Origin of the sequence: Vibrio sp. 10N.222.51.C5 (assembly GCF_041474575.1) — a bacterium.
In the GTDB taxonomy this organism is placed as follows: domain Bacteria; phylum Pseudomonadota; class Gammaproteobacteria; order Enterobacterales; family Vibrionaceae; genus Vibrio; species Vibrio crassostreae_C.
In genome coordinates, this window is sequence record NZ_JBFRUJ010000017.1 from 57,672 (window position 1) to 107,846 (window position 50,175).

General features: G+C 44.0%; 41 protein-coding genes and 4 pseudogenes (1 of these 45 cut by a window edge). 24 read left to right on the forward strand and 21 right to left on the reverse strand.

Annotated elements, in window-relative coordinates; genetic code table 11:
* Positions 1–884, forward strand: partial view of a TrkH family potassium uptake protein gene (locus AB4558_RS06540; protein ID WP_017065604.1) — the 3' portion only. The gene continues 484 nt to the left of window position 1, outside the view; only the last 884 of its 1,368 coding nucleotides appear in the window; its start codon lies off the left edge, out of view; it ends in the stop codon at positions 882–884.
* Between the two features lie 98 nt (positions 885–982).
* On the opposite strand, the gene msrB is transcribed toward AB4558_RS06540, so the two are convergent.
* Positions 983–2,125, reverse strand: coding sequence for a peptide-methionine (R)-S-oxide reductase MsrB (msrB, locus tag AB4558_RS06545; RefSeq protein ID WP_017061740.1), 1,143 nt, complete (start codon positions 2,123–2,125; stop codon positions 983–985).
* A 200-nt stretch (positions 2,126–2,325) separates the two neighbouring features.
* Here msrB and AB4558_RS06550 point away from each other — a divergent pair, with 200 nt between their 5' ends.
* Positions 2,326–2,724 carry an OsmC family protein gene (locus tag AB4558_RS06550; RefSeq protein WP_017061739.1) on the forward strand — a complete coding sequence of 133 codons (399 nt, stop codon included), beginning with the start codon at positions 2,326–2,328 and terminating at the stop codon, positions 2,722–2,724.
* A 159-nt stretch (positions 2,725–2,883) separates the two neighbouring features.
* Here AB4558_RS06550 and AB4558_RS06555 read toward each other — a convergent pair whose 3' ends face one another.
* The 4 genes from AB4558_RS06555 to phnW form a co-directional block, all read right to left on the reverse strand.
* Positions 2,884–3,954 carry an OmpA family protein gene (locus AB4558_RS06555; RefSeq protein ID WP_372073579.1) on the reverse strand — a complete coding sequence of 357 codons (1,071 nt, stop codon included), beginning with the start codon at positions 3,952–3,954 and terminating at the stop codon, positions 2,884–2,886.
* Between the two features lie 440 nt (positions 3,955–4,394).
* Positions 4,395–5,213 carry a phosphonoacetaldehyde hydrolase gene (gene phnX, locus AB4558_RS06560; protein WP_136973801.1) on the reverse strand — a complete coding sequence of 273 codons (819 nt, stop codon included), beginning with the start codon at positions 5,211–5,213 and terminating at the stop codon, positions 4,395–4,397.
* A gap of 92 nt (positions 5,214–5,305) precedes the next feature.
* Complete coding sequence (locus AB4558_RS06565) at positions 5,306–6,745, reverse strand: aspartate aminotransferase family protein (RefSeq protein WP_372073581.1); 1,440 nt, start codon at positions 6,743–6,745, stop codon at positions 5,306–5,308.
* Entirely contained in the window at positions 6,745–7,848 is a 1,104-nt protein-coding gene (phnW, locus tag AB4558_RS06570) for a 2-aminoethylphosphonate--pyruvate transaminase (protein ID WP_372073582.1), read from the reverse strand. The genes AB4558_RS06565 and phnW overlap by 1 nt, the downstream gene beginning before the upstream one ends.
* Before the next feature lie 368 nt (positions 7,849–8,216).
* On the opposite strand from phnW, the gene AB4558_RS06575 reads away from it, so the two are divergent.
* From AB4558_RS06575 to AB4558_RS06600, 6 genes are all read left to right on the forward strand, one after another.
* Positions 8,217–9,227: a putative 2-aminoethylphosphonate ABC transporter substrate-binding protein gene (locus tag AB4558_RS06575; protein ID WP_102397933.1), complete on the forward strand. Its 1,011-nt coding sequence runs from the start codon at positions 8,217–8,219 to the stop codon at positions 9,225–9,227.
* 120 nt (positions 9,228–9,347) lie between these two features.
* Positions 9,348–10,769 carry an FAD-dependent oxidoreductase gene (locus AB4558_RS06580; RefSeq protein WP_102393586.1) on the forward strand — a complete coding sequence of 474 codons (1,422 nt, stop codon included), beginning with the start codon at positions 9,348–9,350 and terminating at the stop codon, positions 10,767–10,769.
* A 227-nt stretch (positions 10,770–10,996) separates the two neighbouring features.
* Complete coding sequence (locus AB4558_RS06585; protein WP_017059506.1) at positions 10,997–12,106, forward strand: putative 2-aminoethylphosphonate ABC transporter ATP-binding protein; 1,110 nt, start codon at positions 10,997–10,999, stop codon at positions 12,104–12,106.
* 21 nt (positions 12,107–12,127) lie between these two features.
* The gene (locus AB4558_RS06590; protein WP_372126005.1) at positions 12,128–13,837 is read left to right on the forward strand and encodes a putative 2-aminoethylphosphonate ABC transporter permease subunit; all 1,710 of its coding nucleotides are present in this window, start codon (positions 12,128–12,130) and stop codon (positions 13,835–13,837) included.
* A gap of 67 nt (positions 13,838–13,904) precedes the next feature.
* Positions 13,905–14,609, forward strand: a complete 705-nt coding sequence (gene phnR / locus AB4558_RS06595) for a phosphonate utilization transcriptional regulator PhnR (protein ID WP_029235340.1) — start codon at positions 13,905–13,907, stop codon at positions 14,607–14,609.
* 136 nt (positions 14,610–14,745) lie between these two features.
* Positions 14,746–15,648, forward strand: coding sequence for a multidrug transporter (locus tag AB4558_RS06600; RefSeq protein ID WP_102393583.1), 903 nt, complete (start codon positions 14,746–14,748; stop codon positions 15,646–15,648).
* A gap of 134 nt (positions 15,649–15,782) precedes the next feature.
* Here AB4558_RS06600 and AB4558_RS06605 read toward each other — a convergent pair whose 3' ends face one another.
* The 3 genes from AB4558_RS06605 to AB4558_RS06615 all read right to left on the reverse strand — a co-directional run bounded on the left by AB4558_RS06605 (position 15,783) and on the right by AB4558_RS06615 (position 20,029).
* The gene (locus AB4558_RS06605; RefSeq protein ID WP_102332033.1) at positions 15,783–16,565 is read right to left on the reverse strand and encodes a siderophore-interacting protein; all 783 of its coding nucleotides are present in this window, start codon (positions 16,563–16,565) and stop codon (positions 15,783–15,785) included.
* 199 nt (positions 16,566–16,764) lie between these two features.
* Positions 16,765–18,243: a peptide MFS transporter gene (locus AB4558_RS06610; protein WP_080582209.1), complete on the reverse strand. Its 1,479-nt coding sequence runs from the start codon at positions 18,241–18,243 to the stop codon at positions 16,765–16,767.
* 415 nt (positions 18,244–18,658) lie between these two features.
* Positions 18,659–20,029: an L-serine ammonia-lyase gene (locus AB4558_RS06615; RefSeq protein WP_017068616.1), complete on the reverse strand. Its 1,371-nt coding sequence runs from the start codon at positions 20,027–20,029 to the stop codon at positions 18,659–18,661.
* Between the two features lie 356 nt (positions 20,030–20,385).
* On the opposite strand from AB4558_RS06615, the gene AB4558_RS06620 reads away from it, so the two are divergent.
* A complete protein-coding gene (locus AB4558_RS06620) occupies positions 20,386–21,264 on the forward strand; it encodes a YdcF family protein (RefSeq protein WP_372072587.1) in 879 nt (292 codons plus the stop codon).
* A gap of 129 nt (positions 21,265–21,393) precedes the next feature.
* Here the strand turns inward: AB4558_RS06620 and AB4558_RS06625 are convergent, their stop codons facing one another.
* Positions 21,394–21,654, reverse strand: a complete 261-nt coding sequence (locus AB4558_RS06625) for a DUF333 domain-containing protein (RefSeq protein ID WP_017059521.1) — start codon at positions 21,652–21,654, stop codon at positions 21,394–21,396.
* A gap of 302 nt (positions 21,655–21,956) precedes the next feature.
* On the opposite strand from AB4558_RS06625, the gene AB4558_RS06630 reads away from it, so the two are divergent.
* The 5 genes from AB4558_RS06630 to AB4558_RS06650 all read left to right on the forward strand — a co-directional run bounded on the left by AB4558_RS06630 (position 21,957) and on the right by AB4558_RS06650 (position 27,298).
* Positions 21,957–22,475, forward strand: coding sequence for an NUDIX hydrolase (locus AB4558_RS06630; RefSeq protein WP_017059522.1), 519 nt, complete (start codon positions 21,957–21,959; stop codon positions 22,473–22,475).
* Positions 22,476–22,703: 228 nt separating this feature from the next.
* Positions 22,704–24,467, forward strand: coding sequence for an ABC transporter ATP-binding protein (locus tag AB4558_RS06635; RefSeq protein WP_017070637.1), 1,764 nt, complete (start codon positions 22,704–22,706; stop codon positions 24,465–24,467).
* A complete protein-coding gene (locus AB4558_RS06640) occupies positions 24,461–26,245 on the forward strand; it encodes an ABC transporter ATP-binding protein (protein WP_017064807.1) in 1,785 nt (594 codons plus the stop codon). Before AB4558_RS06635 ends, AB4558_RS06640 begins: the two co-directional genes overlap by 7 nt.
* A gap of 235 nt (positions 26,246–26,480) precedes the next feature.
* A complete protein-coding gene (locus AB4558_RS06645) occupies positions 26,481–26,747 on the forward strand; it encodes a hypothetical protein (protein WP_017067627.1) in 267 nt (88 codons plus the stop codon).
* Positions 26,748–26,863: 116 nt separating this feature from the next.
* Positions 26,864–27,298, forward strand: a complete 435-nt coding sequence (locus tag AB4558_RS06650) for a hypothetical protein (protein ID WP_017064806.1) — start codon at positions 26,864–26,866, stop codon at positions 27,296–27,298.
* A gap of 80 nt (positions 27,299–27,378) precedes the next feature.
* Here AB4558_RS06650 and AB4558_RS06655 read toward each other — a convergent pair whose 3' ends face one another.
* Complete coding sequence (locus tag AB4558_RS06655; RefSeq protein ID WP_372072584.1) at positions 27,379–27,894, reverse strand: cytochrome b; 516 nt, start codon at positions 27,892–27,894, stop codon at positions 27,379–27,381.
* A 276-nt stretch (positions 27,895–28,170) separates the two neighbouring features.
* Here AB4558_RS06655 and AB4558_RS06660 point away from each other — a divergent pair, with 276 nt between their 5' ends.
* Positions 28,171–29,010, forward strand: a complete 840-nt coding sequence (locus AB4558_RS06660) for a tetratricopeptide repeat protein (RefSeq protein WP_017069419.1) — start codon at positions 28,171–28,173, stop codon at positions 29,008–29,010.
* Between the two features lie 161 nt (positions 29,011–29,171).
* The gene (locus AB4558_RS06665) at positions 29,172–30,428 is read left to right on the forward strand and encodes a peptidoglycan DD-metalloendopeptidase family protein (protein WP_017064801.1); all 1,257 of its coding nucleotides are present in this window, start codon (positions 29,172–29,174) and stop codon (positions 30,426–30,428) included.
* A 106-nt stretch (positions 30,429–30,534) separates the two neighbouring features.
* Here the strand turns inward: AB4558_RS06665 and AB4558_RS06670 are convergent, their stop codons facing one another.
* Both AB4558_RS06670 and AB4558_RS06675 read right to left on the reverse strand, forming a co-directional pair.
* The gene (locus AB4558_RS06670) at positions 30,535–30,855 is read right to left on the reverse strand and encodes a heavy metal-binding domain-containing protein (RefSeq protein ID WP_004730185.1); all 321 of its coding nucleotides are present in this window, start codon (positions 30,853–30,855) and stop codon (positions 30,535–30,537) included.
* Positions 30,856–30,891: 36 nt separating this feature from the next.
* Entirely contained in the window at positions 30,892–31,839 is a 948-nt protein-coding gene (locus AB4558_RS06675; protein ID WP_017064800.1) for a LysR substrate-binding domain-containing protein, read from the reverse strand.
* 91 nt (positions 31,840–31,930) lie between these two features.
* Between AB4558_RS06675 and AB4558_RS06680 the strand changes: the two genes are divergently transcribed.
* A complete protein-coding gene (locus tag AB4558_RS06680; RefSeq protein ID WP_372072582.1) occupies positions 31,931–32,950 on the forward strand; it encodes a DMT family transporter in 1,020 nt (339 codons plus the stop codon).
* Positions 32,951–32,992: 42 nt separating this feature from the next.
* Here AB4558_RS06680 and AB4558_RS06685 read toward each other — a convergent pair whose 3' ends face one another.
* On the reverse strand, positions 32,993–36,016 hold the full coding sequence (locus AB4558_RS06685; protein ID WP_372072580.1) for an HD domain-containing phosphohydrolase: 3,024 nt from the start codon (positions 36,014–36,016) through the stop codon (positions 32,993–32,995).
* A 321-nt stretch (positions 36,017–36,337) separates the two neighbouring features.
* Between AB4558_RS06685 and AB4558_RS06690 the strand changes: the two genes are divergently transcribed.
* The 4 genes from AB4558_RS06690 to AB4558_RS06705 all read left to right on the forward strand — a co-directional run bounded on the left by AB4558_RS06690 (position 36,338) and on the right by AB4558_RS06705 (position 39,923).
* A complete protein-coding gene (locus AB4558_RS06690; RefSeq protein WP_372072578.1) occupies positions 36,338–37,084 on the forward strand; it encodes a phosphatase in 747 nt (248 codons plus the stop codon).
* Between the two features lie 144 nt (positions 37,085–37,228).
* Complete coding sequence (locus AB4558_RS06695) at positions 37,229–37,624, forward strand: cytochrome b562 (protein WP_017059534.1); 396 nt, start codon at positions 37,229–37,231, stop codon at positions 37,622–37,624.
* Positions 37,625–37,925: 301 nt separating this feature from the next.
* A complete protein-coding gene (locus tag AB4558_RS06700; RefSeq protein WP_372072577.1) occupies positions 37,926–38,276 on the forward strand; it encodes a hypothetical protein in 351 nt (116 codons plus the stop codon).
* A gap of 111 nt (positions 38,277–38,387) precedes the next feature.
* A complete protein-coding gene (locus tag AB4558_RS06705; protein WP_372072575.1) occupies positions 38,388–39,923 on the forward strand; it encodes a PepSY-associated TM helix domain-containing protein in 1,536 nt (511 codons plus the stop codon).
* A 111-nt stretch (positions 39,924–40,034) separates the two neighbouring features.
* Here AB4558_RS06705 and AB4558_RS06710 read toward each other — a convergent pair whose 3' ends face one another.
* Together AB4558_RS06710 and AB4558_RS06715 are read right to left on the reverse strand one after the other, a co-directional pair.
* On the reverse strand, positions 40,035–40,418 hold the full coding sequence (locus AB4558_RS06710) for a VOC family protein (protein ID WP_102393573.1): 384 nt from the start codon (positions 40,416–40,418) through the stop codon (positions 40,035–40,037).
* Positions 40,418–41,350 (reverse strand): LysR family transcriptional regulator, encoded by a 933-nt coding sequence (locus AB4558_RS06715; protein ID WP_017059538.1) that lies wholly within the window; start codon positions 41,348–41,350, stop codon positions 40,418–40,420. Before AB4558_RS06715 ends, AB4558_RS06710 begins: the two co-directional genes overlap by 1 nt.
* A 455-nt stretch (positions 41,351–41,805) precedes the next feature.
* Here AB4558_RS06715 and AB4558_RS06720 point away from each other — a divergent pair, with 455 nt between their 5' ends.
* Complete coding sequence (locus AB4558_RS06720) at positions 41,806–42,999, forward strand: glycine C-acetyltransferase (protein ID WP_055319414.1); 1,194 nt, start codon at positions 41,806–41,808, stop codon at positions 42,997–42,999.
* Between the two features lie 110 nt (positions 43,000–43,109).
* Complete coding sequence (tdh, locus tag AB4558_RS06725; protein WP_050649238.1) at positions 43,110–44,141, forward strand: L-threonine 3-dehydrogenase; 1,032 nt, start codon at positions 43,110–43,112, stop codon at positions 44,139–44,141.
* 111 nt (positions 44,142–44,252) lie between these two features.
* Here tdh and AB4558_RS06730 read toward each other — a convergent pair.
* Positions 44,253–45,041 (reverse strand): annotated as a pseudogene (locus AB4558_RS06730) (tyrosine-type recombinase/integrase); the annotation flags it as partial.
* A gap of 63 nt (positions 45,042–45,104) precedes the next feature.
* Between AB4558_RS06730 and AB4558_RS06735 the strand changes: the two are divergent.
* Positions 45,105–46,002: pseudogene (locus tag AB4558_RS06735) on the forward strand (IS3 family transposase); the annotation flags it as partial.
* A gap of 136 nt (positions 46,003–46,138) precedes the next feature.
* Here AB4558_RS06735 and AB4558_RS06740 read toward each other — a convergent pair.
* The 5 genes and pseudogenes from AB4558_RS06740 to AB4558_RS06760 all read right to left on the reverse strand — a co-directional run.
* Entirely contained in the window at positions 46,139–46,369 is a 231-nt protein-coding gene (locus AB4558_RS06740; RefSeq protein WP_004735670.1) for a hypothetical protein, read from the reverse strand.
* Positions 46,370–46,735, reverse strand: coding sequence for a type II secretion system pilot lipoprotein GspS-beta (gene gspS2, locus AB4558_RS06745; RefSeq protein ID WP_016788065.1), 366 nt, complete (start codon positions 46,733–46,735; stop codon positions 46,370–46,372).
* Positions 46,692–47,817: pseudogene (locus AB4558_RS06750) on the reverse strand (alanine/ornithine racemase family PLP-dependent enzyme). The gene gspS2 and the pseudogene AB4558_RS06750 overlap by 44 nt, the downstream one beginning before the upstream one ends.
* Positions 47,814–49,016 (reverse strand): DUF1611 domain-containing protein, encoded by a 1,203-nt coding sequence (locus tag AB4558_RS06755; protein WP_372072573.1) that lies wholly within the window; start codon positions 49,014–49,016, stop codon positions 47,814–47,816. Before AB4558_RS06755 ends, AB4558_RS06750 begins: the two are co-directional and overlap by 4 nt.
* A 164-nt stretch (positions 49,017–49,180) precedes the next feature.
* Positions 49,181–49,888: pseudogene (locus AB4558_RS06760) on the reverse strand (IS5 family transposase); the annotation flags it as partial.
* Positions 49,889–50,175 lie beyond the last annotated feature (287 nt).

Genomic DNA, 50,175 nt, shown 5'->3' on the forward strand with positions numbered 1-50,175 from the left:
CTGAGATGGGATGGTCAACGGGCAGTTTTTATGCACTGTTTCATGCGATATCTGCATTCAATAACGCAGGTTTTGCACTGTTTTCAGACAGTATGATGAGTTTTGTTGATGATCCGCTGGTGATCTTCACCTTAGCTGGCTTGTTTATTTTCGGTGGGCTAGGCTTCACAGTCGTCGGCGACCTATCGAGTAACTGGCGTAAAGGTTTTCGACATCTTCATTTACACACCAAGATTATGCTAACCGCCACTCCGACTCTATTGTTGGTAGGTACGGTATTGTTCTGGCTGCTAGAAAGAAATAACTCAGCAACCATGGAAGGGTTATCGACTCAAGGACAGTGGCTAGCCGCATTTTTTCAGTCGGCAAGTGCTCGTACTGCTGGCTTTAATAGTGTGGATTTGTCTCAGTACACACAGCCTGCGTTGCTGGTAATGATTGTACTGATGTTGATTGGTGCAGGTTCTACCTCAACAGGTGGTGGTATTAAGGTTTCGACCTTTGCAGTAGCCTTTGTCGCAACGTGGACCTTCCTCCGTCAGAAAAAGCACGTGGTGATGTTTAAGCGCACTGTGACTTGGCAAGCGGTAACAAAGTCATTGGCCATTATTGTGGTAAGTGGGGCGTTATTAACCACCGCGATGTTTTTGTTAATGCTTACTGAAAAGGCAGCGTTTGATCGAGTCATGTTTGAGGTGATTTCTGCCTTTGCAACGGTTGGTTTAACAGCTGGCTTAACCGCAAACCTGACTGAGCCAGGTAAATACATCATGATTGTGGTTATGGTGATTGGACGTATCGGCCCCCTGACCTTGGCTTATATGCTAGCTCGCCCAGAACCTTCCTTGTTGAAATACCCTGAAGACACGGTGTTAACGGGTTAATTAGGTCCATGGGCTGATAAATAAAGCTCTGTAAATAAAAACAAAGCCAGCGATATGCTGGCTTTGTTGTCATAGGCTGATCGTTAATTGCTGAATGCCTATCCCTCAAACATCTCAACGTATTCCTCATAGCCTTCTTCTGCTAATTTATCCGCAGGGATAAAGCGCATTGCGGCTGAGTTCATGCAGTAACGTAACCCTGTTGGTTTTGGACCATCTTTGAATACATGCCCTAGGTGGGAATCGCCAAACTTACTGCGAACCTCTGTTCTTGGGTAAAGCAGCTTGTAGTCAGTAGTTGTAACGACATAAGCTTCGCTGATTGGTTGGGTGAAGCTCGGCCAACCCGTACCTGATTTGTATTTGTCTTTTGATGAGAACAAAGGCTCACCGGTAACGATATCAACGTAAATACCTTCTTGCTTGTTATCCCAGTATTTGTTGTCAAATGGGCGCTCAGTAGCGTCTTCTTGCGTTACATCGTATTGAAGTGCTGTAAGCTTCGCTTTGATCTCTGCATCAGACGGTTTTACGTATGTTTTAGCATTCGCTGTCGCATTCTTACTGTCGATGATCTGACGTAGTGTTTTAGGGTTGTCCTTTCTATCATCACCGAAGATTTTATCTAAATACTGATCACGACCTGAAGCGTAACGATAGTAGTTATAACGAACCTTACTCTTCTTGTAATAATCTTGGTGGTAATCTTCTGCTGGCCAGAACTTCTCAAATTTTATCAGTTCTGTTTTTAGTGGTGCACCAAAGATATTAGCTTTGTCGATCTCCATCATGAAGTTCTGAGCAACATCTTTTTGTGCTTGGTTATGATAGAAAATAGCCGGTCGATAATGACGGCCTCGGTCTACAAAAGAGCCTTTGTCATCGGTTGGATCGATGTGTCTGAAGAATTGGTCAAGAACCTGTTCATAGCTAACAACATCAGGGTTGTAAGTCACGTTTATCACTTCGATGTGACCCGACTTGCCTGAGGATACTTGTTTGTAGGTTGGGTTTTCTAGTTCACCGCCAGAATACCCAGAGATAACGTCGGTGACGCCTGTCAGCTTTTCTAGGTCGGATTCTGTACACCAAAAACAACCACCAGCCAGTGTCGCGATTTCACTATTACCTGAATTAGCTGTTTTATCCATTGTATTGGCAGTGCCAGTCTGGCTTACAAACAGCGAAATCAGTGGTAGCGCAACCACGAGTGATACCAATATTTTAGATAATTTATTCATAGATACCTCATCTTGACGTTCTTCTCATTCGATTTTGAATGTACGAATAGAGACAGGTTTTAGATGGAAAAAATTGCATCATTCACAAAAAAATATGTCGCCGAGAAAATCTTGCTCATAAATGCCGCCAGTAGTAGGGTGTCAGTATTGATATCCAATAATAGACAGCGATGGCGGTTATCGTACATCTAAGGAACAACATGCAAGCAGAAGTTAAATGGGTCGAAGGCTTTAAATTCCTAGGTCAATCTCAATCTGGCCACTCTGTAGTAATGGATGGCAGTGGTGGTGCAACCGCGCCAAGCCCAATGGAAATGGTCCTTATGGCCGCTGGTGGTTGTAGCTCTGTTGATGTCGTCGATGGTTTGAAATCTGCAGGCCAGAACATCACAGGCTGTAACGCAAAACTTGAAACGACACGTCGTGAAACAGCACCAAAAATCTTTACTGTGATTAACATTCACTTTGAAGTGTCTGGTGACAACCTTGATCCTGAGCAGGTCGCTAAGGTGTGTGCGGATTCATTAGAAAAGTACTGTTCTGTATGTCTAATGTTAGGTGCTGGCGTAGAAATGACTCACAGCTGGGAAATCGTCTAGTCTTCTGATTGTACAGCTTGGCGGTAGGCTAATCTTTACGGCTTACGGCTTACGGCTTACGGCTTATCGCTTACGGTTTTTAGGCATAGCCAGACAAAGAAAAGGGCGGAGCACTTTAAAGTGCTCCGCCCTTATTATTTTAACTAAGGTAGAGTGCTATTATTCAGCAGCTTCTACGATAACTTCTTCAACTTGTACTTCTTCTTGGTATTCGAAACCAGGGATCGTTGCGTCAACACGACGGTTTTGAGCACGACCTTCAGCTGTATCGTTTGATGCAATTGGATTCTCTTCGCCTTCACCTGACGCTGTAATACGGTCTGCTTCAATGCCTTGCTCTTCGATGTATGCGGCTACAGCTGCTGCACGCTTCTTAGAGATCATCATGTTGTATTCAGCTGCGCCTGTTGAGTCTGTGTGACCAACAACATCAACTGATGATTGAGGGTGAGCTTTAAGTACTTCAACTAATGGCATTAATGCAATTTTACCATCTGTAGACAGTTCAGTACTGTTTGTCTCAAACATACCTTGAGAGAAGCTCTCAGTTTGCGCTTTAGTAACAACCACGGTTGTCTTCTCTTCAACAACAACTGCAGGCTCTGTGATTGGCTCAGATGGTGCTTGTGTCACTGCTGCCGCAGAAGCTGCTGCTGCCGCCGCTGATGCAGTTGTGTTACCAGTACCGAAGTTGTAGCTAACACCAACAGACAGTAGGTTTGAGTTTAGGTCTTGAACGTAGTTGTCGTCGAAGTCATCAAAGTATTGGTACTCAACGCGTAGTGCCCAATCAGAAGAAAGTTGCTTCTCTACACCGATACCAGCAGAAAGTACAACGTCATCTTCACCACCGTGCGAGATGTAAGCAGGACCTGCTTTGAAGAATACGTCAAACTCTTGCTGTACTGGAAGGCGGTACATTGGCGTTAGTGAGATTGCGATCAGTGGATCGCTGAACGCAGCGGTTGTGCCGTTCTTTGAAAAGCTTGTCTTGTAATCACCAAGGAAATCAGAGCTTAGCTCAATACCAAACTTGTCATTAAAATTGTAGCCAGAGTAGATGCCAGCACCGATTGCATCATCATCACATTTTTCACCGCTTACGCATGCGCTGTCTAGCCAGCCCACGCCCACTTTAGCACCAACATAAGTTGTAGCAGCGATAGAAGGCGCTGCTGCTAGGCCTGAAGCGGCAACAACAGCACACATGATTTTCGACAGTTTTTTCATAATCTTATCCTTGGATTAACTCTTATTTTTATCTGAACTTACCAGTAAAACGATCACTTATTGGGTTACGACACTGCTTATAATAAGTAAATCAAGGTGTTGGTTCAGGTGAACCTGTTTCTTTCTCAGTACTTATATTGTTAATCTGATTGCGTATTGGAGTCAATGAAATTGTTAAATATTATATATTTAAGATGCCTTTATTGTTGATTTTATCATTTGTTGGAATGTTTATGTTTAAGCTATAGCCTAGCCTAGCCTCGTCTATTTACCAGTGGCGCTACGGGTAATAAGTAAAAAACTTGCGCTTTATCATGCTTATAAAACAAAAATCCCCACCCACCATGTCTAACTCGGTTGAGTACATGATTGGATAGGGATTTGAATTAAAGCTATAGCGGTATTTTCACGTTTTACATCACGTAATAGCTCGACTTTGTTTACGGACGCTCACCCGCCAATAAACGCTTCTCGATATCTGCAATTACGCTAGGTAAGTCTGCAATGGTATCGATCAGGTAATGAGGGTTTGATTTGTTCAGCTTCACGCTTGCTTTTTCACGCGCCGTTGCCAGAGTTGCTTCGTCTGCGTCTAAGTATTCTTGATACGTTAAGCCTGCTTCGTTACCTGATAGAACAAGGCCTACCGTCCACATGCCTGCGTTGTGACCTTCATCAATGCCGGGTGCTGCGTCATCCACTTTCACACACGCTGCAACGCTCGTCACGCCTAGGTCAATGACGTTTTTAAGTGCCATGAATGGAGCTGGGCGACCGCCTTGCGGTAAGTCATCAGTCGCTACTACGTTGTCAGGAAGATAACCATAATCTGCGGCTGCTGGAATCAGTACGTCCATCACTTCTCGTGGGTAACCTGAACAAGAACCAATTTTTACGTTCTTCTCTTTAAGGTTATTTACTACTTCAATCGCGTTTAAAATTGGCGCTGCGTGGTCGGCTACTTTCGCTTTTTGAAGAGGCATGAATGCCGCGTAGATCGCATCAACGTCTTCACTGGTCATCGAACGTCCGAACTGGGCATTCCAACGAGCATCAACAGCAGGGATTCGACCCACCGCTTGGATGTGATCCCATTTACCGATACCCATAGGTTCACGAGCTTCAGCTAAGTCGATGTCAAAGTCGAAACCTTGTTTGAATGCTTCAACGAAGATGCTAGTTGGAGCAAACGACCCAAAATCAACGATAGTGCCGGCCCAGTCAAAGATAACCGCTTGGATAGGTGATGTCGTGTTCATAATAGTGTCCTATTTTTGTGTCACTCCCAGTTCAAAGTTCTGGGAAACAAATGGTTGTTTAAGGTTATTGGTTTAAATGTTGATTTCGAGAATTAAAGGTATTCAAAATCTTTGCAGACTTTGGCTATCGCTTTTTCGAATACAGACAGAGCGACTTGTAGTTCGCTGCGGATGATGATCAATGGTGGGCTCAACTGAATCACATTACCTTGTGACACCTTGAAACTCAGGCCATCGTTTAGACACTGGTAAAGTACTGCTTCTGCTTCATCAAAAGCTCGGGTTTTGGTGATATGATCTGTGACCAATTCCACCCCCCAGAGCAGGCCGATGCCGCGAACGTCACCAATGACTGGGTACTTCTCTTTCATTTGAAGCAGCTGTTCACGCACGAATACGCTGTCCGCTTGTACTTTTTCAAGTAGGTTTTCTTGTTCAATTACTTCCATGGTGGCGAGTGCTGCCGCGCAACCGATTGGGTTTTTTTCGTGGGTGTAGTGACCAAGAGATACTTGCGCTGCCGTGTTGTATTTGTCTTTAGTGATCATGGCTGCGATTGGAACCAAGCCGCCGCCAAAGCCTTTACCGATACATAGAATGTCAGGTTCGATATCAAACGCTTGGTGTGTGAACCATTCACCGCTACGACCCATGCCATTTGGGATGTCGTCGATGATTAACATGACGTTGTGTTTGTCACAGATCTCACGAATGCGCTTCCAATAAGCCTTACTTGGCACTTGAACGTCGGTGTTACGAACCGCTTCTGCAATGAAGGCTCCAATACCGCCTTCTTTTTCAATCACGTACTCTAGGTAATCCGCATAATGCACATCACATGCAGTCTCACTCTCACAGCCTGAGTTTTGCCCGCGAAGCGATAAAGAGTCATTAAGAGGGAAAGCACCACGATAGGAAACCGCTGGTGGAATGCGTTCTACGCCAGCCATTAACGGGCCCATGCCTTCGCGGAAACAAGCTTCACCACCCACTGAAATTGCGTCCAGTGACGCGCCATGGAATGAGTCCCACAGTGAAACGACCTTGAAGTTGTTGGTGACATGTCGAGCCAGTTTGAGTGCCATGCCGATAACCGAAGTACCACCCGGTGCAAACAACACGCGGTTCAACTCACCACCGCAGATCTGTGTCAGCTTTTCAGCGCATTGAACGGCTGTTTCATTGGTAAAGCGACGTGGTGAAAACGGCAATGAAGCCATTTGCTGAGTCACTTTATTGATGATGTGTGGGTGACCATAACCTAGCTGGTGAACATTATTGCCGTGAAAGTCCATGTACTTCTTGCCCGTCGCATCTTGAATGTAGATGCCTTCGGCTGCTTCAAGTGTGTCTAGGCAAGGCGTTGACATGGCTTGATGAAGAAACACGTCAGCATCACGCTTTAACATTACTTGAGTCGCATCATCGTTTAGCGACTCGTTCCATTTCTCACGCGCTGGCGTGGTGTTCACATCGCCTTCGCTTCGAAAGTGTGTCGCCTTTAGAACAGAATCTTGATTGGCCATCGTCATTATTTGATGTCCCAGTACATAGCATTCTTAATTGCGCCAATTAGAGCTTCAATGTCTGACGGATACACTTCACCGATGTTACCGATTCGGAAGCAGTCGGCGTTTGAAACCTTGCCCGAGTAAATCACAAAACCTTGTTCTTTCAAACGGTCATAGAATTCCTTGAATTGGTAATCGCTATGAGTTGGAGAATAGAAAGAGGTGATAATCGGTGAATGAAGATCATCATTAAGCAGTGGCTCAAAGCCAAGAGAGCGCATACCTGCAACCAAGGTAGTTTGGTTGGTTTGGTAGCGATTATGACGAGCTTCGATGCCACCTTCTTGCTCCAATTCAAGTAGAGCTTGGTAGAAAGCTCGCACTGTATGAGTTGGAGAGGTGAAGCGCCATTTACCATGGTTGCTTTCCATGCAGTACCATTGGTCAAACAGGTCAAGGCTTAATGAACGAGCCTGGCCTTTGCATTTTTCCAGTTCCGATTGCTTCGCAATAACAAAGCCGAACCCCGGTACACCTTGAATACACTTGTTTGCTGAGCTGATCATGTAATCGACACCTAAGTCAGCGATATCCATAGGGATGCCACCAAAGCTCGACATTGCATCGAGAATGACGGTTTTGTTGTGCTGTTTTGCCAATTTGGCAATGTCTTCAATTGGATTCAGCATGCCTGTCGTGGTTTCACAATGCACAATCGCAACGTGAGTAATGTCTGAATCCATGGCCAATGCCGTTTCCATTTCGTTCAAGTCAGGCTGTGATGTTTCACCTGGGGAAACGACATGGCATGGAATGTTTAAGTATTCTGCGATTTGAGCAATACGAGCGCCGTACGCACCGTTATCAACAACAAGAAGCTTACCGTTGTTAGAGATAACGCTACCGATTGTTGCTTCTACCGAAGCGGTGCCGCTACCTTGCATTAATACGCTTGTATATCCCGCTTGCTTAGTCGCTAAAGTCACTAGCTTGCTACGAATCACTTCAACAACGTCTTTGTTGTATTCATCATCCCAAGTACACCAATCTTTTAACATCGCTTGGCGAACGGTTTCAGAAGTAGATAAAGGGCCCGGTGTCAGCAGTAAGTATTCGTTTCTCATGTTCAACTCTCGTGATTTTAATTTTGGACTATACCAATATTTAGAGTTACTTTAACAACCAATTTAAACGGTCGTAAATAGCCCAAACATCATTTTAACAAAAGCTTCATATTAAAAATGGTCACTTGTCTTGAGAAAGTTTTCGATCTTTAAATTGCCATTTTTCGTTCATTTAATCGTCACATAAGCCAGTTAGCTTAATAATCGAAATCTGGTACATACCAGTGTGAGGGGGTGTGTGCCAACAACTGGAATGAATTTTTGAATATAGGTGCCTCTCGATAGGGCTTCTAGCTTTAACAACTTTAACTTTGGCAATTTTTAATTTTGGCAACTTCTCACTCTAGAGTTGGGCCTGACTGGAGAAAATGATGAAAAACCGTTTTATGAAAGGATCACTTGCAGCATTAGTCACACTATTAGCTGGTAACGCTTATGCGGCACAGGAAGTGACGGTTTATACCGCTTTTGAAACTGACATCTTAGCGAAGTACAAAAATGCTTTTGAAAGCGAAAACCCAGACATCAACATCAAATGGGTTCGTGATTCAACAGGAATCATGACGGCAAAATTATTGGCCGAGAAAAACAACCCTCGCGCTGAGGTAGTTTGGGGACTTGCTGGTTCTTCAATGGCACTACTTAAAGAAGAAGGCATTCTGAAACCTTATACGCCTCAAGGTGTAGAAGCGTTACGCGCTAGCCTTAACGACCCACAGTCTACTCAAGCTTGGTATGGCAATGACGCATTCTTCAATGCAGTTTGCTTTAACGAAGTAGTGGCTAAGCAATTGAACCTACCGGCACCTAAGTCTTGGGATGACCTAACGAAGCCTATCTATAAAGGCCACATTGCTATGCCAAACCCAGCATCTTCTGGTACGGGCTACATGCAGGTTTCGGCTTGGTTACAAAACATGGGTGAAGACCAAGGTTGGAACTACATGCAGAAGCTAGACCAAAATATTGCTCACTACACGCACTCAGGTTCTAAGCCATGTGTTCAAGCGGGCATGGGTGAAGTCGCTATCGGTATTTCTATGGCGAGCCGTGGCGCTAAGCTGAAAACTCAAGGCGCTCCACTTTCAGTGATTACACCTGAAGGCATCGGCTGGGAATCTGAAGCGGTAGGCCTTGTTAAGCCTTCTGATGCAGCACAACGTGTTATCGATTGGTCTATTTCTAAAGCGGCAAATGAGCTTTACATCGAAATGTACCCAGTTGTTGGTCACCAAGATGTGACAGGCAAAGCAGAGAACTTCCCTAATGTAGAAAAGAACATGGCAAAAATGGACTTCGCTCGCATGGGCAGCGAACGTGCCGACGTTCTTAAAACATGGTCTGACAAGTTTGACGCTAAATCAGAGCCAAAATCTTAATCTGACGACCTAGTCAGTTACTTAACTATTTAGTTCATTAGAAGTTAGAAATCAGTAAAGGAAGGCTTCGGTCTTCCTTTTTTAGTTTTACGCCTTCAGGTTTTAAGTAAGGTACAACAAATGACAAAGCACTACTCATATTGGTTCAAGCAAGCGTTGGAACAAGAGTTCGGCAACATCAATGCGGGGCTAGATTCGGCTAAGCCGCTCCAAAAAGATGTCAACTGTGATATCGCCATTGTTGGCGGTGGCTATACGGGTTTATGGACGGCGATTTTAATCAAACAACAGCAACCCGAAAAGCATGTTGTCGTGATTGAAAAAGGCCTATGTGGTAGCGGTGCTTCTGGTGCGAACGGCGGTTGCATGCTGACGTGGTCAACCAAGTATCCGACGCTGAAAAAGCTCTATGGAAAAGAACAAGCGAAATGGTTGGTTAAGGAATCGGAAAAGGTTATATACGAGATCGAATCCTTCTGTAACGAACACAAGATTGACGCGCATCTATATCGCAGCGGAACTTACTACACGGCGACCAATGAAGCTCAAAAGGGTGGAATGGAGCCTGTTGTTAATGAGCTGGTTAAGCAGGGTATCAATAGCTGGAAGAAGTGCGACAATTCTTTGGCTGATAAAGCGGGATCTGAACACCATATTGAGGGTTACTACTCAGAAGCTGCGGGTAGTGTGCAGCCAGCGTTATTGGCTAGAGGTTTGCGCCGAGTCGCGCTTGAACTGGGTGTCGAAATTCACGAAAACACAGAGATGACATCACTCGACTATGGCTCTCCCGCTCGAATTCAAACCAAAGGCGGGTCAGTATTTGCGGATAAAGTGATTTTGGCACTCAATGCGTGGATGCTCGATCACTTCAAAGAGTTCAAACGCAGCATTGTGGTTGTCTCTTCAGATATGGTGGTGACCAAGCCCATTCCTGAAAAGCTCAAGAAGTTTGGCCCAGAGAAAGGGGCGGCGGTGGTGGATTCGCGTATCTTTGTCCACTACTACCGAGATACCCAGGACGGACGACTCATGTTGGGCAAAGGCGGCAATAAATTCTCGTTTGCCAATCAAGTTGAAAGCATGTTTAACCAAACGACTAACTACCTGCCGATTCTCAATCAATCGTTCCAAAAACTGTTCCCTAAATTGGAACAAAGTGAATTCGATTACAACTGGTCTGGCGGCTCAGATCGTTCGGTTACCGGATTGCCATTTTTCGGTAACCTAAAAGGCCAAAGCAACATCTATTATGGGCTTGGTTATTCAGGCAATGGCGTTGCTCAAGCCCGTATGGGCGGGAAGATTTTGTCAGCAATGGTGCTCGATATCGACAATGCTTGGACACGAAGCGGTTTAACTAAAGGCCCGTTAGGACACTTCCCGCCAGAGCCATTTCGTTGGGTAGGTGCGATGATGGTGCGTGATGCGGTACGAAGAAAAGAGAACGCGGAAGATTCGGGTAACACGCCATTGTGGCTAGATAAACAGTTATCCAAACTCGCAGGTGCGGCGGGCAAAGCCGACAAGGTTGAATCATAGATTAATCTTGCGTTTAAATTAGAAGTTTACATTAAGGCTCTCAGTGATTTATGGGCAAGTCACTGAGGGCTTTCAACGTTGAACGAACTGTTAATGCTGAACAAATAGCAATCCTTAATGCTTATTATATCTGCAATATAACTGTCATTTAGCTACTATAAATTTGTCACTCAACTGCAATATTCTCAGTTTAAATTTGGTATATACCATATAGAGAGTGCTGTAGTATGAGCAACCAAACTTATTTGAATATTGAAAACGTTGTAAAGCAATTTGGCCAATTTACAGCGTTAAAAGACATCTCCCTATCGATAGATAAAGGCGAGTTCGTCTGCTTCCTTGGCCCATCTGGCTGTGGAAAAACCACCTTATTACGTGCGATTGCAGGCCTAGACTTACCAACGTCAGGTTCCATTGAGCAGAACGGTAATGATACGACCTTCTTGCCACCAGAAAAGCGCGACTTTGGCATCGTGTTCCAATCTTACGCTTTGTTTCCAAATCTCACTGTAGAAGAAAACATTGCGATTGGTCTGAAAAACCAAGGCATGTCGACCAAAGAAGCCCTTGAGACGGTTGAGTCTTGGTTAGAGACCATCGGCTTACCAACGTCTGGTCAGAAATACCCAAATCAGCTATCTGGTGGACAACAGCAGCGTGTTGCTCTGGCTCGCGCATTAGCCTTGTCTCCAGGCTTGTTGTTACTCGATGAACCGCTGTCTGCGTTGGATGCGAAGGTAAGAACACATCTGCGTGACGAGATCTGCCAACTGCAACGCAAGTTGGGTATCACCACTATCATGGTGACGCACGACCAAGATGAAGCCTTAACGATGGCAGACCGAATTGTGGTGATGAATCATGGTGTTATCGAGCAGGTCGGTGCTCCTCAAGAGATCTACCAAAAACCTGTCAGTCGTTTTGTGGCTGAGTTTGTTGGTAGCATGAACTTCATTCAAGCTTCTGTTGCGGCTCAAGGCAAGATGCGTATTGCTGAGTCAATGCTGCCGTTACCTGGCTTAGATAATCTCACGCCAAATCTGGGTGATGTTTTTGATATTGCCGTTCGTCCAGAGCAAATCCAGTTTGTTGATCGTTTTAGTGAATCCTTGCCAGTGAGAATCGTATCAAGCGAATTCTTAGGGGCGTTTTATCGTGTTGAGTGTCAATTGCAACATGACTCAACGGCGAAAGAGATCATCGTTGATGTACCCGTCAAAGAGTTCAACCGATTGAAGCTGCGTCGCAGTGATATTCGTTACGTGGCGTTTGATCAAGAAGGCCTTAGAGCTTACTCATCGAAAAGCCTGCAAGTGATGAAAGACGAGGCGGCGTAATCAATCATGGAATCGACTCAAATGATGCAATCTAAGCTGCTAATTCAACGACGAGTACAACCTTTTCTGGCTCGGTTAAGCAAAGACAACGTAATTCTATTTGGGCTGTTGGCCTTTTTGTCTGTGGTCATGACGTTGTTTATCCTGATGCCACTGTGGGCAATGTTGAAAAAGAGTGTTCAGAACGCAGACGGTGAATTTGTAGGTTTACAGAATTTCGCTACGTATTTTGCGTCTCAAAGCCTGTGGCAGTCGGTAGGCAATACCTTCACGCTTGGATTGCTAGTGACCGTAGTCGTGGGTGTCTTGGCGTTTGGTTATGCCTATGCGCTAACTCGTTCATGCATGCCTTTTAAGGGGCTTTTTCAAGTACTGGGTTCTGCGCCTATTCTTGCTCCGTCACTGCTTCCTGCAATCAGTTTGATCTTCTTATTTGGTAACCAAGGTATCGCTAAAGAAGTCTTGGGGGGCAACTCGGTTTATGGTTTGATTGGTATCTCACTGGGCTTGATATTTTGGACGTTTCCACACGCCTTGATGATTCTGACCACCTCATTAAGAACCTCTGACGCTCGCCTTTATGAGGCAGCACGTGCACTCAATACTTCATCGTTAAAAACTTTCTTTATGGTGACGTTACCTGCGGCAAAATACGGCTTGATCAGTACCCTGATCGTTGTGTTTACGCTGGTGGCTTGTGACTTTGGTGTGCCAAAGGTGATAGGTGGTAGCTACAACGTGTTATCGACTGACATCTTTAAGCAGGTGGTTGGTCAACAGAACTTCTCTATGGGTGCAGTAACCAGTATCTTGCTGCTATTACCTGCGTTGCTTGCGTTTACCGTTGACCGCTGGGTTCAAAAGAAACAAAAGAGCTTGTTTGATACTCGTTCTGTCGCGTACCAACCTGAACCTAGTTCACTACGTGATGGCTTATGTTTCCTTTATTGCACCATCATCTCTGCTGCTGTGGTTATTGTGTTGGGCATGGCGATATACGGTTCGATGGTCACCTTCTGGCCTTGGAACAAAGCGCTGACGCTAAACAACTACAACTTCGCAGAAATGAGTACTTATGGTTGGGCGCCATTCTTCAACTCCTTAACGCTTGGTGCTTGGACTGCGGTTATTGGTACTGTTCTGATTTTCTTAGGTGCATACTGCATTGAGAAAGGTCGCGCCTTCGGTCCTGTTCGTCAAGCGATGCAAATGCTCAGCGTTGTTCCGATGGCCGTTCCGGGTATGGTGCTGGGTTTGGGTTATATCTTCTACTTCAATGATTTGAGTAACCCACTTAACTTCTTGTATGGCACGATGGCGTTCTTGGTGATTAATACCGTGGTTCACTACTACACGGTAGGGCACATGACGGCGTTAACGGCATTGAAACAACTGCCTTCCGAAATTGAAGCAACAGCGGCTTCGGTAAACTTACCGCAATACAAGCTGTTCTTTAAGGTGACGTTACCTGTTTGTCTGCCGGCGATTTTAGATATTGCGACATACCTGTTTATTAATGCACTTACCACGACATCTGCGGTAGTATTCTTGTATTCTACCAATACGATTCCAGCGTCAGTATCAGTACTGAATATGGACGATGCAGGTCAAACCGGTGCAGCAGCAGCGATGGCGGTGATGATCATGATATCTGCAGCGAGTGCGAAGTTGATTCATATGCTAATCAACAAGTTATTCGATAAGCGCACCCAAGCTTGGCGTAAACGCTAGCGAACCACTTATATTGCAGTTGGCCAAGGAGTGGCTGACGACAAGAACAAGAATGAAAGGAAATGAAGTGCAGTACGTAAAAATCAAAGATGTCATCGTAGAGCAGATAGAGTCGGGGATGTTAACACCACGACAGAAGCTGCCTGCGGAACGTAAGCTGGCTGAATCGTTTGATACGACTCGAGTTACCTTACGCGAAGCCTTGTCTTCACTTGAAGCGGAAGGGCGCATTTATCGAGAAGACCGACGTGGTTGGTTTATCTCTCCCGAGCCGCTTCGTTACGATCCAACACAAACGCTGAACTTCACCAATATGGCTCTATCGCAGAATCGACAGCCGAAAACTGAGTTGGTGGCGGCGAAAGGAATGTTAGCAACCAAGGAGGCGACTCGGCTTCTTGAGTTACAACCTTTCTCGGACGTTTATCGAGTAGACAGAGTTCGTTATCTTGAAGATAGGCCGGTTGTGTATGTGACCAACTACATTCGACCAGAGTTGTTCCCTAACTTGCTTGATTATGACTTGTCTAAATCGTTGACGGACATCTACCGCGAACACTTTGGTGTGGTGTATCAGAAGATCCGTTACCGAGTGAGCACAACGTCTTTACTTGGCGAGACAGCGCAAGCCCTGCGTGCGACTTCTGGCTCACCTGCAATGGTTGTTGAGCGTGTTAACTACAATCAAAACGGCGATCTGATTGACTGTGATATTGAGTATTGGCGTCATGACGCGATCAGTATTGAGTCAATCGCGCAGCTAGAGCGCTAGTCATACGTTAGAACGTTAGCATATCTGCAATTATGCAGGATTGCCCAATTGAAAAGTTCAAAGGTCTCTTATTCGGAGGCCTTTTTATCACCTGTTGTCAGCCGTTGTGCTAATTCATCTATAATTTAGGAATGAAATGGAATTCTCTGCCATCGTCATCGTGACTATTTCGGCTTTGCTTCACGCGGGTTGGAACGTTCTAGGTAAATCGAATCAAGGATCGGGCTCGTCTTTCTTCTTAGCCTCTGGCTTTGCCGCTGCTGCGATATTGACGCCTTACTTGATCTGGTATGTTCACAGCGTTGGACTGTCAAATATCTTACTTCCATTTTGGCAACTGGTTTTCTTGAGTGGGATCTGTCAAATCATCTATTTGATTGGGTTAGGCGCGGCCTATAAACAAGCTGATATCGGTGTGATTTACCCAATGGCACGGGCACTGCCCGTGTTGATGGTGGGTTTAGGCACGGTGTTGATAGGCTATGAGCTGTCACCTAATCAATGGTTTGGCTTCACCTTGATTACCTTGGGTTGTTTGTTTGTACCACTTAAGAAGTTTTCAGATCTTAGGTTAAAAGCGTATCTCAACCTTGGCGTACTGTGGGCGTTAATCGCGGCCATTGGTACCACGGGCTATTCCATCATTGATAAAGAAGCGCTTCTGTTACTCGATCCTTTGAGCACACCAGTTATAACTAACAAGCACACCGCGATTTTCTACCTAGGCATTCAGTTTTGGGCAATTGTGATTCCGTTGAGTGTTTGGTTATTCGTAACCAACCAAAGAATCGAGTTTACTAATGCTTGGATACTGCGAAAGAAAGCCACGCTTGCAGGCATTATGATGGCTTCGACCTATGGCTTAGTGCTGTTTGCGATGACCATGACTGAAAATGTCAGCTTGGTTGTTGCTCTTAGGCAAGTGAGTATCATTTTCGGCGTAGTGATGGGGATCTACTTTTTAAAGGAAAAGTGGCACGCGACTCGCGGTGTAGGCGTATCTCTAATTATTGCTGGCTTAGTTATCTCATTGACTTAAAAGATCGCCTGAGTGATTGGGGATTTGTGAATAGGTATCTCTATTAAGTTAAATGAAAAAACGCCCTTAGCGAAACAAACTTCGTTAAGGGCGTTTTCTCTTTATCTAGTAAGAAGCTGTAGGTAGTAAAAGACTTACCCCGCTAAATCTTGAGCATCTTGCTGTTTCAACACTTTGTGGCCATCTTCAGTGACACCACGTTTCCAGTAGCTGCTGATGTAGATGTTCTCTTTCGCGACTTCTTTTTCGTTGCGGAAGTATTGTCTTAGCTCACGCATGCTTTCAAATTCACACGCTGTCCATATTGAAACCTGACCTTCTAACCATTCTGTGTTGCGCACGGTTTGTGAAAGTGACTCTGAGGTTTCATCTTCAATCAACCAGGTTACTTTGATACCTTGAGGAGTCTCAAGTACCTGCTTATCTGCTGCTGAGTTGATCTGAATGATAGCGTGACCAGTTGCTGTTTCTGGGAGCGTTTTTACTTTTGCAGAAAGCGCAGGTAGGGACGTCATGTCTGCAACTAAGAAGAACCAGTCTGACTCTAGGTTAAGCCCCTGAATTAAACCAGGACCAGCCACTGAAATAGTGTCACCCACTTTCGCGTTCATTGCCCACCTTGCAGCAAAGCCACACTGCAAATCTTTAGTGATGTGACGAACAAAATCAACTTCAATCCACTGCTCTACAGGATTGTACTGACGAATGGTGTAGGTACGCATGGTTGGGCGCTCACCTTCGTTTAGCTGGCTTAAATCAGTCGTGCCAAGTGGCGAGAATAAAAGCTTGATGTAGCCGCCGGCACATTCTGTTGGGTATTTACTTAATCCCTCACCGCTAAGCGTTATGCGCTGCATGTTTGGAGTAATTGTTGAGGTTTGAGTAACGGTTAATGTGATAGGGCTAGGCTTGCTCATATAAGGCTCTCTTAGATTTGGATTTCCACATCATAATCCTGAACTAAAAAACACTCAATACTAATAGTTATCATTTACTTTTATTTACACATGTACTACCTAACTTATACGACAGATCCTATTGAGAAACGGATCCTACAAAAAGAGCCCTTTAGAAAACTAAAGGGCTCTTAGGATTGGTTTGACTCAGCGAACAGAATTAGCTGTTTGCTTGCTCTAGTTCAATCGTTTCTTCAGCGGCTTTCGCAGCTTCTAGCATCTTACGAATAATGAACGATGCTGCCATTGCGATACCTACCATCACGACGGCAAGAACAGTCAGCATTTGGAAGTAATCACCGTAAACCGTTTGCACGATCTCTTGTGTGATCTCTTGACCTTTCTCTAGTGCAATAGACGTTGAGAATACCGCGCCAACAATGCCTGATAGTGCGATAGCAACAGAGAACAAGCTTACTGAGAAGTTTTCAATGTGCTTAGGTGCAACAGACAGGATGAAGGCTACAACCATTGAACCTACAATCACTTCACCGAATGCTAGGAAGAAGTGAATCGCTAGGAAGACTTCTGGGCGGATCAGAATATCGTCACCAACTGTCGTTACTGCCATCGTAAGGATACCGAAAGCGATAGCCGTGAGGATGAAAGAGAAACCGACTTTGGTTGCAGTTGAGAAGTTAATGTTTTTCTTTTCTAGGTTAGAGAAGATACCCGCGATGATAGGGCCAGCAACCATACACCATAGTGGGTTCATTGCCATTGAAGCTTCAGGTGCGACAGGGATGAAACCAAATAGATCGCCACGCATTGTGTTGATCGCTACCATTGTCATCGAAGTCATCATCTGACCGTAGTACACGAAGAAACATGTCGTCAGGAATGTGATGATTAAGATAGTCCCCATTTTTAGCATGTCTGATTTCTTCGATTTCATCATCAAAGAGACAAAGTAGATGATCGCTGCACCACCGATTGCGTACACGATGTTTTGGCCAATATCCATGTTAGAGAACATGAAGAATACCAAGCCGATCATTGCTGCAGAAAGACCAAGGAACGCTGCCCAGTTTTTAGTGCTTACTGGTTTTTGGTCGATTTCAGCACTTGCTTCAACAAGGCCTTTGCGAACAAAGATCATCATCAGAAGCGCAGCACCGGCTAGCACCGCTGAAAGAAGGAAACCACCGTGGAAACCAACAACAAGTACTAGCATTGGGAACAGGTATTGGCCTAACAGAGCACCAATATTGTTTACTGAGTAGTTGATTGGGTAGCAGTTCTCAAAATCTTCTTGAGTTTTGAACGTGCGTTTGTAAAGACTTGGGTAAGAAGGGGACATCAAACCACGTGCATAACTTGCTAACGCAATACCACATAATGCCATCGGAACATTGGTTGCTGCTGCACCAAGTACCAGTAGAACGTAACCACTTGCGAACCCTAGGAAGGCAATGGTTAAAGATCGGTAAGCGCCTAAAAACTTGTCGGCGATAAAGCCACCTGCGATAGCAAATAGCGGTCCGATTGCAGAGAAAGCACCAACAACCATCATGGTGTCGGCTTCATTGTAGTTCAGATCTTCAAGGAAGAAACGAGTCAAGATCACCATGACGCCATAGAACGAAAGTCCGAACATCATTTGGCAGAACATCATTGATTTGTTTAATCTATTCCACATTATTTTATTCTCACGTTTGTATTAATATGTAGTGTAATTACCCGATTATACTATCATTAGTAGTAATACATAAACTGAAACATCTGTCCCAAACAGAACTATACTCGATATATCTTTTCTTATGAGTGCATTCATATTTCTCATGAATGAGATTTGCAACGTTAGATTTTGCAAGTGGATGCATGGCGGTATGAAATTTAGCCATCATCATTTGTGGCTAAGTAATGAACTAATAAAGGGAAAGTTAGAGGTAGTCATTCTGTAAGTTATTTTGAGTGAGTATCACTTTCAATTAGCTGTTGGGCTTTAGCCAATAAAAAAGCCAGCTTGGTGGCTGGCTTTGTTGAGATATTGAAAACTAAGTTTACAAGAATGCTGTCTCTATAGAGGCTTTCTCCACTCGTGTTCCTGTCTTTTATTCACAAGGTGGTGCCATGTGGATCACGGCTAGGCCGCCTAGAGAAGTTTCACGGTACTTCTTGTTCATGTCTTTACCTGTTTGGTACATGGTCTCGATAACCTTGTCTAACGAGATAAGACACTTGCTGGTACGTTTCAACGCCATGCGCGATGCATTGATGGCTTTCATTGCACCCATTGCGTTACGTTCGATACATGGCACCTGAACAAGTCCGCCGATCGGATCGCATGTCATGCCCAGTGAGTGTTCCATCGCGATCTCAGCGGCAATACAAATCTGTTCGTTGCTACCACCACGTAGGGCAGTTAGGCCTGCTGCGGCCATTGATGAAGAAACGCCGACTTCACCCTGACAACCTACCTCTGCGCCAGAAATCGAAGCGTTGGTTTTGTATAAGATGCCGATTGCACCAGAGACAGCCAAGAAGTCTTTAAGCTGCTTAGTGTCTAGCTCTTTGATGAAGCGATGGTAGTACATTAATACCGCAGGAATAACCCCAGCCGCACCGTTGGTCGGTGATGTCACGACCTGACCGCCCGCTGCGTTTTCTTCACTTACAGCAAAGGCAAATAGGTTAATCCAATCCATGATCTCCATTGGATCGTTTTCAATCGAGGCATTTGCTTCCAGCTTTTTAAGCAGAGCAGGTGCTCGACGAGTGACTTCTAGACCGCCATCAAGAATGCCTTCCGTGTCAAAGCCACGCTGCATACACAGAGACATCACCTTCCAAATTTGGTCGGCTTTCTGGTCAATCACATCCATACCTTGGAAAGACACTTCGTTACGCAGAATTAAGCCACCAAGGCTCAGTCCTTGTTGTTCGGATAGTTCAAGTAACTGATCAGCGGAAGAGAAAGGGAACTCAACTTGTGTTTCTGCTTCCTGTTTGCCGTTTTGTAGCTCATCAGCGGTTGCGATAAAGCCACCACCAATCGAGTAGTAGGTTTCCATATCCAGAAGGCTGCCGCTTTCGTCAAAGGCAGAGATAGTCATGCCATTTTCATGCAACGGAAGGTTAGTTTTGTGGAAGAGCAGATCGCTTTCTACATCGAAATAAATTTCATGGTTACCGCTAACCAATAGAGATTTATCTTCAATCGCCTTACGCATTGCTTGGTTAGCACTGGTGATTTTAATGGTGTCGGGGCGGTTACCTAGCAAACCTAACAAGGTCGCTCTGTCTGTGTGGTGACCAATACCCGTCAATGATAACGAGCCGTATAAGTCGATTTGAATACGCTTCACTTGCTTAAGCTGAGCATCAATTTTTTGGGTAAAGTTAAACCCAGCGATCATTGGTCCATTTGTGTGGGAGCTGGATGGTCCAACCCCAATTTTGTAGATATCAAAAATAGACAGCATAGTAACTTCCTGTGAAGACGGTTCGATGGACGAACTCTGTGTAAAATTTGTATTTGGTTAGTTGCACTTCTTTGAGTGAACCTGTTCTGTGGGTGAAACAGTTATGCGATAGAGCGTATTCATTGATTGAAAGGGCTCTTTTATCGACTAGTGCTAACAAGCATAGAGCGATGAAATACAAGAGCGTGCTATGTTTGCTGTAAAGCGACACGTTTATTCTTGTATTACCTAAGATGTCGCTATCAATAGTGAGCATTATTGCGAGCAACATATAAGAATTTCAAAATACTTTTGTTAACAAGTATTGTATACATAATTCACTCCATCTAATCCCCAAAACGAGACTTGAACATAAAATGAGCATTAATCACCTCCTTATTGTGCTGGGTAAGCGACTTAATGAGAATAAATTGACTGATGAAGGAATCAGTCGAGTTGATGCTTTGGTTGAGTATCTGGCGGAGCCTTTGGTAGAAGAGTCGAATCAGCAAACTGCGGTAGCATTTTGTGGTGGGCTAACAAAAGGGCAAACACTGTCTGAAGCCGACGCGATGCACCAGTACTTTAGAAAGCTTGAAAAGCAGCGTGAACATCCGTTTTCTTTAGGGGCGATTTTGCTCGAGCAGCACTCGACCAACACTGTCGAGAACATACAGAACTTGGCCTCAGAGATGATTGCAAGCGGGCTGTTTACTCGCGGGCAAAGTGTGCAAGTGACATTCGTTTCGAATGACTACCATTTACAACGTATATTCGAGATTCAATCGCTCATGGGCGAGCAAGGTTTGCTTAAAGTTCTCATCGAGAAGTGTTCCGCACTTGGGGTAGAGCAGCAAATAGATCGCAGGTTGGAGGCTCATGTTGCGGTGCCATACCCACATCAAAGTGCTCAGGGGCAATTGTTTCTGTTGATGGACGTACTGACGACCTACCGAGTTTATCTTGAAGGTGTTTGTGCGGGCGCATTTAAGCGAGATTTAGAGTTGGTTAGACGAGAGCCAGAAAGACTGTCTTTGGAAGCATTGGTCACTGCCAAAGAGCTCGTTGGACGTTCATCTGACTTTGACATTGTGGAGAGTTTACTCCCAGCATTGGAGCGCTGTATCCAGCAGACTTCAGTGGGTACCGATGTAAAAAAAGTCAGGGAATACCTAGCTCTACTAGATACTAACCTGACTTTATTGAATCGTTATTTAGATCCGGAATCGGATCACACACATCGCTGGTGGCGATAGGTGATTATTTCTTTCTCGTGATGCCAAAAGCTAGAAGTTCAGTGCCTTCTTCAGCGATGTTTTTAACCGCTCGAACGTAATCATCGCCCATAACATTGTGCCAGAAGGCTCATGTGTTTTTTACAGTGATTAACTTTGGTTTTCTGAATCTTGCTCATGGTTATTGCGGTAGTACTCCCACTGTTCAATGCGCTCGCCGTCATCGAATACACAGTAAGTTGTACGCTGATTGTTTTCAGTAACCGTGTCTAATTCACCGTCTTGTTGAACACAATAAACCGCTGCTGGGTTAGCGACTGAAACACGTTGGCCCTCGCTATATTCTGCATAGTCGTTTGCACAACCGCCTAATACAACGGCACATACAGCCATCAAACCAATTTTCTTCATGTCTATCTCCTACGTGATAACTCTATAATCGAATGCGTTAAGTTCTACAGAACCAAATGAGAAGCTCTATGAAATTAGTATATTTTAGATTTCAGAAAAGGTTGTCCTAATTTGGTCAAGATATTGAAATAGGTTGATATTTCTTCATGTTTAACGACTTTTTGAGTGTTAGATCAAGCTAAGTGGATTCAAGTTACCGTAGGAATATCCCCGTCCGATCCGTTCTGGTTAGCGGTTGTGAACCTCGAATCTATTGATGATTATGATATGATGCCGCCAAATTCAGTAGAGCAGTCAGAATCATGAGACACCTAAAAACAACCATCCATCCTGATATCGACCATCTAGACAATAAAACGGTCTATAAGCGCAACGCTGCCCGTGCCATTGTGTTAGATGGTGAAGACATTCTGATGCTGTATACAGAGCGTTATCACGACTACACCATTCCTGGTGGTGGTTTGGATGAAGGGGAAGATGTGATCGCAGGTATGGTTCGTGAACTCGAAGAAGAGACTGGCGCGAAGAATATCCATAGCATCAAGCCGTTCGGCATTTTTGAAGAGTTTCGTCCTTGGTACAAAGACGATGCAGACATGATGCACATGATTTCTTACTGCTACTCATGCAAGATCGATCGTGAGCTTGGTGAAACGGCTTACGAAGATTATGAAGTGAAAAACGGGATGAAACCGGTGTGGATGAATATCCATGAAGCGATCGCTCATAACGAAAAGACCATGGCAGAGAGCCCTAAGAAGGGCATGAGTATTGAACGTGAAACCTTTTTGCTGCATTTGATTGCCAAAGAGATGCTTTAGCCGTTATCAATACTAGCCTGCTAAGCTATTTATTTGCCGCCACTTTTGGCGGCAAAATTGTTTCTAGCAATGCTAAAATTTAATAGCGGAAACTAATTATTGAATATGGTTGATATTGTCAACTAAGTGTTTTTGATGTATCTTTACCTCAGCGATAAACCTATCTAGCTTAACTGCCCGGTTATATCGTTAAATCTCGCTGTGAGCCTGCCCTAAACAAAGAATACTATGAATAAAAGACAGTTTATTGCCCATTATCTGCGCATGAATCGCACCTCGTACTTATTGGCGATTGTGTTCATCTTTCTCGTCAACTGGTTACAAGTAGAGATCCCTCGTTATATCCAATTGGCGATAGATTTGATTGATGATGCCTCTTCAACTGGCCACCAACAGCTTCAAACCTATGTTTGGATTGTGGTCGGGATGTCGGTTGCCATGGTGGTGGTGAGAATTCTGTCTCGTATCTATGCGCTTAATCCGGGGCGAATTACAGAGGCCGCACTTAAAAGTACACTTCTACAAAAGTTGAATCGCTTACCGAGCAGCTTTCACGAACGCTTTGCTTCGGGTCGACTGATCTCGATTATCAACAATGACCTTAGTGGCATTCGACTGCTGTTTGGTGTCGGCTTCTTGCAGTTCTTCAATGCCTTGCTTGCGTTGTCGTTGACGCCTCTTTACATGTGGCGCATATCGCCAGAACTCACACTGTATTCGATTATTCCTATCTCAATCGCTTTTGTGATTTTCCGTGTGGGCTTCAAGCGTATGAAAACGCTGCATTTAGAGCACATGAAGCGTCTACAAAACCTGTCTGCTCAACTAATGAGTTACCTGTCTGGGATTGACTTGATTAAGAGCCAGCAGATGTCACCTTGGGTGAAAGCCGAAACTGAAAAGCTGAACCAGTTATTGCTTGAATGCCGCCTTAAAATTACACGCATTCAAGTCTTCTTTATGCCGGTACTCGACTACGCCAATGACCTGATGAAAATCATCATTCTTGGGCTTGGTGGCTACATGTTAATGAGACAGGAACTCACACTTGGTGAGATTACCGCCTTTCTGACTTACTCGGTTTTGCTCGCTATGCCATTGATGCAACTTGGCAGAATCGCGACCATTTATCAGCGTGGCATGGTAGGTATTCAAAGTGCACAAACCATTCTTAATGCCAAAGTCCCGGAGCTTGATGAAGATAAGCTGACTGAACTAGATGTTGAATCACTGAAGGGAAAAACGTTTTCTGTTCGCAACCTCAGCTTCAGCTATTCAGGTGAAGAACGCGTGATTCTCGATGACATCAGCTTTGATATTCCAGCAGGTAAGAAAGTGGGTGTGTTAGGCGGGATCGGAGCGGGTAAAACGACATTAGTGAACTGCTTAAACCACCACTTGGATGTACCACAAGGTTCTGTTTTCCTTGGTGAAAGAGATGTCACTAGCTTCTCACGCAGTGACTTACGCCGTTACGTGAAAACCGTGACTCAAGACCCTTACCTGTTTTCAGCAACCGTCGAAGACAATATCCGCTTTGGTAGCCTAGATACCGATTTGGCAAAGAGTCAGGTTGATGAAGTGCTAGAGCTCAGCCAGTTGGCTAGTGATGTGACACGTTTTGAACACGGCGATCAAACCTTAGTCGGTGAGAAAGGGATCATGTTGTCAGGTGGTCAGAAGCAGCGCTTAAGTATTGCGCGTGCTTTATTGCAACCCACCGACCTGATCATCATGGATAACGTTCTATCGGCTGTCGACTATGAAACAGAACGTAAGATCTTGGAAGGTTTGTTTAAACGTTTGGAAAATCAATCGGTTCTTGTGGTTTCACACCGCGTTAATGCCCTTGAATATATGGATGAAGTCATCGTGTTGAACGAAGGTAAAGTGATCGCGAAGGGCGACCACGCCACGTTATTGAAAACCTGTGATTACTATTACGATACATGGCAACTACAGCAGAATGAAACGGAGGCAGCAGCATGTTAAAACGTGTTGATCTCAAGTACCTCAAGCACTTTTTTAAGTTTGCTAAGAAATACAAAGGCTCTGCGATTCTGGGCATCGCTATGCTTCCTCTTTCTGTCATCACGAGCTTGTTGTTCCCTTGGCTGATCATTCAAGTGATCGATGTTCACCTGAGTCACGGGGATATGGATGGTCTGCTCGAGTACGTCTTCTATCTCGTTGCCGTGCTGGTGGCGAGCTATGTGGTGGATACCACCTATTCGTACAACCTACGTAAAACCGGGCAATACACGATAACTGACATGCGCTCAGTGTTGTTTGCTCGCGTGCTCAAACTGCCACGCAGCTATTTTGATAACACACCGATTGGCGTAACGCTTTCACGATTAACCAGTGATTTGGAAACCATCGGCGAGACGTTTGTTCAGTCGGTTGTCGGGCTAGTTAAAGACAGCATCAATACCATTGCTCTGTTAGTGATGATGTTCTTTATTGATTGGCAGTTAACGATGATTGTATTGATCATTATGCCACCAGTGATGTATTTGACGGTTTATGTACGAAACCGACTTCGTGCACTCTATAAGGTGACTCGTTCTTCGTTGGCTCGCGGTATTGGCTTTTTACAAGAAGTCTTATTTGGCATGAAAACCGTTCAGATGTACCGAGCGGAAGAGCAAGTCGAGCAACGCTACCAAGGCTATACCGATGAGTTTTTAAGAGCGCAGAAGAAGATCAATAAATACGATGCGATTTTGTTCTCGTTTATCTCCGGCATCACTTCAATCACTATCGCGATTATGATCTGGTATGGCTCTGAGCAAGTGATAGAAGGAGCGCTCACCTTGGGTGTGCTGATTGCGTTCATCAATACTTTAGAGAAAGTGTTTGTTCCGATCCGAGACTTTACTTCGCAGATCGCTTCGATTCAGAGTTCATTTGCAGCGTTTGACCATATTGAAGAACTGTTTGTTGAGCCGACTGAAGAGGAAGGGCGTAACCTGCTGCCATCTAACAAGGTTGAGAAACAGCTTGAACAGTTTGTGAGCCTAGAGTTTAAGAACGTAAGCTTCCGCTACAAAGACGACTCTCCCTACGTTCTAAAGAATGTCTCGTTTGTATTGGAGAAAGGGCATCAAATCGCCCTTGTGGGTTCGACGGGTTCGGGCAAGTCGACGATTCTGCGTCTGATCTCTAAAACCTACCAAGATTATGAAGGCAGCATTTTGTTGAATGGAATAGAGCTGTCACAGATCTCAAGTGAAGACTCTGCTCATTTGTTCTCAATGATGATGCAAGACGTGCACTTATTTGAAGAGACCATTCAATTCAATATCGCGCTGGGCAAAACGCATCTATCTAGAACTGAGGTTGAACAGGCGGCGCGCTATGTTTATGCCGATAAGTTTATTGAACAATTGCCACAAGGTTATGACTTCCACTTGGAAAAGAACGGCTCCAACTTGTCTGTAGGACAAACGCAGCTTATCTCGTTCGCTAGAGCGGTTGCACAGGGTGGTCAATTGATGATGCTTGATGAGGCGACCAGTTCGGTAGATTCAATCACTGAAGACCTGATTCAAAAAGCAATGCAGCGCCTTTTCAAGGAAAAAACCGTGATTGCGATTGCACACCGTTTGAGTACCGTTCGTCACTCAGATACGATTTTGGTGTTGGAAAAGGGTGAAATTGTTGAGCAAGGTAATCATCAACAGTTGGTGGCACACAATGGTATTTATGCTGGCTTGTTACAAGAATCGATTGTAGAAACGGGCGATTCTCAAGTAACGGTGGCCTGATCACCTCAAATCAGGTTTACCGTTATCGATACTATGAATTGGTGTTGCTTATGTTTCACCAATTTCTATTCTTTTCTAGTATTCCCAGTAGCTTAGGGAAAATAAAACATATTTTACGATTATTAATATGTTATGATCTCCCTACTACTAAAGGGGTGTCTTAGGGCATCGGGATGTATGCAAGCAAAAAGAACCGGCTTGTGTCAGTCACTTTCTGGCGAATATGGAATCGAAAATGTTGTTGGAAGAAGTTGTAGAAATTATTGAATTAACCGACTCAGACCATTTATCTCAAGCAATGGAACTGTTTAACGAGCATGGTTTTGTTGATACTGAGTCTTTACCTTTTATGAATGTTGTTTTTGAAACAGCACCAGATCAACTTGCGAAGAAGCTGTCGCAGATTGGTTTTAAAGGTTTAGTGCAAGTCGAAAAGAATGAAGATGCATCGGGCTTCACCATTATTGATGCTGACCGCGTTCTGCTAAAAGATTCTGCTTAGTTGAAAGGCTCTGCTTAGCTGCAAGATTCTTCTTAATGACAAGAATAAGATTCAGCTTAGTGAAAAGACTCTATCCAGTTCAGTAACACCCGTTATGATTATTTGAGGTTAACACAGTGACAACAGCAACCGTTTCATCAACAGAACAACATATTTCCAACGAACATGCGCTTTTAGGTGCATCGTTATTAGCGTCTCAAAAAGTTGAGTTGGCTCTGTTCAGTGTGATCTCTAAATTAGCTAAAGCCCTATCAAAAGAGCAGCAACAGTCATTAGGTTTGGATTTGGATACCTTTTTAAGGGAGAAGCCAAGTGAACAAGCCTCGACTCTGAGCCGCTACGAAAATACGTTTGGTGAACAACTTCCTTTGAAGGCTAATGAACTCAACGATTTTATTTATCATCGAAACTTGGTCACTCGTGGCTTTTGGCGTGTGACTGGTGCTGATGTTAAAGGCGGTGAGAAACTTGCTAACCCAGAGCTTTATTTAAAAGAGTTCTTGGCTAAATGTGAATACTGGCAAGTGATGATTGATACTCAAACCAAGTAATCAAATTGAAATAAGAAAGCCATAGCGAACATGCTATGGCTTTTTTGTTGTTTGTGCAAATTGTCTTGAATTCTTTGAATCTAGAGCATCATCTTCAATACATAGTTCCTAGAGACAAAGTGATGTTTAAGTGCGGCACTGATATGCAGCACAATTAAACAGGCTAGGGCAATACAACTGGCACGATGTAAATAGAAAAAGAAGCCGTTGATTGCAGAGTCGGTAATTAGATTATTTACGCTCACTAACCAAAATAAAGAGTACGGTTCTTTTAGCATTAAGTAGCCGGTGCTGAAAACCATAAACATCACAAGATACATCAAAGAGTGTGCAAGCTTGGCAACGCATTTTTGCCCTTCAGGCACAGAGGTTGGCATGCTTGGCGACGAGCGAAAGTGGCTCCAGATATAACGAACCACAAGCAGTGGCGTCGCAACGGTCGCCAATGACATGTTGAGCACTGACAGAAAAGAAAACAGCTCTGGATGACTGGTGATATAGTGCATCACATACCCTGCGATTGTTGCATAGATGATTACAGAAGCCATTACCCAGTGCAGTACACGGCTTACTAAATCGTATCGTGGATTATTCAAATTAACCTCGTTCTGATCGTTATTAATATAAGATTCATCTCGGTGCAATAAACCATTTTTCGGTATATTCGCATCGCGAATTAATCATATAGAACAGTATTACGCGGTATTTTTATAATTTAGAAATTAATGATGTTGCTTCAGGTGTTTTATAATTATCAATGATGTTTTAGAGTGTTAATTCCAATATGGACATAGCAAACTTGTCGACTTCCTAGCTTGTATGCCTATTACGAGATACAGTTAGTCTAAAGATAAATATATAAGGAATGTATAATGCTTCGAATCTTATTGATTGCAGTTATCTCGGTGTTCAGCACGATGAGTTTTGCAAGCGAAGAGGTTAAGTACTCGGAACAAGAGTATTTGGATAGACCGCTGATGGAACGCTATATCTTGGATGAGTTGAAGCAGCTTCGAATGGAACAGCAGGATCTTGAAAGACGCTTGACCATTCAGATGACTGACCGGGAACTGACTGTGGCAGACAAGTCTCTGAATTACGCCAATGTAACCGTAACCTACTTCTTCTACATTATTGCTGGTGTGGCCTCTCTTATCGCGCTGGTGGGTTGGCAATCCATCAAAGAGCTTAAACACACAACTCAAGACATGGCTGATAAGCGACTTAATTCTATCGCTCAAGACTATGAGAAGAAGTTTAATGTTCTTGAACGGGATCTTAAGCGCAAGACCAGAATCATTTCCGACAACAACCGCGAAATTGAAATTATCAATGAGATTCATAACCTATGGTTGAGAGCACAGAACGCACAAACGGCAGAGCAAAAAATTGAAATCTACGATGAAATACTGAAGGTTCGTCCTGGAGATTTAGAAGCACTTACTGCCAAAGCTGACGCTGCTATGGATATACAGGAATACCACTGGGCAATGAGTCTTTGTAACCGTGTATTAGAAGTCGATGACCAAAATGCTCATGCCTTGTATCAACGTGCTTGCGCTTATGCTCGATTAGGGGCAGAAGGTCAAGCGATCGATGACTTAGAGCGCGCTATTGAAGCCAGTGGGTCCATGAGAGAGCTGCTAACTGAAGAGCCGGACTTTGAGATGCTGCGAGGCTTAGAACGCTTCGAAGTACTTCGTGAAGAGTAATATGAGGTAAAGATCCGTGTTAACTAAGGTGGTGGGCTTTGCATGCTCACCATACTTTCACACCTATCGCGCTATGGTTTCTTACATTTCATTTATTTTTTTGATTTAATTGTTATGTTATAACACTTTCTAAGTTCCTTGTTATAACCGCTAAGTATTTTATGAAGTTCCTCCGTATTGGTCTGATCGTTACTGCGATCAGCGCATTTTCCCTTGCTGCTTTGCTCTCTTTTCACTCCAAACCAGCACCAGAAATCTCTATCAAAATAACACCTTACCAAGGTTCTCAACCTAATGATAAGGAAGTCATCGACTCGCAAGCGACTCCCAACTCTTTGGTTAAGGTCCATTATTTTGTGAAAGTTGGCGATACGCTAAGCAACATCTTTTCGTCATGGCAACTGCCATATGGAACCGTTCAAAAGGTGATGGAAGCGGATCTGGAGTCTTTGAAACTCGACACAATAAAACCTGGTGACCATCTAGAATTGCTTTTGGATAGTGACTCAAAACAGCTTGTGGAGCTGATTTATCACGAGAGTTTGGTTGAGCAAGCAGCCTTTACTCGAAACGATGATGGTAGCTTCACCTATAAATTCCACGAGATCCCAGGCGAATGGAAAGAAAAACTCTATGCGGGTAGTGTTCACGGTAGCTTTTCAACGTCAGCCTACAAAGCGGGGTTAACTACTAACCAGATAGCCAATATCACCCGCACACTAAAAGACAAAGTCAACTTCGCTCGAGAGCTGAGAGCTGGTGATAGCTTCAATGTATTGGTCAAAGAGCAGTACACGGATGATCACCTAACGGGTAAAACAGAAATTCAAGGTATCTCAATTCAATTAAGAAACCGAGAAGTCGCAGCTTTTCTAGCACCAGATGGTCTTTTTTATGACAGAGAGGGAAATAGTCTAGAGCAAGCCTTTGATAGATACCCAGTCGACAGAAAATTCCGAAGAATCACTTCTTCGTTCAATCCGACACGAAGACACCCAGTAACTGGGCGAATCTCACCGCACAATGGTACCGACTTTGCGACACCTGTTGGTTCACCTATCTACTCAACTGGTGATGGTCGAGTGGTGGCACTTCGTGACCACCCGTATGCTGGTAAATATTTGGTGATTGAACACAACAGCGTATATACGACGCGTTATCTTCACTTGAGCCGCTTCTTAGTTAAGAAAGGTCAGCAAATTAAGCGAGGTCAGAAAATTGCGCTATCGGGTGCTACTGGTCGTATTACTGGCCCGCACTTGCACTTTGAGGTATTGGTTCGTGGTCGCGCCGTCGATGCGATGAAGGCGAACTTACCAATGGCAAGCTCAATTATGCCTAAAGATAGAAAAGAGTTTTTGGCTCGAATTGCCTCTTTTGATGCCATGATTTCTGAGCCAGAAGATCGTGCGAGTTAGAGATATTCAAGCCTAGTTTGGCAGCGAATACAATAACGCCCCTTAGCTAGCGATTCAGCTAAGGGGCGTTTTTCTAGGTAATCGGATGATTTAGCGAGTGATTCAGTTAAGCAACCACCACTGCCGTGCCACTAGCAGAGACCATCAACATGCCATTACCTGTTCCCAAGACTTCGTAATCAATATCTACGCCTACCACCGCGTTGGCACCCGCTTCAATCGCTTTCTGTTCTAACTCTTTGAACGCGTAGTTACGTGCTTTTTCCAGTTCTTTCTCGTAGGTGCCAGAACGTCCACCCACAAAGTCACGAATTCCTGAAAACATATCTTTGAAAACGTTCACCCCTAGAATGGCTTCTCCGGCAATAACCCCTTTGTAATCGACAATGCGCTTGCCTTCGACTGATTGTGTGGTGGTAATAATCATAATGGCCTCTTGTAAGCTTGCTGAGCTGTCACTCGCTTATTGATTGATAGTTTGGTCTTGCTCTTGAATGTCATCGTTCAGTGCTGTCTCTGAGCGTGTGAATTCATGTCTTAACCATGTTCTCAGTTTTAGCACACTTTCTTGTTTTAATTTGTTTTTTGGGCAAACAAAGTAAAAATCTTGGTGCGGGTTAGCAACCGGTTTACCCAGTTCGACAAGCATCCCATGGCTGATATCATCTTTCACAAACAAGCGATGCGTTACTAGTACGCCTAACGAACGAATTGAAGCTTGCACCGCTTGAATGGAGACATCGAATGTCAGGTTGCTATGGAATGTGGGCATTGGGATTTGGTAATTGTCGCACCACACTTGCCAGTCGTGTTGTCGCCTGAGGTTAAAAACGCCAATGGTCGGGTTTTGTTTGACGAGTTGTTCGACGCTCAATCCGGTCTGGTTTTTTAATATCGTAGGGCTACACACCAAGACTAGGTCATCGTCGCCCAGTTTCTCGCTGTAATATTGTTCCCACTCGTTGGGTTTGCCATGTACAAGCGCAACATCGACCCCTTCCTGCTCGATATCGAAAGGGCCAGTTAGCGTCGAAATGCGGATATCAAGTGAGGGAGCGAAGGCTTGGAAGTCGGGAACTCGTGGGATCCACCAGTGCATCGCTAGCGAATTGACCATGTTGAGGGTAATGCGGTGGTCGTTAGGCGTTCTGGCAAGCTCTTCGGTCGCCTCTATCACTTGCTCAAGTGCGGGAGCAACTTTGCGGTAATATCGCTTACCTGCGGCATTAAGAACAACACGACGACCGACTCGTTGAAACAGAGGCTTGTTGACCAGTTGTTCTAACGACTTTATCGCTTGGCTTACCGCAGAGTGACTGACGTACAATACCCGCGCGGCGTCGGTCATGCTGCCAGTCTCAGCAACAGCAATGAAAGCATAAACGGATTTAAGCGGAACGAGTTTTTTCATTGGTAAGTTTTCCTTACAGTTATCGTTAATATTACTCGCTATTTTTCATTACGTCACGCCTCTAAAATAGATGTCATAGGAGGTGATAATTATGTCTGATATTACCAAGGCGACGACTTTCATGTTGTTGTCGACGTTCAGTTTGTCTTTAAGTGGCTTGATGGCCAAGTATCTATCTGAAGTGATGCCCACTTCGTTACTCAGTTTTGTGCGTTTTTTGTTACCCAGTCTGTTTTTATTTCTTTTCCTGACCTTTTACAAAATCAGCAAGCCGACACGAGAAATGTGGAAACCTTTGGTGATGCGGGCGATCTTTATGGTGGCGTGTCAGTGGTGTTTCCTTACTTCACTGCAAACCTTAACTTTGGTTGAAGGCGTGGTGTTATTCAGTACAGGGCCTTTGTTTATTCCGTTGTTAGAAAAATTAATATTCGCAACTAAGATTCATACAATGACCATCGTTTGTTTAGCGATAACCTTTGTTGGCGTAGTGTTGATGGCGGGGGATTGGTCGCAGTTTGAGTTGGGTTCGGAGTTCTTTAGACCTACGCTTCTGCTTGGGCTTCTCGCGGGGGTATTTAATTCTGGCTCGCAAGTGAGTTTGTACCGAGCGTCTAAAACCAGCCTGACTCCGGCAGAGCTTAACGCGTGGACCTTTTTAGTTGCGGCAATCATTGTGATTCCTATGGTTGTGTTTACTTCAGTGTCTGCGGTTCCTGATGTAGTTGAAAGCTCAGGTAGCTTATCGGCGTTGTGGTCTTTCGATGACTTACGTTGGATTGTTCTCGGAGCACTTGGTCTTGCAATGTTTACCATCAATACCCAAATCTTCCGTTCCAAGGCGTATAAGCTTGCAGACAGTGGCTCCCAGTTGGCACCTCTGATTTTTACTAACATGCTGTTTAGCGCGCTTTGGCAGGGCTTGTTCTTTGATGATGTGTTTTCTACACAGCAGATGATTGGCATTAACCTGATTGTCGTGGCGAGCATCACCAATACATTGCTGGCAAAAAGACACAGCAAGGCGAAAGCCAAACAAAAACCGCACACCACAGTGGCTGTAGCGACTGTAGTGGACGTTGCGGTATTGGACTCGGCAGCTAAAAGCTAACCATTGAGTTATGGCTTATCCTCTGAATGGTTAATTTAAAACTTAGAACAATGAGCGTATGTATTCTTTTACTCGGTCGATGTGTTCGTGCGGGTCAATCTCGCAGCGTTGGTTCATTTCTAGGAATCGCTCAGCGTATTTATCGTAGATTTTGTTTTCCAAAAACAGCAGATACAACTTGGGATCGATATGACCGCTGGTGGCCATGTCGGTCATGATGTTGAGTGATTCGCTTAAGAGTTTACCTTTCTTATAAGGGCGATCACTAGAGGTGAGCGCTTCAAAGACATCAGCAATTGCCATTGCTCTGGACGGCAGAGGTAACTGGTCTTCGTTTAAGCCTCTTGGGTATCCCTTACCGTCGATACGTTCGTGGTGTCCGCTGGCGATATCCGGAATGTTTTGAAGGTAAGGCGGGTAAGGCAACTTGTTGAGCATGGTGAAGGTTTGGATAATATGATCGTTGATCATGAAACGTTCTTCATCGTTTAGCGTACCACGGCGTACTTTCAAATTGTGCAGTTCACCTTGGTTGTATTTAACTTCTCCGGGCTTAAGTACAAACGCTTCTTGCCATACATCGGCAGGGTTAAAGCCATTGTCCCAAGGTATTTTATGCTCCGGTTTGTCTGCAAGCAGAGGCTCCATGACAGGCAAACCCTTTTCCTGACTTGTTGGCTCAGTTCTCTCTTTCTCAACCGACTCTTTTTGGGTGTTAAATCTCTCTTTTTCAGACCAAGACAAACCCAATTGATCATCCAGTGTACGTTTCCATTGGCGTTTGGCTATTTGATCTAAGCGTTCTAGCTGCTCTTCCGTCATAGATTCGCCGCCAAGATTACACTCAGCAACGAAGGCAAACTCCTCATCCAGTTCAGACAGGCTTTGTTCGAGTATTTTGAGTTGTTCTTCTTGTAGTGCACCGTTCGCCATCGCTTTCCAGTAATCGGTTTCCGCTTGCTGTTTCAACAACTCAAAACGCATTCGCACTTCGTGGATTCGGTCGTAAATGGTTTCCAGTTTTGTTGCCTTATCTACCACATATTCAGGCGTGGTCACCTTGCCGCAGTCATGAAGCCAAGCGGCGAGCATCAACTCTTCCCACTGTTTACTGTCCAATGAGAATTGCGGGTAATAGCGGTCATCATCTATGGTTGCTTGAGTTAGCCATTTGGTGAGCTCAGGCACTCGTTGGCAATGCCCGCCCGTATAAGGTGACTTGGTATCAATCGCCGATGCAATCAGCTCAATAAAGGCATTAAGCATGTCTTTTTGTTGCTGCATTTGGTCGATGTTGTCTTTCGCTATTTCCGCAAAGCTGAGCAACTCTCTTAAAAAGGCGTGCTTGTCTGCCTGCATCTTGGTAATTGGTCTCTCATAGCCAATTGCCACAATCCCTACCAACAGTTTCTCTCGGTTTAATAGTGGAAATAGGTACAGGTCTGAATTGAAGATCGAATCTTGGTAATAGTTGAGAACATTGTCTTTTCGGTTCAAATGGATCGTCTCACCAGACTTAAGCTGACACAGCAACCAAGGCGTGTGTTTGATGAAGTCATTGATGTCGGCTTTAAAAGGGAGAATGGCAAGGTTAGCTGCCGTATCAAACACGTCTTTCTCTTTGGACTGAGTGAAAAGGACAATGGTTTCTGCTTTGGTGATTAAATAGCTTTGATGAGCAATGTTCTTGGCTAAGATCGAAAACTCCTGATTCCCGGCGGTGTCTCGAAGTAGGGTAATCAGATCATGAAGCGTGTGTTCCATTAGCTCAATCGAGTGGGCAAGGTTAGCCACTTCTTGAATCATGCTTTTGGGATAATGAGTACGCCTGAAGTCAAATCGAGCGATGTTGTCGGTGAGTTGCATCAGCGTATTGAGTGGCTGAGACAGTCGATTAGCAACAAACCATACGATAGCGAAGCAGGTGAACAACATCCCAATCGCGACCGCAACTTGCTTGTCTCGCATCGAGATAAGATCAGCGAGCAGCTCATTGTGTGGCGTCGCTTCTGCCAAGTGTAAGGTGACATTTTGAGTCAGTTGAACCGGCGTTAGCGTTAGTGCCCAAGTGTTTAAGTTGTACTCAACGTTTTTTAGATTGAGGTTAAACTTCTCTTCATCAGAGATAAGCGGCGCAATAACGGACGCTTTCAATGCTTCCATCTGTTCACGTTTGGGCACATTAAAGAAGCTTTGGTCTTGCTCACTGCCAGAGAGATTCCCCGTCGTTTGGTTGTTCGTTTGCTCAGTTTTACTTGTGTCATCAGATTGGGAGTCAGGCTTGGGTACTGATAGCTCAAGTTGATGCTGACCGAGAAGATTAAAATGTTGATCGAACAAGGCGAGTCGGGTTTGCGGAGAATAAGCTAATTCACTGATCTGAGAAGAGAGGGAACTCAACGTAAAGTCGGCACCAACCACATGCTTGCCATCGGCAGAACGCCTAGAGAGTGTAATGCCATTGGTTTGCAGGAAATAGAATAGATAGGGCTCAGAGAGTTGTATTGAGCCATCAGGCTTTGCGTTACGAAACCAAGGACGAGTTGTGGGGTTGAACTTACTCTCTGCTTGTCGAGTACTGATCACTTGATGTGCGCCATCAAGATAGGTAATAAAGTTTTCACCGTCTAGATTGGTGCTGCTGACCATCATGGTCGCTTTAGCGGGCGCGCTGTTTTCGGCTCTCTGTTTATTGGTGCTTAATGGACGAAAGATTCTGAAGTCACCATCTTCAGAACCATAAAATAGAGCGACCAAATTGGTGTTTTGCTTGAAGATGATATCGACCGAAGCAAGCCAAGAGTCTTTTTCGACAGCGGAAGCTTGATGAGCAACAAACGGGCTCACCGCCATCACATTTAAGGTTGTGATAACAGGGGCAATGGCTTGTTTAAATACTGATTCCAGTTTGTCGCGGTGCTCATTACTGATCTCGCGCACTGTGCCTAGCAGCAGCTCTTGGGAGTGCTGATAACTTATCGAAATCAATACCGCACCGACAAGTGTTGTCAAAATTAGGAAAAGGCTAGTGATGTGGATACTCAGCGGATATCGTCTTCTTCTCATCTAACACTCCGGTTTGTAGACTGGTTTAAGTATTGACGAACTTGGGTAGGTTGCAAAAAATTGGCGCAATTACCGAGTGTGTGCGGTTCTACTTAGATAAGGCCAAGCGCTGGCTGGCTCTGGTTAGCCACGTATTCCCGTGTCGTGTAAATGAACCAGTAATAAACCTTTATGTTAGGGTGCTAATTGTCACTTTCAGCTGATAAACTGGCCGAATTGTTGCCATTAGGCATTCATTTTCTGAAGTATTCTTTTCCTGAAAGAGATTCAGAGTTACTTTCTGAAAAACGTATTTTGACCGAGCGAAGAGGGCATTGATTCATGGAACTCAAAGTAGATACTCACACCCACACATACGCAAGTGGTCATGCTTACAGCACATTGATCGAAAACGCCAAGTCGGCAAAGCAAAATGGTTTAGCCATGTTTTGTACTACTGATCATTCAGAATCAATGCCGGGCTCGCCACACTATTGGTTCTTCAGCAATCAGCGTGTGCTCCCTCGTTTTATTGAAGATGTCGCAATTATTCGAGGTGTTGAGTCAAACATCATGAACACACAGGGTGAAATCGACATTCATCCGAGTGTGGATAAGAACTTGGATTGGGTGATCGCGAGTTTTCATGAGCCAGTATTTCGCCCATCGGATGTCGCTACCCATACAGAAGCATTGTTGAATGTGATTAAGGGCGGTCGAATTGATGCGCTTGGTCACTTAGGCAATCCTAATTTTGATTTCGATTTCGAAGCCGTTATTCAATGTGCGGTTGAGAACAACGTGGCGATTGAGATCAACAACACCACACTCAAAGGCAATAGCCGAGTTGGCAGTGTTGACCGCTGCTATGAGATTGCAAGAATAGCGAAAGCGAAGGGTGCATTTATTACAACAGGCAGCGATGCGCATTTCTGTTTAGATGTCGGTGGCTTAGACTTAGTCGCAGCATTGTTAGATGAAGTGGGCGTAGATTCGAGTAAAGTGATTACCCATTCGCCAAAGCAGTTCCTAGCCTTTTTGGCCTTGCGCGGTCGTAATGAAATCCCAGAATATTCAGATCTTGTTTAAGAGAATGTCGGCGGGTTTGCATTTCGACACAATCAATTTTTGTGCCTGAAAGATTTTTGTATACACTAGCCGAAAATAATAAAGTCGAAGTGCCACAGTAATGACGGCTCTAACTTCAAAGACACCGCTTCACTTGGAGAAACAATGAAAACTCGCTCAATCCTTTTATCTGGCTTAATCGCTGCTTCAGTATTGTCTGGCAACGCATTTGCTAATGTAGACCTTAAGAAAAACATGCAAGAAATGAAGCTTGCGTTCAAACAAGCGGCAGAAGCTCAAAGCATTGAAGAGATGCAAAAGCCTATCGTTCGTTTAGATACGCTAGTGGCAGAGCTGAAAACGGGTGTTTACCCAGTCGAGAAAGAAGACAACTTCATGGAAGGCTTCAAAAAGATCAGTGCATCACTGGATAGCATTGAGCAGAAGCTAGACCAAGGTGACTTAGCGTCGGCACAGCAAGAACTTCGTACTATTGATGGCCTTCGTGAAGAGTACCATGAGAAGCGTAACCCAAGCATCTGGAGCAAGATCTTCGGTTAATTCGTTAATCATGAACGTTTGCTAGATAGGTAACAAAGAGCAAACCTCAAGATTCGATTTCTAAAACGCCGCCTTACATTACCCTCTTTCGAGGAAGGTGTAAGGCGGCGTTTTTATTGTCTCTTTTGTCGAAAGCCTGCTGCAAAGAGATGAGTATTACTTTCTTAGTTTTAGTGTTGTAACCAGTATTTAACGAAAAAGAGTGTGCGTTAGCTTCAATTTTTTAACTTGCTGTTAATCTTTACGTTTACCTATATTCCAAGTCCCTCATAATAAGGGAAATTTATAAAGACTTGGAATAATGCGCCGAACCTCGTTCAACTTCTTCATGTTACTTGCAACAGCATTAAGCTGGGCGCTAGTGACATTAATGCCTGTTATCAATGCTCATGGTAATAGTGTGGGAGTATGGGCGTCGTTATGTACGGTCAATGGCTTTGAATTGGTTCAAATCGAAGAAGGCGAACCTAATACTCATAAAGGAAAGCCGTGTCCGTTTAGCCATTTTTCCACGTTTCACCAAGATGAACTTCCCACTACACTACTGACAACTCGACTGAGTTCTATTGTCTCCGACAGCTACGCTTTTTTGGCTCTAAGCGAACGCTACACGAGGCAAGCCCCGCGCGGCCCTCCCTTTGTTATTGCTTAAACCTAACCCATTAAAATAATTAAAAAATAAAGTATTAAGTAAAGTTAAACATGCTCAGATTACTTTCTGATTTTTCAGAAGGTATGTTTGCGTGTGTCAAAGGAAATTATAATGTTGAGAAATGAATCTCAAACCCCTGCGAAAGCACAAGCAACTTCGCAGTCTAAAAGCAGTGCAACAACCGGTTCGGAAACCAATATAGAAAGCAAAGACCGCAATAAAACCCTCTATTTCCTCACATGGCGCTGGCACTTCTATGCTGGGCTATTTGTTATCCCGTTTATGTTAATGCTGAGCATTACAGGTTTGGTGATGCTGTTTGATGATGAAATCGAATTGACTTTCCACCACGAAGCCCTAGAGATTGTTGCATCGGGCGAGCCGATTAAAGTGTCACAACAGTTAGCTGCAGTACAACTTCAATACCCACAAGGTTCGGTTACCCAGTTTGTTCCGAGCAAAGCTCCTGATCTGGCTAACCGCTTTTCGGTAGCACTTGTAGACGGCACATCGGTCTTCGCCACGGTAAATCAATATACGGGCGAAGTGGTCGGAGAGATTCCGCGTAGCGACAGCCTGTACCAACTCGCGAATGACATTCACGGCACTTTGTTGATTGGTGATTGGGGTGATTATCTAATTGAAGTCGCAATAAGCTTGTCTATTCTGTTGCTCATCAGTGGTATTTACTTATGGTTACCTAGAGATAACGCGAGCCGCGCTGGTTTTCTTAAGCTTCGATTTGGTTCAGGAACGCGTATTTTAATGCGTGATCTGCATGCGAACATTGGAGGTGTGTTATCGCTCGTTCTGTTGTTGTTTATTCTGTCTGGATTGGCATGGACAGGTTTTTGGGGCGGTAAGCTTGTTCAAGCATGGAGCACTTTCCCTGCTCAAATGTGGGACGATATTCCGTTGTCTGATAAGACGCACGCTTCCCTCAACCATGGCTCAGAAGAAGAGCTACCTTGGAACTTGGAGCAAACACTATTGCCTTTGTCTCAAGATAAGCCAGCAGAACACGTTCATCATGTGGAAGAGGCGACGGAACCTCATGATCACTCTAAGATGGGTGAAGATCACTCTCAACATGTGTTGTCAGCAAGCAACTTCGACATTGATGACGTTACTGAAAAAGCATACTCACTTGGCTTTACACGATACAAGGTGAATTTCCCGCGTTCAGAAACGGGTGTTTACACGGTCACAGCCAACACTATGGGCGGTGACATCATTGATCCAACGCAGGACCGTACTACGCACCTCGACCAATACTCAGGTCGTATTCTGGGTGAGGTGACATGGCAAGATTATAACTTCATTGCCAAAACGTTAGCGGTAGGTATTTCATTGCATCAAGGTGACATCAACATCATTAACAAGCTTCTAAATGCTTTGTTTTGTTTGGCGTTCATTGTTGTGTCCGTGACTGGCGGTGTGATGTGGTGGATACGTAGACCTTCAGGTCAAAGAAAGCTTGGCACGCCACCGAAGTTTGGCGATGCAGGGCTTTGGAAGACAGGTTTAGTGATCGTGATAGTTATTTCAGTACTGTTTCCACTGGCGGGAGCGACGATCGTGACAGCAATGCTGCTGGATTGGTTACTATTTTCACGCGTTGAGAAATTCAAGACGGCATTGAGTTAATTGATATACAAACTGACCTCCTTTTTCAGGAGGTCAGTTTCATTATTCAGATGACATGCTCTGTTTATTAAGAAGACGTTAGACTTGTACAGCTCTATATTTGATAAAGCTCTAGATTTCATAAAGCTCTAACGGAAGCCCGTCAGGATCGGCAAAAAAAGTAAATGCTTTACCTGTAAATTCATCAATTCGGATCTGTTCGACTTCGATTCTTTGTTCTTCCAAATAGCTTTTGATTTGTTGAACGTCATCAACACAAAAAGCTAAGTGTCTTAGCCCTTGAGCTTCAGGAAAGCTAGGTCTTTCCGGTGCGTTAGGGAAGCTGAATAGTTCTATCTGAGCACCATTAGGTAGCGCTAAATCAAGTTTGTACGACTGGCGAGCCTCTCGATAGTTTTCGGCAATGATCTCAAGTTTTAAAATCTCGGTGTAAAAGTGCTTCGATGCGTTGTAGTTTGAACAGATTATGGCTGCGTGGTGTATTCCTTTCAACATCAGTTTATTTCTCCTGCCAACTTGTCACCTAAGTGCTCCATGGCGTAATCAATGAATACACGCAGTCGAGCGGGCATGTACTTGGTTTGAGCAAACTGCATCGCAATCGCACCATGGTAATTACTCTTGATGGTCCAATCTTCCAACACTTGTACTACAGACCCTTCAGCCAACGCATCTTGAATCACGAAGTCATGGAAAATACCGACGCCTAGACCTTCTTTCACACCTTTCAGTCGCATCTGCGAGTGGTTAACTGCGTAACGTCCACTGACGGGTACTGTGTGAAATTCATCATCTTTAAGAAAATCCCAAATGTGATCTTTGTCTGTCTCTGCAAGATACAAACAGTCGTGTTCAGACAGCTCGGTAGGGTGGTGAGGAATCCCCTTGGCATCTAAATAGTCAGGGCTTGCACACAACACGAGGTTTGTTTTTCCTAACTCTTTCAATACTAAGCTTTCGTCGGGCTTATCAGTCAGGCGGAAAGCAATGTCGATGCCTTGACGTAAAATATCGATGTCGCCGTCAGCCGCTCTCAATTTAAGTTGGATTTCTGGATACTGATTTAAGAATGGAACAACGAAAGGCTGCAATACCGAATTCAAGAAGGCTTCAGGCGCCGCTACCGTTATCGAGCCTGCAGGTTCGGTATGGTCGGAGGTAGACAGTTCAACGGCTTGTTGCGCTGCGTTGATCATCACCACACTCTGATCATAAACCAATTGACCCGCTTGCGTAATGATAAGGGTACGAGTGGTACGCTCAAACAGTTTCACCGATAGCGCTTTTTCCAAGCGGGTGATGAGCTTACTCAAGGCTGATGGTGTCACGCCTAACTGTTTTGCTGCAGCCGTAAAACTACCTTCGTTAACCACCAAAATGAACGAGGCGAGATCCGGAAGCAGGGCGATGAGTTTTGGGTTAATCATAAGTATCCAGTTAAGCTAGTTTCAACGATGAACTTAATGGTAATTGTGAGCGATTTACTTTGATTTGTGAATCAATTTCATTAATTGATTGACGTGATTGCTCTGATAGGTTGTTGTGTTTGAAGCTCATCTGTATAGCGGCGTTGCTGCTGCGCATTCTGAGATGAAAAATTGAGATTTGATATGAAAGCGAAATTAGACGGAAATTATAGCTAATTTGGCGTTTAAAAAAGCAGGTGAAGGGCGTTAATGTGCCCTATGTCACTGGGATGAACTATTATTAGTGCCTGTGATTCATTAATGTTTTTCCAACTAAAGGGATAATCGGAACGGGGATGTTCAACTAGAATATAGGCATAAGTTTTACAGTGTAAATGATCGTGTTGAGATCGTTTACATCCCTACATAAAGCGGCGCGCGATGCTGCTAAATTATAACTAGGAAGGAATGAGACAATGTCTTCTGCATTTTACCAACAGATTCAAACTCAAATCGAAGAAGTTAAAGAAGAAGGTCTTTACAAGTCTGAGCGCATTATTACTTCTGCACAAAAAGCAGCGGTTTCTATCTCGACTGGTGAAGAAGTACTAAACTTCTGTGCAAACAACTACTTAGGTCTTGCTAACCACCCAGCTCTTATCGAAGCAGCTAAAGATGGTATGGATCAGCACGGTTTTGGTATGGCTTCAGTACGTTTCATCTGTGGTACTCAAGATTCTCACAAAGAACTAGAGCAAAAGCTTTCTACGTTCCTAGGTAAAGAAGACACTATCCTTTACACATCTTGTTTTGATGCAAACGCTGGTTTGTTCGAAACAATTCTAGGTAAAGAAGACGCAATCATCTCTGACGCACTAAACCACGCATCTATCATCGATGGCGTTCGTCTGTGTAAAGCAATGCGTTTCCGTTACTCGAACAACAACATGGAAGAGCTAGAGCAGCAACTTATCGCTGCTAAAGAAGCTGGCGCTCGTCACACACTAATCGTAACTGACGGTGTGTTCTCAATGGACGGCGTAGTGGCTAACCTTCCTGCTATCTGTGACCTTGCAGACAAGTACGATGCACTAGTAATGGTTGATGACTCTCACGCAGTGGGCTTCATGGGCGAAAACGGAGCGGGTACTCACGAGTTCCACAACGTTGTAGACCGTATCGATATCATCACTGGTACTCTTGGTAAAGCAATGGGTGGCGCTTCAGGCGGTTACACTTCTGGTAAGAAAGAAGTGATCGACTGGCTACGTCAGCGTTCTCGTCCATACCTATTCTCTAACTCTGTTGCTCCTGCAATCGTATCTGCGTCTATCCGCGTTCTAGATCTTCTTGCGGAATCTGGCGACCTACGTACTCAACTATGGGAAAACTCTGCTCACTTCCGTACTCGCATGGAAGAAGCTGGCTTCACTATGGGCGGTGCAGACCACGCAATCATCCCAATCATGCTTGGTGATGCAAAAGTAGCGGCTGAGTTCGCTGAGCGCGCACTAGAGAAAGGCATCTACGTTGTAGGTTTCTCTTTCCCTGTAGTACCAAAAGGTCAAGCTCGTATCCGTACGCAAATGTCTGCTGCACACTCTCGTGAGCAACTAGACCGCGCAATCGATGCGTTCATCCAAGTTGGTAAAGACATGGCAATCATCTAATTTTGAAGGGGTGCCACGAGCATCCTTTAATTAGATAGAACAACACCCAGTAGAACATATAGATTTTTGATTCTCGCCTTACAGTTAGGCTAGATGAACTAGGTAACATTATGAAAATTAAAGCACTTTCTAAGCTAAAGCCTGAAGAAGGCATTTGGATGACCGAGGTTGAAAAACCTGAAATGGGTCATAATGATCTTCTTATTCGTATTAAGAAAACCGCAATTTGTGGTACTGACGTACATATCTACAACTGGGATGAGTGGTCACAAAACACAATCCCAGTACCTATGGTAGTAGGTCACGAATACGTGGGTGAAGTTGTTGGCATTGGCCAAGAAGTTCGTGGTTTTGAAATCGGCGACCGTGTATCTGGCGAAGGTCACATCACATGTGGTCACTGTCGTAACTGTCGTGGCGGCCGTACTCACCTTTGTCGTAACACAACAGGTGTTGGTGTTAACCGCACTGGTGCGTTCTCTGAGTTCCTTGTGATCCCTGCGTTCAACGCATTTAAGATCCCTGCAGAAATCTCTGACGATCTAGCTTCAATCTTTGACCCGTTTGGTAACGCAGTACACACAGCACTTTCTTTCGACCTAGTTGGCGAAGACGTGCTAATTACTGGTGCTGGTCCAATCGGTATCATGGCTGCAGCTGTTGCTAAGCACGTTGGTGCTCGTCACGTTGTAATCACTGACGTAAACGAATACCGCCTAGATCTTGCTAAGAAAATGGGTGTGACTCGCGCAGTAAACGTGATGGAAGAGAAGCTTGAAGACGTAATGTCTGATCTTGGCATGACAGAAGGCTTCGATGTAGGCCTAGAAATGTCTGGTAACCCATCTGCGTTCAATAGCATGCTAACTAACATGAACCACGGCGGTAAGATCTCTCTACTAGGTATTCCACCATCAGACATGGCAGTAGACTGGAACCAAGTCATCTTTAAAGGCTTGGTTATCAAAGGTATCTACGGTCGTGAGATGTTCGAAACTTGGTACAAGATGGCTTCACTAATCCAATCAGGCCTAGATTTAACGCCAATTATCACGCATCACTTCAAGGTTGATGACTTCCAAAAAGGCTTCGACGCTATGCGTAGCGGGCTTTCAGGAAAGGTTATCCTTGATTGGGAATAGTCTAAATTAGGCTCTCATTAGTAAAAGGCGACAGGTTAAATTGTCGCCTTTTTTACGTCTAAAACCGCTAAATAACGCTCGATTACAGTGGCTGTCGCCATTTTGTCGCCATTAATTTTCTAAAGGATTGAGGTGAACTGCCTGCATCAAATGCTCGGGAGCAAAGTGAGAATACGCCATTGTCTGCTCAATTTTTGTGTGACCTAGAATCCGCTGTTACACCAAAATATCCCCTTTATTCATCATAAAGTGCGAAGCAAATGTATGCCGTAGAACATGCGTTGCTTGCCCACTTGGAGCATGATTAGGTAAAGCCCTTTTAATGTAGCGCCAGGCATCCTTATAAGTAGTGTCAAAAATCTTATGGTCGTTCACTGCGATATCTAAGATCTCATGATACAAAGCAGGTGAGATGGGCACACTTCGATTTCTCTTACCTTTTGTCTCGGTGTAAGTTAGCTTGAATTCAGCTACTTGTGAACGGGTAAGAGTGAGAGCTTCACTTATACGAGCACCGGTGGCTAAGCAAATCTTAGAGATTACAATGAGCTGTGGAATCGAGACTGTAATTACGCGGTTGAAATTCTTCAGGTTAAATAGGAACTCTTCAATTTGTGGCTTGGTTAGATATGCCAGGTTCTTCTCGCTAGTTTTGATTGTATCGATAGCTTCAATCGGGTTGGGGTATTTCCATTGATTGTACTTGATTAGTTTCTTGAACATTCCCTTTAGATAAATCAATTCCATGTTATGTGTTGTTGGTGAAATCTCAACAGATTTATTTTTGCCACGGTAAGGTATTCGTGTTGCACGATAGTCCAAGTAGTCTCGTTCTTTAAGGTGGTAGGCAATCGGGTTACCTAATCCTTCAATTGTTTTGGCTATCAGATCCCGAGCTTGCTGATCCGCACCAGTAGTTTTGGACACTGAGTTAAGTGAGTACAATCACTAATGAGGTGAACCATAACAAGCAAGAAGAAACGTATTATCCATTCTCCTGAATTTAAAGCCAAAACCCTGAAGTTGGCAGAGAAAGTGGGAGTCGCTACAGCTGCAAGACAGCTCTCGTTACATGAATCTCAGATCTATGGTTGGCGAAAAGCCACAAAGAAGAATTCTAATATTAGCCAACGAGAACAAGAATTGGCCGTTGAAGTCGCTAAGCTAAAAAGGCAGTTGGCAGAGCAAGCAGAAGAGCTAGACATCGTAAAAAAGGCCGCCACCTACTTCGCGAAAAATCTAAAGTAAATTGCTATGAATTTATGCTCGAACACCTGCTGAGTTTCAGTATTTCCCGTATGGCTAAGGTGTTCAGAGTTTCTTGAAGTGGGTTTTATTATTGGGTTGAGAACCGCCACAAGGCGATTCAACGTGAGACAGAGCGCCAAAAGCTTGATACCAAGGTAAAAGAAGCCTTTGACGTTAGCAAAGAATGAGATGGCTCAGACGTATTCAGAAAGAACTGGCAGAGAGCGGTGATAACCATAATGTTAAGACCATTGCCGCCAGTATGAAACGTCAGGATTTAGTAGCGAAAGCAGCACGCAAGTTTAAGTGTACAACGGACAGTAAGCATAAAATGCCCGTTGCTCCGAACTTGCTCGCTCAAGATTTTAACGCAACGGCTCCGAATCAAAAATGGGCAGGAGACATTACTTATGTTGCCACAAGCGAAGGCTGGCTGTACTTAGCTGTCATTATTGACCTATATTCAAGGCAAGTAATTGGTTGGTCTATGGATACGAGAATGACGGCCTCACTGGTCTGTGATGCCTTATCGATGGCTTTATTCCGTCGAGGATTCCCTGAGCAGGTTATAACTCATAGCGATCGAGGTAGTCAGTACTGCTCGAAAGACTATTTCAATTGCCATTACGCTGAAAGTTGTTACCCATTCACCGCTACACTTGATTATTTTCAATACGTTAAGTGCAAATACTACTAATCTGTCCAAGGTTTAGAGGACCTTGAACAGATTAGGTATACACAAGCTTAAATTAAACGTTGGAACGCGCGTTTTTCTTCTTTGATTTATAGGCTTTCATTGAAATTTTTAAAGCAAGCTGTTTTTGTTTAATTGAAATGAGTTGTCTAGTTACGACCTTATGGTGTAACTCTGTGATAAAGTTTTTTTCCCAAGGCGTAAGGCGGTCAAACCTCAATAAAATAGTGTCATTGAGTACATTGAACAACTCGTATTGGCTTTTATCCATTCGACTGCTAAGCATTCAATTAGAGCACTTAGCTAGAGAAATGACGTTAAGGCTTTCTACTTTCTCATTTTTTCCTAAGGTAATGATTCGATAAGAGATCCCACTCTCTAATAGTGGTCTTATTTCGATGTTGTCACAAAAACTAACGGCGACTTTTTCTACTAAGCGGTCCATATTCAAAGTTTTCTTTTTTACGAAAACAAGAGTGACACTATCGCCCTCTGACTGTGCATTTACGAGTGTGATTGAGCCTAACTCTTGTGGAAGTTGGCTTGAAATAACTGTCGCTCTATAATCGGCAAGTCCATTAGATTTTATTGGGCTTATCTGACAACCGTTAAGCATGACACTGACGAAGAGAATTACAGTTGTTCGTAGCATTATGCGCTCCTTCTTCCTTTAGGTGCCTTAAAATATTTATGGATATAACGTGAAGATATAGAAGATAAGAGCGCACTGTAATCTAAACTGAATGTGACTTTTTCCCCTACAAATAGTGGTTTCTGTGAGGATTCAAGGACAAGATGATCACTGGTTGAAGACATGATCTTAATCCCATTCGGAGCCTTAAGCCCGCTGACACAAACATCTTGGCGGCCTAATGCTAGAATAGCTTGTGAGACCTCCCCTCTATCTTGAAGGTTTTCTTTTTCACCAAAAGCATTTAACCCCCGACTCCCCCAAGGCAAAGTCGGTTTAGTCTTGGATTCAATCACTTCAGCGGTCAAAGAAACCGCATCCGTATGTAAGCCTTTGATATTTTCGTGTTCTAAAGGCTCACAGCCTAAAAAAATGGCTTCTCCTATACGAAGGTTATTGACTCGAGTTAAGCCTGTTCTCTGAAGAGCCCAGTTAACTGAAGCAGAATTACCCCCTGAAATAATTTCTAGACTGACCCCAAATGTAGCTTCAATTCCATCGGCAAGCTCAGAAAGAATACTCATATTTTGATCATCTGGAGCGACACCATACCGACAGGCTAAATTCGTACCAATTCCTTTTATCGTGATGTTTGGTAAAGAAATAATCTCTCGGATAAAATCAATCACGCGATTTGGCATCACACCTTCTCTGAGATCGCCAAGCTCAACCATAATAATGATACCGTGACAGCAATTTTGTTGTTCCGCTGCATGTGAAAGCCTCTGAATCACTTCAACTTCAGAGTTTAAACTCATATCACTGTATTTTATTACGCTTGCCACTTGACTGAGCATGGGTGTACGTATCAGCATTTTAGGGATAGCAATGCCAATTTCAGTCATCTTTTGAAGATTTTCGATTCTTGAATCGGCTAACATTGTTGCGCCAGCATCAATAAGAACTTGTGCGATGATAGGGTGGCCGAGGAAGACTTTTGTTACAGGCGTAACGGATATATTTTTCAGTGATAGCTGAGAAATCAGGAACTGAGCGTTATGATGAACTTTCCCACAATCGATGTCTAACCTAGGGTAGTTCACCCTTTTTCGGCCAGTTTACTTGCTATTATAGGGAAGGCTGACGTTACGATGTGCAGTAGATGTTCAACAGGCTGTGACAAGACATCAGTAACCGGTAGACCAAATTCGGTAGTGTAAGTGTCTATCGCACAACGTGTTTCATCCAACGACATATCTTCATGATTCAGTGTTAGTCCAATAACATTGGTATTAGAAAACGTTTCGATAAGATTGATTTCTGAGGCAATCGAAGGCATTGGGCAATCAGGAAAATCACTACGATATAAACGTTTAGGGGCATGTTGCAGTATCACACCCGTTGGACAACTGCCACGTAAGATAAAAGCGCTGGTTGAAAACGCAGGGTGACTCAAGGCTCCTTGCCCCTCAACAATTATCAGATCCGGATTTTCTTTTTCATAGGCCTGTACAATGACAGATTCCAATTCACCGGCACAAAATTGTGAAGGGACTGCATCGAGTGCAACGCAGTATTGTGCGCCTTGCATAATACCTGTTTGACCAGTGGCAATCAGAACGACGTTAAGGCCTTTTTTAGTCAGTTCATTCGCCAATATTGTTGCTGTTGTTCGTTTTCCTAGCGCGCAATCCGTCCCCATTACAGCAATTCTCGGACATTTAACGTTGTGTATTTTCCCGCTAAACGTTTTCAGATCGCCTTTACTTTTGGGTTTGCGAGTATCGAATATTCGAACGTTATTCTTTAAACTGGCTTCTAAAAACAGAGGATCGTCGGTTAGAAATTCATGTAAGCCATTTACGATGTTCATTCCTAATGACATGGCATTTAAAATGATGCTTTTATCTAAGTCAGATAAAAAACCACTTGATGGCGCAATGCCAAAAATGAAATAATCGGGAATGCTTTCCGCGTGAATGATAGCTTCTTCAGCATTGGCAAGGATCGGTATTCCATTGGCTTTGTTATCAAGAACTTCACCAGCATCTAAGCCAGCAGACTCACTATCAATAACCGATAGAATACGATAGCTTAACGAATGCCTCACTAACCCATTAGCGGTTTTACCATCAATTTTACCAAAATTACCTTCGCAATATATAATTGCAGAAGGGATGACCGGATTTACTTTTTGAGCAAGTGGTAACCAAGGAGCTATATGGGGTACGTTGTTGGTATCTACATTTTCAATTCTAGAGAGTTTGAATATATTTCTTAACTTTTCGGTTGAGATGGACATAATTAAAGCCTGCAGTATGGCTTAGGAGGGCGACTAAGGAGTGCCGATTTGCGAGTTCGGAAAAGAAAAGAAGTCCCTACTAAGCGGTAGGGATAACAACCAAGGTAACACACTCACCAGACTTTTGTTGGTTATTATTAATACGCTTTCTGAGTCTATTACTTTCAGACTTCGCCCACTTGAGCGTTGTAATTTCTCAAACTCAATTTACCGCTTGTTAATCCCTTGTATCGAGACATTGCGGTCTCAGATATTGAGCGATAGTGATAACCAGACTCTGTTTTCCACTCCGATATTGTCCCATTTTTCAGAGCCGTTACTGCTTCGTTTCTGGGATGACCATCCTCCCAATGTACTGCATTCTTTCGAGGTGGTATCAACGGAGTACAGCCTTTATTTTTCAGGGTTTCATGACAACTTTTTGTGTCATATGCTCCATAGGTAGATTCGGTATGAACCTTTCTGCGTAAAGGGTTGAGTAATGTTGGTAGCACTTCACTATAGCCAACATTTACAAGGCTGACTTCCGCACTAATCGCTTCGTGAGTATCCACATCTACAGCTAAGTGCAGCTTACGCCATGTTCTTCGTTTTTCTGCACCATGCTTTTTTACTTTCCACTCACCTTCACCAAAGACTTTGAGGCCTGTCGAATCAATGGCTATATGGTGAATAGCCCCTCTAGACCTATTGCGATATTTGACCTGAACCGTCTTCGAGCGTTTACTAATACATGTGTAGCCAGGAGAGGTCAGCGGAACATCCATTAGCTCAAAGATAGAGTTGATAAAACCTTGAAGAGCACGTAATGGCAGAGAGAATATCCCCTTAATCATCAGGGCAGTTTCAATCGCTGTATCAGAGTACTGGAACTTAACTCAGTGTCCAAAACTTCTGGCACGGATCACTATGAATCCTAACCAAGGCCATTGGAACATTACTTTTTATTGTCCCATTGAACGGTGTCGTTGATCTTCAAGCTGATTTGATCAACAACGCCTGTCAGCATTAAAGAATTGCTTAAATTGCTTCTGTAAGGAGATAATCGTCATCGGCTTCACTATTGATGTAGGTAGTTTGTTTGGCGACGATTATCTGATCATAAATGAAGCCTTTTTTCTATCTAAATAAACAAGTTAGCTCTTAAGATCCTGTCTAT

Bases quoted from the DNA above. Each gene is read 5' to 3' on its own strand.
- AB4558_RS06715 (WP_017059538.1), bottom strand. From the start codon at position 41,350: ATGATTAACCCAAAACTCATCGCCCTGCTTCCGGATCTCGCCTCGTTC.
- AB4558_RS06700 (WP_372072577.1), top strand. From the start codon at position 37,926: ATGCGCCGAACCTCGTTCAACTTCTTCATGTTACTTGCAACAGCATTA.
- AB4558_RS06740 (WP_004735670.1), bottom strand. From the start codon at position 46,369: ATGCTTAGCAGTCGAATGGATAAAAGCCAATACGAGTTGTTCAATGTA.
- msrB (WP_017061740.1), bottom strand. From the start codon at position 2,125: ATGAATAAATTATCTAAAATATTGGTATCACTCGTGGTTGCGCTACCA.
- AB4558_RS06685 (WP_372072580.1), bottom strand. From the start codon at position 36,016: ATGAGAAGAAGACGATATCCGCTGAGTATCCACATCACTAGCCTTTTC.
- AB4558_RS06670 (WP_004730185.1), bottom strand. From the start codon at position 30,855: ATGATTATTACCACCACACAATCAGTCGAAGGCAAGCGCATTGTCGAT.
- AB4558_RS06695 (WP_017059534.1), top strand. From the start codon at position 37,229: ATGAAAACTCGCTCAATCCTTTTATCTGGCTTAATCGCTGCTTCAGTA.
- AB4558_RS06575 (WP_102397933.1), top strand. From the start codon at position 8,217: ATGATGAAAAACCGTTTTATGAAAGGATCACTTGCAGCATTAGTCACA.
- AB4558_RS06610 (WP_080582209.1), bottom strand. From the start codon at position 18,243: ATGTGGAATAGATTAAACAAATCAATGATGTTCTGCCAAATGATGTTC.
- AB4558_RS06585 (WP_017059506.1), top strand. From the start codon at position 10,997: ATGAGCAACCAAACTTATTTGAATATTGAAAACGTTGTAAAGCAATTT.
- AB4558_RS06555 (WP_372073579.1), bottom strand. From the start codon at position 3,954: ATGAAAAAACTGTCGAAAATCATGTGTGCTGTTGTTGCCGCTTCAGGC.
- phnW (WP_372073582.1), bottom strand. From the start codon at position 7,848: ATGAGAAACGAATACTTACTGCTGACACCGGGCCCTTTATCTACTTCT.
- AB4558_RS06630 (WP_017059522.1), top strand. From the start codon at position 21,957: ATGAGACACCTAAAAACAACCATCCATCCTGATATCGACCATCTAGAC.
- AB4558_RS06705 (WP_372072575.1), top strand. From the start codon at position 38,388: ATGTTGAGAAATGAATCTCAAACCCCTGCGAAAGCACAAGCAACTTCG.
- AB4558_RS06590 (WP_372126005.1), top strand. From the start codon at position 12,128: ATGATGCAATCTAAGCTGCTAATTCAACGACGAGTACAACCTTTTCTG.
- tdh (WP_050649238.1), top strand. From the start codon at position 43,110: ATGAAAATTAAAGCACTTTCTAAGCTAAAGCCTGAAGAAGGCATTTGG.
- AB4558_RS06625 (WP_017059521.1), bottom strand. From the start codon at position 21,654: ATGAAGAAAATTGGTTTGATGGCTGTATGTGCCGTTGTATTAGGCGGT.
- AB4558_RS06600 (WP_102393583.1), top strand. From the start codon at position 14,746: ATGGAATTCTCTGCCATCGTCATCGTGACTATTTCGGCTTTGCTTCAC.
- AB4558_RS06720 (WP_055319414.1), top strand. From the start codon at position 41,806: ATGTCTTCTGCATTTTACCAACAGATTCAAACTCAAATCGAAGAAGTT.
- AB4558_RS06690 (WP_372072578.1), top strand. From the start codon at position 36,338: ATGGAACTCAAAGTAGATACTCACACCCACACATACGCAAGTGGTCAT.
- AB4558_RS06640 (WP_017064807.1), top strand. From the start codon at position 24,461: ATGTTAAAACGTGTTGATCTCAAGTACCTCAAGCACTTTTTTAAGTTT.
- AB4558_RS06710 (WP_102393573.1), bottom strand. From the start codon at position 40,418: ATGTTGAAAGGAATACACCACGCAGCCATAATCTGTTCAAACTACAAC.
- AB4558_RS06565 (WP_372073581.1), bottom strand. From the start codon at position 6,745: ATGACGATGGCCAATCAAGATTCTGTTCTAAAGGCGACACACTTTCGA.
- AB4558_RS06675 (WP_017064800.1), bottom strand. From the start codon at position 31,839: ATGAAAAAACTCGTTCCGCTTAAATCCGTTTATGCTTTCATTGCTGTT.
- AB4558_RS06660 (WP_017069419.1), top strand. From the start codon at position 28,171: ATGCTTCGAATCTTATTGATTGCAGTTATCTCGGTGTTCAGCACGATG.
- AB4558_RS06755 (WP_372072573.1), bottom strand. From the start codon at position 49,016: ATGTCCATCTCAACCGAAAAGTTAAGAAATATATTCAAACTCTCTAGA.
- AB4558_RS06645 (WP_017067627.1), top strand. From the start codon at position 26,481: ATGTTGTTGGAAGAAGTTGTAGAAATTATTGAATTAACCGACTCAGAC.
- AB4558_RS06620 (WP_372072587.1), top strand. From the start codon at position 20,386: ATGAGCATTAATCACCTCCTTATTGTGCTGGGTAAGCGACTTAATGAG.
- AB4558_RS06580 (WP_102393586.1), top strand. From the start codon at position 9,348: ATGACAAAGCACTACTCATATTGGTTCAAGCAAGCGTTGGAACAAGAG.
- AB4558_RS06635 (WP_017070637.1), top strand. From the start codon at position 22,704: ATGAATAAAAGACAGTTTATTGCCCATTATCTGCGCATGAATCGCACC.
- AB4558_RS06680 (WP_372072582.1), top strand. From the start codon at position 31,931: ATGTCTGATATTACCAAGGCGACGACTTTCATGTTGTTGTCGACGTTC.
- AB4558_RS06550 (WP_017061739.1), top strand. From the start codon at position 2,326: ATGCAAGCAGAAGTTAAATGGGTCGAAGGCTTTAAATTCCTAGGTCAA.
- AB4558_RS06605 (WP_102332033.1), bottom strand. From the start codon at position 16,565: ATGAGCAAGCCTAGCCCTATCACATTAACCGTTACTCAAACCTCAACA.
- phnX (WP_136973801.1), bottom strand. From the start codon at position 5,213: ATGAACACGACATCACCTATCCAAGCGGTTATCTTTGACTGGGCCGGC.
- AB4558_RS06665 (WP_017064801.1), top strand. From the start codon at position 29,172: ATGAAGTTCCTCCGTATTGGTCTGATCGTTACTGCGATCAGCGCATTT.
- AB4558_RS06615 (WP_017068616.1), bottom strand. From the start codon at position 20,029: ATGCTGTCTATTTTTGATATCTACAAAATTGGGGTTGGACCATCCAGC.
- gspS2 (WP_016788065.1), bottom strand. From the start codon at position 46,735: ATGCTACGAACAACTGTAATTCTCTTCGTCAGTGTCATGCTTAACGGT.